Genomic DNA, 57237 nt, shown 5'->3' on the forward strand with positions numbered 1-57237 from the left:
TATCGACATCCCGCGCAAAACCACGCAGCACCACGGCGCCCGGGCCAAGGGGCTCGGTGGCGGACGGGGTGTCGGGGTCGGCGGGSAGGGCGTCGAAGAGATCGAAAGTCATGGTGAGGTGAGGCGGGGCATGCCGATGATAGCGGCTCGCCGGGATGCCGGGTGGCGGGGCGTGCAACGCGTTCACGCTATCTGGGTGCCATCGCGCATCGACCAGCGTTGTAAATGGGCAAACCGGCACGGATTCCGAGTGCGCTTCCGTTATCATCCGCGAGTCCTGTCAAGGGACGGTAGCGCGGATCGACAAAAACATAGCGCGCACGGGAATAACCAGAAGGGGTCAATACGATGGAAACCAAGCAATTCGCGCCATGGCGCGGGATGACACTTGTCCGGCGCTTGCTGGGCGCGGGACTGATCGCCGGCATGCTGGCACTGGCCGCCTGTGGCGGCGGGGGCGAGGAGGCGACCAACGGCTCGCCTGGCGCCGGGGCGCCGCTGACGCCGTCCAACCCACAGGTGCCGCAAGTGCCGCCGGTGACCCCGGGGGACCCCGGCACGCCCGGCGTGACCAAGAGCGCCAAGCGCGGCGTGGCCTACGATCTGGTCAGCGCGCAGGACTTCGCGGCGCTCGCGCCGGGGGTGTCCTGGTGGTACAACTGGGCCGCCAAGCCCAACGGCACGGCGCCCGCCGATGCCACCACCAAGTACAGCATGGACTTCATCCCCATGCTCTGGAACGACAACTTCAACGACGCCGCCATCGAAGCCTGGCTGCTGGCCAATCCGCGCGTGAAGTACCTGCTGCTGATGAACGAGCCGAACCTCACCGATCAGGCCAACCTGACCCCGGCGCAGGCGGCCACCGTCTGGCCGCGCTACGAGGCCATCGCCGCCCATACCGGCGTCAAGCTGGTCGGCCCGACCATCACCTGGGGCACCATGCCCGGCTACCAGGACCCGGTGATCTGGATGGACGCGTTCTACGCCGCCTATCGCACCGCCAACGGCAACCGCGACCCGCGCATCGACTAYCTGGCCTTCCACTGGTACGACTACGGCCTCGGCGGCCAGCTCGACCGGCTGATGAAGTACAACAAGCCGTTCTGGGTGACCGAGTTCGCCAACTGGCACAGCAACGCCGACGGCGCCCAGATCGACACCCTCGAGAAACAGAAACAGCAGATGAAGGAAATGGTCGCCATCTGCGAACAACGCGCCGACGTGTTCCGCTACGCCTGGTTCACCGGCCGCTGGAACAACGACATGCACTTCACCAGCCTGCTCGGCGGCGATGGGCAACTGACGGAACTGGGCAAGTACTACATCGGGCTGCCGTTCTGAGCGAGGATTACCTCGGCCGCGCCATCCCCTCCAGCAACGCCTTATGGAACGCMGCCGGGTCCTGCATCTGGGGGGCGTGGCCGAGTTCGGGGAATTCCACCAGYGTGGTGTTCGGAATGGCCTTGGCAGTGATTTTGGCCAGTTCGGGGTAGCGGCCGAGCTTGGCCTGGACCTCTGGCGGGGCGGCGTCCTTGGCGATGGCGGTGGTGTCCTTGTCGCCGATCAGCAGGAGGGTCGGGGCCTGGATCGCGCCCATTTCGTAGACCACGGGCTGGGTGTAGATCATGTCGTACAGCAGGGCCGAATTCCACGCCACGGTCTGCTTGCCCGGGCCGCGGTTGAGGCCGGCGAGCATCTGCACCCACGGTTCGTAGTCGGCGCGCCATTGGCCCGCGTAGTACGTGGCCTTCTCATAGTTGCGGATGCGGTCGGCCGTGGTGGCCAGTTCGCGCGTGTACCACTGGTCCACGGAGAGCGGCGGCACGCCCTTGGCTTTCCAGTCTTCGAGCCCGATCGGGTTGACCAGCACGAGCTGCTGCGTCTCGCGCGGGTACATCAGCGCGTAGCGCATCGCCAGCATGCCGCCCGTGGAATGGCCCATGACCGTCACGTTGCTGACGCCGATGGATGCCAGCAGGTCGTGCGTGTTGCGGGCGAGTTGCTGGAAGGTGTACTGGTAGCGCGCCGGCTTGGTCGACTTGCAGAAGCCGATCTGGTCCGGCGCGATCACGCGGTAGCCGGCGCCGCTGAGCTGGTGGATGGTTTCCTGCCAGGTGGCGGCGCAGAAGTTCTTGCCGTGGAGCAGGACCACCGCGCGGCCGTTGGGCTTCTCGGGTTTGATGTCGAGAAAGGCCATCTGCATGGCTTCGCCCTGGGAGGTGAAGCGGTAGCGCTGGACCGGGGCGGGGTAGTCGAAGCCTTCGAGTTCGGGGCCGTAGGCGGGGCCGCTATCGGCAGTCGGCGCGGATGCAGCGGCATCGGCGGCGTGGGCGAGCGGCGCGGCGAATGCAGAGAACGCGGCGACAGTCGCAGCGGCAAGCAGGGTCTGGCGGAGCAGGGACATGGCGGGGGCGGGGTGCGAGGAAGAGACAGGATCGTCGCACAACTGACCGCCCCGCGTGCGGGGAAGTTCCGGACGGCGGCGGGCGTGCAGGCGCTGCCCTCTCCCCCGGCCCCTCTCCCGCAAGCGGGCGAGGGGAGCAAACCCGCGGTGTTCTCCCCTCGCCCTCTGGGAGAGGGGCTGGGGGAGAGGGCAGGCGTCTGCAGTACCCGATCAGGCGAATGTATCGACTTCGCCGCGCGCCAGCGGGCGCGGGGTGCGGGGGGCGGGCGTAGCGGCCACGGCGGGTGCCGTGTCCTTGCCGAAGCCGGTGGTCTGGGCGAAGGCGCTGCCGCCGTTGGACTGGCGCTGCGGTTGCTGCTGGCCGCCGTTGCCGGCCTGGGCGAARCCGTCCGAGCCGACCGATGCCTGGCCGAGCTGGATGCCCGCTTCGGCCATCGACGTCCGCAGGTGCGGCAGCGCGGCTTCCACGGCGGCGCGTACGGCCTGATGCGGCGACACGAACTGCGCCTGGGCCTGATCGTTCACCACGTTCAGCACCACCTTCAGCGGGCCGAGGTTGGGCGGGTTGAGATCGAGTTCGGCGGTCTGGTTGCCTTGCGTGGACAGGCGCACCATCTGCTGGCCGAGGGCCTGCGCCCACTGGCTGTCGCCGACGTTCGGCGCGACGGCCGGACGCGCGGCGGCTGCGGCGGCCGCTGCCGGCGTGGCATGCACGGCAGCCTGCGCGGCGATGGCCGAGGCCAGCGTGGCGGCGCTGCTGGCATTCGTGGCGCCGGTATCGGCCGATTCGCCGGTACGCGCCGCAGCCGCAGCGGCGGCAAACGGGTTGGCGGCCGGGGCGTTGGCGTTCGGCGCGGGGGCGGCTTGCAGTGCCGGCTGGGCCGTCTGGCCGAGGCTCGACTGCKGGCTGCCGGACTGGCCACCCGTGTGGCTGCCCGACTGGCCGTGCGCGTCCTGCGCGCCGGCGACCGGCACCTGCTGCGTGGCGGCGGCGATCTTGTCGGCGGTGGTCGGTGCGGTGCCCTGGAGCGCGGCGCGCTGCTGGGCGATGGTCGCCAGCGTGTCGGCCGGGCTCGGCGTGGACGCCTTGGCGGTGGCGTCGGCGGTGGCCGTGGCCGGCAGTTGCGCCAGCGGGTCGGTCTGGGCCGGGGCGGCGGCATCGCCAGCCGCTGCGGCGGCTTGTGCGGCCTGTGCGGCCTGTGCGGCGGCTTGCGCGGCAGCCTGGCCGGTCAGCGTGGCCGGGCCATTGAGACCATTGAGACCGTTCACGCCATTCATACCATTCAGGCCAGCGAGGCTGTTCAGCCCGGTGGSGTCGGCAGCGGTCTTGTCGGTCGGGGCCGGTTGCTGGGGCAGCGGTTGCAGCAGCATCGCGGCGGCCAGCGCGGCGGCAGCGGCGGCGGCGTCAGAGGCCACAGTGCTGTCTTCGCCGTTCTCGGCATCCTGCGTGGTGTCCGTGGCGGCATCGGCCTTGCCGGTGGTCTTCCCGTCGGCATCCTTGGCCGGGCGCGTATTGGCCTGCGCCGTCTGGGTGTCGCCCTTGTTCTGCGTCGATGGTTCGGCCGACTTGTCCTTGGCTGCCGTGTCCCTGGCGTCCGCCTTGTTACCGGACGGCTTGGCGGGCACGCGCACGGCGGGYTGGCCGCTCTCGCGCGCGCGGGTCAGCGCGTCCTTGAACGCATTCGCTTCGGCGCTGGCGCGGGCGTCGCCGGCCGTGCCGGAGGTCGGGGTCTTCAGGCCGGCGTTGCCGACGAGCTGGCTGATATCGATCATGTTCTTGTTGGCAGGTTAGTTCTGGCCGCTGGCCGGCTGGCGGGCCATGCGGGCGGCGTATTCGTCAGTGGAACGCTGCTCGCGCCGCGCGGAGACCTGCTGCTCGCGCACTTCGGCGCGGGTGATCAGCGTGTCGAACGAGTTCTGGCGGCGCTTCTGCTGCTGCCAGTTGGCACGGCCAGCCAGCAGGTCGGCCTCGGCCTTGGCCAGCGCGCTGGTCTGCTGGCGGATGGCGTGGTCGAGCGAGTCGAGAAAGCGCGAGAAGTCCTGCCAGCGCCCCGAGGTCATGCCCTCCGCCGCGATGGCCTGCATGCGCGTGCGGTACTCGTGACGGTATTCGGTCAGCGCCAGGAGCTGCTGCTCGGCCTGCGTGCGCAGCCCCTGCAGCCGGCCCAGCTCGCGCGTGGCCTTGTCCGTGTTGTCCTGGGCCAGTTCGGCCAGCGTGTTGAGCGGGGTGGGCTTAGCCATGGTGCGTCCTCTCGAAGAGATCGTGCAGGCGGGCGATKGAACCCTCGTAGTCCGCGCGCTCGTGGATGTCCTGTTGCAGGAACGACTCCATGCGCGGGTGCATGCGGATTGCGAGGTCCAGTTCCGGATCGTTGCCGGGCACGTAGGCGCCCACGCTGATCAGGTCACGGTTGCGCTGGTAGCGCGACATCAGTTGCTTGAAGCGCCGCACGGAGGCGAACTGCGGCGGCTCGATCAGCGCGGTCATGGCGCGGCTGATCGAGGCTTCCACGTCGATGGCCGGATAGTGGCCGCTCTCGGCCAGGCTCCGCGACAGCACGATGTGGCCGTCCAGAATCGCGCGGGCGGAATCGGCGATGGGGTCCTGCTGGTCATCGCCCTCGGTCAGCACGGTGTAGAAGGCGGTGATGGAGCCGCCGCCCTCGGGGCCGTTGCCGGTGCGCTCCACCAGCGTGGGCAGCTTGGCGAACACCGAAGGCGGATAGCCCTTGGTGGCGGGCGGTTCGCCGATAGCCAGCGCGATCTCGCGCTGGGCCATCGCGTAACGGGTGAGCGAGTCCATGATCAGCAGCACGTGCTGGCCCTGGTCGCGGAAATATTCGGCGAGGCGCGTGGCGTAGGCGGCACCCTGCATSCGCAGCAGCGGCGAGGTATCGGCCGGCGCGGCCACCACGACCGAGCGCTTGCGGCCCTCTTCGCCCAGGATGTTCTCGATGAAGTCCTTCACTTCGCGGCCGCGTTCGCCGATCAGGCCGACCACGATCACGTCGGCGCTGGTGTAGCGGGCCATCATGCCCAGCAGCACGGACTTACCCACGCCGGAGCCGGCGAACAGGCCCATGCGCTGGCCGCGTCCCACGGTCAGCATGCCGTTGATGGCGCGCACGCCCGTGTCCAGCACGGTTTCGATCGGGGCGCGCATCAGCGGGTTGATCTGCTTGCCGGCCAGCGGGACTTCGGTGGCGGCGGTGATCGGGCCGAGGCCGTCGAGCGGACGACCGGCGGCGTCGAGCACGCGGCCCAGCAGGCCGTGGCCTACCGGCAGGCGCTTCGAGCCGGGTTCGCGCGGCGAAGCCATGCCGGACGGTTGCGGCGACGGTTCGAGCGGATAGACACGGGCGCCCGGCACCAGGCCGGCCACGTCCGATTGCGGCATCAGGTAGAGGCGGTCGGCGCCAAAGCCGACCACTTCGGCCTCGGCCGTGCGCGGGCCGCCATGGGCGTGCTGCGTGCCCGGCAGTTCGATCAGGCAGTCGCTGCCCACCGGCATGCGCAGCCCCACGGCTTCCAGCACGAGCCCGGCGGCGCGCGTCAGGCGGCCGCAGGCGCGCTTGCTGTCCACCTCGGCGATACCTGCCGAGGCGCCGGTCAGCGCGTCGCGCCAGCGCGCGGTGTGCAGCGCGGCAGAAGCGACATCGGCGGGTGCCGACGGGGGCATCGGCTGGGCCGGCGCGGCGGGCTGGGCGTCATGCATGCGGGGGCTCCCACGGGTCGTTGCGGCCCAGGGCCTTGATCACACGGCTCCAGCGGGTGGCCAGGCTGGCGTCCAGTTCGCCGCTGGCGGCGCTGGCGATGCAGCCGCCGCGCGCCACGGTGGCGTCGGCGCGCACGGTCCAGCCGGCGGCTTCCAGTTCGCCGGCCAGGTGGGTTTCCACCAGCGACACGTCTTCGGGATTCAGCAGCAGGCAGGGCGAGCCGGACAGCCGCGGCTCGGCCGCCAGCAGTTCGCGCGCGGCGGGTAGCAGCGCGGCGGGATCGGTCTCCATGGTCTTGCGGACCAGCTGGCGGGCCACATCGAGGGCCAGGCCGACCAGTGCGTCGGCAATCTCGGTATCCACGCGGCCAAGCGCGTCGCGGAAGTTGCCGGCCAGCTCCTGCAGCCGGGCGGCTTCATTGCGGGCCGATTCCAGACCGCGCGCATAGCCTTCGCGGTGGCCGTCGCCATAACCCTGGGTCTGGCCCTGGGTGTAGCCCTGCGCATAGCCTTCCTTGCGGGCGCCTTCGCGCATCGCATGCAGGGCTTCGAAATCGATGGACGGCGGGGGCGGCGGTTCGGCGGGGAGCTGGACGGACTCAAGCGCCCGCTTCAGCGCGTCGCGCGGGTCCAGCGACACCATCTGCCAGCGCTGCCAGGCGTCCCCGCGCGAGCGGGCGCGCACCGGGCTGGGCGGCTCGAACGCGCTGAAGTTGTCGAACGGGTCGCTGGCACCGGCGCCACTGCCATTGCCGATGCTGGTGCCGGTGTCGCCGCGGGCAGGCCCGCGGCTGGCGGCAAAGCCGCGCTCAAACGTAGGCATCGTCGCCTCCGCCAATCTGGATTTCGCCCGATTCCGCCAGGCGTCTCACCACCTGCAGGATGGCCTTCTGCTCGGCCTCCACCTGCGACACACGCACCGGTCCCAGCGCTTCCAGGTCTTCGCGCAGCATCTCGCCGGCACGGGTGGACATGTTGCGGATGAACTTGTCGCGCAGTTCCTGCTGGGCACCCTTGAGCGCCACGATGAGCGATTCGGTAGCCACTTCCTTGAGCACGCGCTGGATGCCGCGGTCGTCCACTTCCAGCAGGTTCTCGAACAGGAACATCTCGTCGATGATCTTCTGGGCCAGGTCGGTGTCGTGCGTGCGCACGCCGTCGATGACCGCTTCCTCGTGGGCCGTGCTCATCAGGTTGATGATCTCGGCCGCCGTGCGGACGCCGCCCATGCGGCTGCGCTTCAGGCTCTGGCCGGCCAGCAGCTTGGTCAGCACGTCGGTCAGCTCCTGCAGCGCGCCCGGCTGCACGCCGCCGAACGTGGCGATCCGCAGGATCACGTCGTTGCGCAGGCGGTCCGTGAAGAAGCCCAGCACTTCGGACGACTTCTGGCGGTCCAGGTGGATCAGGATGGTAGCGATGATCTGCGGGTGCTCGTCCTTGATCAGCTCGGCCACCGAGGTGGCGTCCATCCAGTTCAGGGAGTCGATGCCGCCGCCCGGATCGCGCGATTCCAGGATGTCCTCGATCACGGACAGCGCGCGTTCCTCGCCCAGCGCCTTGTTCAGCACGCTCTTGATGAACGAGCTGGAGTCCACGTTCAGCGCCAGGTACTGCTCGGTCTCGCCGCGGAACTCGGCCAGCACCTCGGCCATTTCCTCGCGCGTCACCGACGACAGGTTGGCCATCGCCGAACCCAGCCCCTGCACTTCACGGGGCGACAGATGCTTGAAAACCTCGGCGGCAGCGTCCTCGCCAATCGCCATCATCAGGATGGCGCTCTTCTGCAGGCCCTGTTCGGGCATTCCCTTACTGGCGTTCGTCATGGGCCATCCAATTCTTGATTACGCTGGCGACCAGGCGCGGGTCGCGTTGCGCGGCGTCGCGCACCAGGGCGAGATCGCTTTCGTACTTCGCGGCCAGGCGCAGGACTTCCGGATTCTGGGCTTCTTCCGGCGGCAGGAGCACGGCCTCGCTGGCTTCCGTCGTCTCGGAGGGCGCGGGCAGCGGCGGCGCGGTGTACTTGCGCAGCACCGGACGCGCCACCTTGAACCACAGGAACATCGCCAGGATGGCCAGCAGCAGGTAGCCGACGCCGGTCTTGGCCAGGTCGATCATCTGCGGTTGCTTCCACAGCGGCAGCTCGGGTTCCTTCTCCGCGTTGTCGGTGAACGGGCTGTTGACCACGTTCAGCGAGTCGCCGCGGTCGGCCGAGTAGCCCATCGCTTCCTTGGTCAGGTTCTCGATCTGGGCCAGTTCCTTGGCGGACAGCGCCTCGGTCACCGGCTTGCCCTTGGCATCGAGCTTCTGGCGGTAGTTCACGACCACGGCCACCGACAGGCGCTTCACGCCGCCCGGAGCCTGCTGCACGTGACGCACCACGCGGTCCACCTCGTAGTTGGTGGTGGCGTCGCGGCGGCTGGTGCTCGGGCCGGTCTTCTCGGCGGTCTGCGTGGCCTGGTTCGCGTTGGCCTGGGCCGGCGGATTGGGCTGGCCCGGCTGGCGCGGCGGCTGCGGCGTGGTCACCGGGGCCACGGCGGCGGCCGGCGGCTGGTTCGACAGCGCGCCCGGCACGCCGCCCACGGGGGTGGCGCCCTGCGTGCTCGACTCGCTGGTCTGCTGGCTGCGGATGACCGCCTTGGTCGGGTCCTGGTTCGGCTTGTAGCTTTCGTCGGTGTGCTCGACGGACGAGAAGTCCACGTCCGCGGTGACCTGGGCGTGGACGTTGTCCTTGCCGAGGATCGGCGCGAGGATGGCTTCCACGCGCTTCACGTAGTTCTGTTCCACCTGCTGCACGAACTTGAGCTGGCTGGCATCCAGCGAGCGGTCGTTGGTGCCGGAGAGCAGGTTGCCGTGCTGGTCGACGATGGAGATCGACTTCGGCGTGAGTTCGGGCACGCTGGACGAAACCAGGTGGCTGATSGCGGCGACCTGGCCTTCATCGACGGCGCGGCCCGGGTAGAGCTGCAGCACGATCGACGCGGTGGGCTTCTGGCGCTCGCGCACGAACAGGGTGGGCTTGGGGATGGCCAGGTGCACGCGGGCCGACTGCACGGCGCCGATCGACTCGATCGAGCGGGCGAGTTCGCCTTCCAGGCCACGCTGGTAGTTGACCTGTTCGGCAAACTGGCTGATGCCGAACTTCTGGTTGTCCATCAGCTCCATGCCGGTGTTGCCGCTCTTCGGCAGGCCCTGGCTGGCCAGCTTGAGGCGCATTTCGTGCACCTTGTCAGCCGGCACCATCAGCGCACCGCCGCCTTCGGCGAACTTGTACGGCACGTTCATCTGCTGGAGGGAGGCCACCACGGCGCCGCCGTCGCGCTCGGACAGGTTGCTGTACAGCACCTTGTAGTCCGGCGTGCGCGACCACATCACGCCCACGGCGATGGCCGCGACCAGTGCCGCCCCGCCCAGCATCATGGGCAGGCGCGGATTGGCCTTGAGCTTGTCGACCAGTGCCGCGCCGTTCGGCAGGGTAGCTGCCGCGTTCATGCGCGCGACTCCGGCGCGGCAGGGTTAGTCCTGCCCTTGCCACTTTCGCCTTGGCTGCCGTTAATCATTTCGGCTTGGCTCACATTACGCTGCTGAAAAAACACGCGCACTCCCCGCTGGTTGATAACAGGCCGGGGCGGTGCGTCGATACGCTTGGATCCGCCAGATCCGGCACGGTAGCGATGATCGGCCAGAAGGCTGATGGACAATCGGCTGAATAGGCTAGGTTTTCCCGCCGAATTCATCCTTTGGGCTGGGAGCGGGGGTGGGTACAGTGCGAGCACTGAAAACGGACTGCGTGTGATGTATCAGGCGCGTGGCTCCGGAAACCCCTCTCACAGAACCGGACGCGTCATGACGATCTCCTCGATTGAAGGCATGCTCCAGCAACTGCGCGGCCTGGCGCAGGTGGCTGGCGGCGGCAGCACCAACCAGGCCCCGGCGGCCTCCACCGAAGGCTTCGCGGGCGAACTGCAACGCTCCATGCAACGCCTGAACGCCGTGCAGGACCGCGCCTACGGCCAGGCCGAAGCCTTCGAAATGGGCAAGCCCGGCGTGGCCCTGAACGACGTGATGATCGACATGCAGAAAGCCAACGTGTCGTTCCAGACCGCCGTCCAGGTCCGCAACCGCCTGGCGGCGGCGTACCAGGAAATGATGAATATGCCGGTTTGATGGCAGTTCTCCGACCCGCGCAGCGGTTGGGGCGTGGGTCGGGAACGACAAAAAGGCCATGTTGCGCTGCCGCGACATGGCCTTTTTGCCGTCTGTCACCCCCTCAGACCCTGAAATACTCCGTCGCCGCCCGCTCGTAGGCGGGCTTGCAGATCAGGTCGCCGGCGTCGCCGGCGTAGACCAGGCAGTCGCCCGGGGTGTCGCGGTTCAGCACGCTGACGCCCTGCGAGATCACCGAGCCGTTGCGGACGTGGCTGCGGCCGATGATGGCGGTGTTGGGGTACATGACCACGCCGTCGCCGATGACCGGGGCCACGCCGTGGTTCTTGCCCACGGTGGAGTTCTGGTACAGGACGAGGTAGTTGCCATAGGTGGCCTTGGCCAGCACGATGCCGACGGAGTGGCCGATGAAGAACACCTCGGGCATCTCGATCTCGTAGAACAGGTCGATCGCGTTGAGCGCCTTGTTGAGCAGGAACAGCTTGGTGCAGGCCTCGCCGTGGCGCTCATTGCGCCAGATCGTGTTCGAGAGGTAGTACAGGTACTGGCAGTACTGCGACGAGTGCAGGTAGTTGAACTGGCCGGGGCGCCACATGCGCACGGCGTCGATGCAGTGGCCCACGCGGGTCAGGGCCTCGTCCATGTGCCGGGACACCACGGGCAGCAGCGCCGCGTGGCGGCCGTCCGGCACCAGGTTGGCCACCTGGGCGCAGGTGTAGGCGGCCAGCGACTCGCGGGTATGGCCGATCAGTTCCATGGCTTGATCCCCTCCAGATAGCTCGCCACAACGTCGCGTACGTCGCGCGGGGCCACGCCGAGGCCGCGCAGTGCCTCGGTGCTGCACACGGCGGCCCGTTGCACGGGCGAGGCGCGGGTCAGCCCGATGTCCCAGCCGAGCCGGTTGAAGACCTCGGCCAACTCGCCGTTGGACACATTGGCGCCGCTGGCCAGGTTGAAGATGCCGCTCGCGCCGCCCGTGGACATCGCGGTCAGTGCGCCGACCACGTCGTCCAGGTGGATGTAGTCGCGCACGAAGCCGGCGTCGCTGTCGAGCGTGAACGCGCGCTCGGTGGCGGCCCGGATCAGCCATTCGGACAGGAAGCCCGGCGCTTCGGGCGCCCAGTCGAACACGCACGAGAGCCGCGCCACGGCGGCGCGGCCGGCGGCCACGGTCAGGCAAAGGTTCTCGCCCAGCCCCTTCGACAGGTCGTACAGCGCGCGCGGGCTGGCCGGTTGCAGCATCAGCGCGGCGGCTTCGTCGCCCACGGGCTGCTGCGAGGTGTCGTAGAGYCGCGTGGAAGACAGGTAGACCAGATGCGCGAAGCGGTTCGCGCGCAGCACATCGGCCAGCAGCGAGACGTGCGCCGTGACGGTGTCGAACGGGCGCGCCGCGAAGTCGGCCGTCAGGCCGGCGCAGTAATACACATGGCCCAGGTCMCGGGTGAAGAGCGCGCGGTCGCCGCGCGCGGGCACCCAGACCTCATGGCCGGCACGCCGCAGCGTGTCCGCCAGGCGGCGGCCGACAAAGCCGGCCCCGCCGATCACCGTACAGCGCATTGCTTTCCTCGGTGTCGATCAGTTGACGGGATGGTGGAGCGCCGGGTCACGGTGCCACAGCAGCTTGGGGCTCACGCCCGGCACGACCGCGAAGTCCTTGCCCGCCAGCAGCGCCGGGTCCTTCACGGCCACCATGTTGAAGCCGTGCGCCGGGCCTTCCAGGTAGACCTGGTCCACCGGCACCAGCTCCACGGGGCGGCCTTCCATGTTCACGTTCGAGTTGAAGTCGCGCACGGCGTAGACGTGGTAGCCGAAGCCGGTGAGCATGCGGATGATCTCGGCGTTCTGCAGGCCGGCGCTCCAGTCCACGTAGTGGCGGTGCACTTCGAACACGAGGTTCGGGGCTTCGCCGGCCGGGCGGGCCAGCTGCTTCGCCGCGCCCTTGAACACGTTCAGTTCGGCGCCTTCGATGTCGAGCATGATCAGGCCGAGCTTGTCCACGTTCTGCTGGGCGCAGTAYTCGTCGATGGTGATCGTCGAGAAGCTGTCGTCATCGGCGGGGCCGTCGGTGTGCTCGGCATGGGCGAACGAGTCGTGGCCCACCAGGCGTAGTTGCGTGGTGCTGTCCGACCACAGGCCCAGGCGCCAGCTWCGGATGTTYTCCACGTGGTTCAGCGAGGCGTTGTTGCGCAGCATGCCGAGCTGGTCGGCATTCGGCTCGAACGCGTGGCAGGTGCCGCCGGCCTGCGCCAGGCGGCGCGCCATCAGGATCACCTGGTCGCCGAAGTAGGCGCCCCCCACCACGGCATGGCCGCCGCGCTCGCACAGCTTCAGCAGCAGCTTGGTGGTCTGCGGCTCCCACACGTGGTCCGGCTGCGGCGGCGTGCTCATCAGGAAGTCGCGCGCGATCTTGGTGCGGTACAGGAATTCGAACACCGTGCCGTCGGCCAGCGTCTTGCGCAGGCGCGACTGCTCGTTGTACATGGCGTCGACGATCGGGCCGGTAATGTCGTCACGCACGCTGCCTTCGTAGGCGTCCAGGTCTTGCTCGATGCTCTTGCACAGGGCGATGACCTTGTCGCGGGCGGCGGCGCTGCCGCCCACCGTGCGCAGGGCGTCGGACAGCTTTTGCAGATGTTCAGTCGTCATGGGTGGCTCCGCTTGGATTGTCAGGATCGAATAAAAGGGGTTGTCAATGCTCGCCAAGCCCGGCGAGCAGGGGAAGCGCCAGGTCCTTCGCGGAGACCATGCGGTCCGCGCAGTCTGGCCAGTCAATGCCGATGGCGGGGTCGTCCCAGCGTACGCCGGCACTGCTGCCGGGCGCGAACGGCACCGTCATCTGGTAGAACACCTCGGAGAGCGCCGTGCGGGTCTGGAACCCGTGTGCGACGCCCTTCGGGATGTAGATCGCCCGCTGGTTGTCCGCCGACAGCTCCACGGCCTGCCATTGCAGGTAGGTGGTGGACGCGCGGCGCAGGTCGAGGATCACGTCGTACACCGCGCCGGTGGTCACGCGTACGAGCTTGTCCTCGGCATGCGCGCCGGTCTGGAAGTGCATGCCGCGCAGGATGCCGGCGCGCGTGTTGCGCGAGACGCTCTGCTGCACGAAGTGCGCGTCGAGGCCGTGCTCGGCGAACGCCGCCACGCAGACCGTGCGCGCGAAAAAGCCTCGCGCGTCGGGCAGCGGTTCGGGGTCCACCAGCCAGGCGCCGGCGATGCGGGTCGGGGTGAAGATCACGGCAGGACCACGGTATCGGGAATGGGCACCACGAAGCGGCCGCCCCAGGCGCGGATGCCGGCCATCTGCTCGATCACCTCGTCCTTGATGTTCCACGGCAGGATCACCAGGTAGTCGGGCCGGCTGGCGTAGATGGAATCGGGCGAGCGCACCGGAATGCGCGTGCCGGGCAGCAGCTTGTTCTGCTTGGCCGGGTTGCGGTCCACCACGTACTCGATCAGGTCGGCGTCGATGCCGCAGTAGTTCAGCAGCGTGTTGCCCTTGGCGGCGGCGCCGTAGGCGGCCACGCGCTTGCCGGCGCGGCGCGCCTCGATCAGGAAGGCCAGCAGGTCGCGCTTGGCCTGGCGCACGCGCTCGGCAAAGCGGGCGTAGCGGTCCGGCGAAGTCAGGCCGCCGGCGACCTCCTCATCCAGGCAGGCCTGCACGGCCGGCGTGGTGGCGCGGCGCGAGGCCTGGTGGCAGGCAAACAGGCGCAGGCTGCCGCCGTGCGTGGGCAGGTGCTCGATGTCGAACACGCGCAGCCCGGCGCGGGCGAGGATCGGCACCAGCGCCGTCAGCGACAGGTAGGAATAGTGCTCGTGGTACAGCGTGTCGAACTGGTTCTGTTCGAGCAGGCGCAGCAGGTGCGGGAACTCGAGCGTGATCACGCCTTCCGGCTTCAGCACGATCGGCATGCCGCCCACGAAGTCGTTGATGTCCGGCACGTGGGCCAGCACGTTGTTGCCGAGCAGCAGGTCCACCTCCCAGCCTTCCACGCGCAGCGCGCGCGCGGTGCGCTCGCCGAAGAACAGCTCGCGGCTGTCGATGCCCTTGGCGCGCGCGGCTTCGCCGGTATTGGCGGAAGGCTCGATGCCCAGGCACGGCACGCCGTTCTGGTGAAAGTACTGGAGCAGGTAGCCGTCGTTGCTGGCGAGCTCCATCACGCTGCTCGCCGGTGTCAGGTCGAAGCGCTCGGTCATCGCCGTCACGTAGCGGCGGGCGTGTTCGAGCCACGAGGTGGAGAACGACGAGAAGTAGACGTAGTCGTCGTGGAAATGGGTTTCCGCCGGCGTGGCGTCGCGCAGCTGCACGAGCCAGCACTTGTGGCACACCATGGCGTGCAGCGGATAGAACATCTCGCCCTGTGCGATGTGCTCCGGCCGGATGAAGGCATTGGAGACCGGCGACAGGCCGAGGTCCACGACGGTTTGCGTCAGCGGTGCGCCGCAGGCGCGGCAGCAGGGGGTAGGAGCGGTGGCAGCAGTGGTCATGCGCAGAATTGCTCGATCTGTTGTTCGGTGATGGCGCGGGCCTGGCCCGGCTCGTGCTGGACGGTGCGATACCAGCGTGCGGTGGCGGCCAGCGCCTCGTCCAGCGTCCAGCGCGATTGCCAGCCCAGCAGCGTGTGCGCCTGGGAGGAATCGAGGTACAGGTTGCGGGCCTCGTGCGGCGCAGCGCCCGGTGGCGGGCAATGCGCCCACTGGAGTTCCGGCCAGTGTTGCTGCAATCCGCCCAGCACGCGCGCTACCGGGAGGTTGTCGCGCGCTTCCGGGCCGAAGTTGAAGGCGGTGGCCAGGGCGGCGTCGCCGGCCAGCAGCCGGGCGCCCAGCAGCAGGTAGCCGTGCAGCGCTTCCAGCACGTGCTGCCACGGCCGCGTCGCCTGTGGGCTGCGGATCTCAAGTGTGGCGCTACGGGCGGCAGCGCGCGCGGCGTCGGGAATCAGGCGGTCCTCGGACCAGTCGCCGCCGCCGATCACATTGCCGGCGCGCGCGGTGGCGAGCAGCACGCCACGCTCGGCCAGGAACGACTTGCGATAGCTGGCGGCCACGAGTTCGGTGCCGGCCTTGCTCGCGCTATAGGGGTCATGGCCGCCGAGCGGATCGGTCTCGCGGTAGCCCCAGAGCCATTCCTTGTTGTCGTAGCACTTGTCGGTGGTGACCACGATGACCGCGCGCACGGACGGGCAGGTGCGCACCGCGTCAAGCAGGTTGACCGTGCCCATGACGTTGGTGGACCACGTCTCGGCCGGGTCGCGGTAGCTCGCGCGCACGAGCGGCTGCGCCGCCAGGTGCAGCACGATCTCGGGTTCGGCCGCGTGCAGCGCGCGCGTGAGCGCGGCGGCATCGCGGACATCGCCCACCGTATGCTGCGCGAGCGCCGGCGCCACGCGCGCGGCGTCGAACAGGCTCGGCGTGGTGTTCGGGGCGAGGGCGTAGCCGCTGACGCGCGCATCCAGCCGCGCGAGCAGCAGCGCCAGCCAGGCGCCCTTGAACCCGGTGTGCCCGGTCACGAAGACGCGCCGGCCTGCGAAGGCGGAAAGCGCCGCCGACGGGGAAGCAGTCGACACCATTACCAGCGCTTCCAGGGCGCCTTGCCGGATTGCCAGAGGTCTTCCAGTAGGTTCTTCTCGCGCAGCGTGTCCATCGGCTGCCAGAAACCGGTATGTTCGAACGCGGCCATCTGGCCGGAGCGGGCGAGTTGGCGCATCGGCGCTTCTTCCCAGCTCGTGGTGTCGTCCGGAATCAGGTCGAGCACTTCCGGGTGCAGGATGAAGAACCCGCCGTTGATCCACGCGCCATCGCCGCGCGGCTTCTCGGTGAAGCCGCACACCTTGTCGTTGTCGCGCTCGAGCGCGCCGTAGCGGCCCGGCGGCTGCACGGCGGCCACGGTGGCACGGCGGCCGTGCTCGCGGTGGAACGCGATCTCGGCCGTGATGTCGATGTCGGACACGCCGTCGCCGTAGGTGAAGCAGAACGGCTCTCCGGGCGTCAGGTACTCGCGCACGCGGCGCAGGCGGCCGCCGGTCATCGAGTCCTCGCCGGTATCGACCAGCGTCACGCTCCACGGCTCGGCCTTGCGGTGGTGCACGGCCATGCGGTTCTCGCGCATGTCGAACGTGACGTCGGACATGTGCAGGAAGTAGTTGGCGAAGTATTCCTTGATGACGTAGCCCTTGTAGCCCAGGCAGATCACGAACTCGTTCACGCCGTGCGCCGAGTACATCTTCATGATGTGCCAGAGGATGGGCTTGCCGCCGATCTCGATCATCGGCTTCGGCCGCAGGTGCGATTCCTCGGAGATGCGGGTGCCCAGGCCCCCGGCCAGGATGACGGCCTTCATGCTGCCACCTCCTCGGCGGCGGCTTCGGGGGCGGCCTGCGTAGCCACCTCGATGCCGATCACCTCGAACACGGTAGGCGGYGGGGAGGCTTCCAGCACTTCCAGYGCCAGGCCGAACTGCTCGTCCAGCAACTGGGCGAGCGCGGACTTGTCCAGGCCGAGTTCGTCGAGCCAGAGCGCCAGCTTGCGGTACAGCGGCAGCGCGTACGGGCGCATGCCGATGGCTTCCACCAGCAGGTCGATGGCCGCGCCAGCCTCGCCGTTGTGGTACTTGAATTCGGCCAGGCCGTAGGCCACCACCCAGTTGCGGTACCAGGTGGACGTCAGGTTCTCCAGCACGTTGAGCAGCGGCACCCATTCCTTCAGGTGGATGTGAGCGGCCACCGACATCACGAGGTCCTCGGCGGGATACCACGCGCCGGCGAAGAACAGGCCGGAGCGGCGCGGTTCGGTGCGGGCGGGAATCGGCTTGGTCTCGCTGCAGATCTCGGTCAACTGGTCCTCGAACCAGGCGGCGAAGCGCTGCGCGTCGAACATCTCGCTCTGCTCGGCACGCGGACGGATCGACATGCGGATCTCGTTGAGCTGCTGCACGTCCGAAGCCAGGGCACAGGCCACGTCGACGTACTGGGCCTCGGTCTCGCAGATCAGGTCGTCCAGGCCGGCGGCGTGCAGGAACGGGGCCGACACGCGCTGGTGGAAGGTGTCGCCGGAGAAGGTCACCACGGGCACGCCCATCCAGATGGCGTCGCAGGTGGTGGTGCCGCCGGTGACGGGCGCGGTGTCCAGCGCGATGTCGATGCGGTTGTAGGTCACGTACTGCGCGGCGCCGTCACGGTTGATCAGCTCCACACGGCTGGTGTCGATGCCATGGGCGACCATGCGCTCGTAGAGCATCTCGCGCACGTTGTCGCGGTCGCAGCCGGTGGCTTCCACCAGCATGCGGGCGTTCGGGCAGCGTGCCAGCACGGCGCTCCACAGCCGCATGGTCTTGGGACCCAGCTTGGCGATGGTGTTGCACGAGCCAAACGTGATGTAGCCGTTGTTCAGCGCYGGGGTCGGCTGCACGCGGAACTGCGGGTCGTAGATCTTCAGCGGGTTGGTGACGATCGGGTGGTAGGCGCTGAACACCGGCGCACGGAGCAGTGTTTCCGTGTAGTTGTGGTCGAAGCCCTCCGGATCGGCGGTCCAGTCGGTCACGCGGTACTCGATCTGYTCCATGCCGGTGGTGCCGGGGTAGCCCAGCCACGTCAGCTGCTTCGGGGCCAGGCGGTGGACCATGTAGGTCAGCGGCGAGGCGCCCGTGTAGCCGCCCAGGTCGATCATCACGTCGCAGCGCTGCGCGCGCACGGCCTTGACCACCTCGGCCTCGGACATCCTGTAGAGGTCGTGGAAGCCTTCCGCGTAGACGCGGATCTTCCTGGTGATGTTGTCGTTGACGTTCGACAGCGAGAACAGGTGCACCTCGAAGCGCGTGCGGTCCAGGTTGGCGATCAGCGGGATCAGGAAGTAGGCGCAGGCATGGCGGCGCAAGTCGTTCGACAGGATGCCGATGCGGATCCGCTCGCCCTGGCTGGCCTGCAAGGCCGGGGCTTCGACGGGCGTGCGGGCCAGCGTGCGGGCCCAGTCGGTGGCCTCGCGGCGCAGTTCCTCGGCGCCGATGGTTTCGTCGTAGAGCAGCGAGAACAGCAGGTTGGAGCGGTTCACGCGCTGCAGCGGGTCCAGCGCGCAGGCGCGGCGGAACACCGGAATGGCTTCGATGGTGCTGCCCGATTCGCGCAGCGCCGAGGCGTAGTTGCCCACCGCCACCGGGTCGTTCGGCAGCAGCGCGGCGGCTTTCTCGCCGGCCAGGCGGGCGCCGTAATAGTCGCCGGTATAGAACATGGCCGTGCCGAGCACCTGCCACAGATGGGCCGAGCCAGGCTGGAGTTCCAGGCTGCGCTGGAGCAGCGGAATGCCGGCGGCGTAGTTTTCCAGTGCCACGTCGAGCGCGCCGACCAGGCCCAGGAAGCCCGGATGGTTCGGGAAGCGCTTCATGCCGGCTTCCGCCAGCCGCTTGGCTTCCTCGCTATGGTTCATGCCGGACAGGCACAGCGATTCGATGTAATACGGTTCGGGGAGCGTGCCGGCGCTGCGCTTGGCGGCGCGGGCGAGCTTCAGCGCTTCCGCATACTTGCTGGCGTTGTAGGCAGTCCAGGCCTGCTGGATCGTCCGCTGCGCGGGACTCGAAACGTTCTTGGTCATGGCGTTGTGCTTTGCAAAGGCGCGGTGTCAGCCCGGACAGCAGACGGGCTGATCGATGCATGCACAGTAACAAGGGACGTTCCGCGCCATCGGCCGGAACACGGGCCGAAATTGGCGCTATTTCAGCGGGGGTGCCGTTTTCGGCGCCTCGGGGACCGGGTCAGATGAGGGTCAGGCGGGGTCAGGTGAGGGCCGGAAGGGATGCCGCCGCATCCGGCTGCTCCATCCGGTGCAGCCAGACCAGCAACTCGGCCACGGCTACATAGAGCTGCGGGGGAATCTGGCTGTCGAGGTCCACCTGCATCAGCAGGTTGACCAGCGCCGGGGAGCCGTGCACGTAGACGCCGGCCTCGCGGGCACGCGCGATGATGGCTTCGGCGGACAGGCCGTAGCCCTTGGCCACCACGCGCGGGGCCTTGTCGGCGGACTGGTAGGAGAGCGCGACGGCGGCGCCGCGGTTCGGATCGTTCTCGCTCATGACTGGGCTGCGGGAATGGCGTCCAGGCGCGCTTCCACCTCGGTGGCCGCGCTGACGTTGAGGTTCAGCAGGGAGATGCCGTGGGCTTCGAGCTGGCCGCGGAAGTCAGCGCCTGCTTCGGCCAGACGGCCAGCGGTGGCGCGGTCATCGGCCACCAGTCGCGCTTCCAGACCGTGCGCGCCGAGAGTCAGCACGGCATCGACATGCCCGAGCCGGGGCAGATCCAGCCGCAGCCGGGTGCTCCAGGTCGCGGCATCTGCCGAGGTAGGCGAGTGCTCACCTTGCTGCTCGCGCGTGACTTCCCAGTCCATCGGCATGCCGGGCCAGGCTTCCACGGTCCAGCGGAACTGCTGCGTGGCGAGCAGCTCGAGCTGGTGGCGCACCACGCCTTCGCTGGCCGGGTGGACTGGCGGGCCGACGTCTGGCTGCGGCGCGGCGGCGGGCTGGTCGGGCGCATTCCAGCTGGCGATGATCGCCGCGCGCTGGGCCTGGGCGATATGGTGGCCTTCGTGCGACACCTCGGCCGTGATCTGGTAAGCATGCGCCGCCGCATTGGCGTGCGCGGCACGGCGCTGTTCGGCGGCCGGTGTCGAGGGCGTGGCCTGGCCGGGCGTGGCGCCGRCGGGCTGGCCCGGTTGGCCGGCCTGGCTCCCTGCGTCGGCGCCACGGCCGCGCGCTGGCTGCGCCGGTACGCCGGTAGTCAGCGGAAAGATGGTCGGGCGCGTCAGTTCTGCCAGGATCGCGGCGCTCGGGGCCTGCGCGGGCGCGGCGGGCGGGCCGCCATAGGGCAGCAGCGCCACCGGCGCACCGGCGCCGGGCGCGGGCTGCTGCGGTGGCGTCGCGGCGGGCGGGGCCGTCTGGGCCGGCGGGGCGGGCTGGCGCAGGCCGGCCTGCGGCTCCTGCAGCAGGGCCGACAGCGGGCGCTGGCCCACTACCCATTGCGCCACATGCGATTCGTAGAACAGGCCGCTCTGGTCGACCAGCGTGGCGAGCGCGGCGGACAGCGTGGCGGCCGACGCGTTGCCCGCGCCGGGCGCGGTGGCCAGCAGCGGGGCGCGCGTCTGCAGCGGCTGCGCATCGCCCGATTCGAACAGGTCGAGGATGGCGCGCGCCGCGAAGCTCAGGGTCTCGCGCGTGGAGGTGGTCAGCGCGTTGCCGCGCGCGTCCATGGCGCCGGGGCCGACCGCGCTGGGCGGCCGGGCCTGGACGGTCTCGCCCGTGGACGACTGCACGTCGCCCTGCGAGACGTCGTGCACCGGCATCAGCGCCGCGAGCTTGTCGATGGCCAGCGCCGGGCGCGAGAGTTGCGTGTCCGGTGCAGCGTGGGGCACCAGGGCCGCCGGGATTTGGATGCCAGTCATGGGCGCGTGTCAGCGGATGGCGATGGACGTGATACGCGTCGGTCGATCCCTTCCGCAAGCACGGAAGGGCAGTGGATTCAGGCGGCGGCGCCGTAGGCGGCGGACAACTCGAGCTTGCGGCGCGAGCTGTTCAGCAGTTCGCCCAACTGGGCCAGGCGCGGCATGGTCAGGTCGCGGATCCGGGCGTCGTAGGCCAGGATGCGCTCCAGCAACTGGAAGCGGCGCAGGCGTTCGTTGTCGGAGAACGGCTTGGTGTGGTCGAGCAGGCGCAGGCGATCCACTTCGGCCATGTAGACCTGCTGGAGATCGTTGAGCGCATCCCAGTTGGACGCGCGCGCGGCTTCGAGCATCTGCTCCGAGAGCACCAGCAGCTCTTCGTAGCTTCTGACGATGGGGGACATATCGAACATCTCAGGATTCCTGCAGGGCCGGCTGCGTGATGGCGGTCGGTGCAGCGGGCTCGGCGTCAGTGGGCGCTGCCGGGTCGATGGCGGTCCAGGCCGAGGCAAGATTCTCGAGCAGGGCATCCACTTCCGACAGCAGGGTAGCGTCGCCGCGCAGGTTGGCCAGCATCAGGCGACGGGTCATGTATTCGTACAGCGATTCGAGGTTGGCGGAGATTTCCCCGCCCGCCTCGTGGTCCAGCACCGCGCGCAGCCCGTTGTCGATGATGTTGATAGCCTTGGAGATGGCATTGCCGCGCGCCTCCAGCTCGCCATTGTCCAGGTGGAACCTGGCACGGGCGATGGCCGAGCGGGCGCCGTCGTACAGCATCGCGATCAGCTTGTGCGGGCTGGCGCTCATGACCCCGGTCTGTACACCGACCTGGGCATAGGCATTGATGGCTTGGCGCGCGAACATGGTGAACTCCGGTGACTTACTTGCTGCTGGTGCCGTTCATGGCCGCGAACTGCTGCGTCAGGTAGCTGCTGGTCTGGTTCAGCTTCGACACCAGCAGGTCCAGCTGCGTGAACTGCGCGCGGTAACGGTCCATCGTCGACGTGACGCGGTCCTGCGTCGCCGTGTACTTGTCTTCCAGGTCCTTCAGCGTGGCGGTGATGCCGTCGGTGGCTGCCGTCAGTGCGCCGGAGGTGCCGTTCAGCGAGTCGACATAGTCGGTGATGGTCTTGCCCATGCCGGCCGAACCATCCACACCCGAGAAGAACTTGGTCAGGTCCTGGAAGTTGTCCGAGAGCGCCTTGTTCAGCTTGTCGTCGTCGATTTCCAGCTTGCCAGCGTTGCCGGTGGTCACGTTGAACTCGATGCCGAGATCGGACAGCGTGACCGAGCCGCCGTTGCCGTCGGACATCGGGGTGGTCAGCATCGAGCGCAGGCGCGTGGCGATATTGCGCAGCGTGCCGTCGCCGTTCAGTGCGCCAGCCGTGCCGGCATCGGTGTCGAACGTGGTCAGCGAGCCGACGGCCGACAGGATGTTGTTGTACGCGGTGACAAAGCCTTGCACGCTGGCCTTGATCGACGCATCGTCGCGCGTCACGTTCATGGTCGTGGTGCCGGTGGACTTCAGCGTCAGGGTCACGCCCTGGGCCGCGCCCTGCACGGTGTTGCTCTGGCTGGTGACGTCGATACCGTTGATCTTCAGCGTGGCGTTGGCAGCGGCCACCTTCTCGGACATGCCGTTCGGCTGCGTGGCCACGGCCGGGTCATAGGCCACGATGTCGCTCACGGCGCTGTCGCTGGCGYTGATACGCATGCCGGACTGGGTGCCGGTCTTGTTGGACGTCAGCACAATATGGTAGGGCGTGCCGCTGCCGTCGTTGATGATACTGGCGGTGACGCCGATATTGGCCTTGTTGATCGAGTCGCGGATGCCTTCCAGCGAGGTATCGGAGCCGATCGTCACCGTCTTGGTGCTGGTGGGCGTGCCGCCCGTGGCGAGGTCGGCGCCGAAGTCCACCGTGATGGTGCCGCCGCCGATGGCAGCGGTCTTGTCGGCCACCGACTTCGAGACCAGCGATTGCGCCGCGGCCAGCGAGGACACGTTGATGTTGTAGCTGCCTGCCACGGCGGTAGCGTCGGTGGCGGCGCTGAGCACGCTATCCGAGCCCACGGCGGCCTTGACGGCGCTCCACGTGGCGGCGGTGTTCAGCGTCTTGGCGGCGGCCGAATAGGCATCCAGCACGCTCTTGATGGTGCCGTAGCCGGACAGCTTGGCCTGGTAGCTCTTGGCCTGGTTGTTGATCTGCGTGAGCGGAAGTTCTTCCGCTGCCTGGAGCTTGTCGAGCAGCGTTTGCAGCTCGAGGTTGGAACCGATACCGATGGAAGAGATTGCCATGACTGTTCTACCTATTGTTATTTGTCTTCAACTGGGTGATTGCAGAGGTCAGACGGCGTGGCTCACGAACAGGCCCTGGAGCTTGTCGATCGCGCGCGCCAGGCGCACAACGTCTTCATTCGGCATTTGCCGGATGATCTCGCCCGTCTCCTTGTCGAAAACCGTGGTGATGACGCGGTGCGTCTGGTCGTCGATGGCGAAGCGCAGGCCAATGGAGGTGGTCTTCAGCACGTCCACCAGCTCCTGCACCGCGGTGGCGGTGTTTTCAGGCGCATCGGCGGCGGGCCGGGTGTCCGCGCGGTCGGCTTCATGCGACGGGCGAACGGCTTTTACCGTGGCGGTCGGGGCGGCGGAAGCCGGCGCGATGGCCACGGTGTCGGCGGGAATGCGGGCCGCCGGAGTGGAAACGGGATTGGGAGTTGCCATGGTTTGCTCCGTCCGGTGAGGCGAGGGGTTCTGCTCGGTTGAAACGCTTTGCAGGCAGTGGGCTGCCTGCAAAACATTCCGGCAAAAAAGCCGGGCCTTGCGGCCCGGCCTTCTTGCGGCGTGGCGATTAACGCAGCAGCGACAGCACGTTTTGCGTGGTCTGGTTCGCTTGCGACAGCACCGAGGTACCAGCTTGTTGCAGGATCTGCGCGCGGGTCATGTTCGACACTTCCGTTGCGTAGTCAGCGTCTTCGATGCGCGAACGCGAAGCCGACAGGTTGTTCACCGTCGTGCTCAGGTTGTTGATCGTCGACTCGAAGCGGTTTTGCACAGCACCCAGGCTCGAACGCAGGCTGTCAACCGAAGCCAGTGCGGAGTCCAGCGTCTTCAGCGGGTCAACCGTGGCAGCTTGTTGGAAGTCCGAAGCTTGCAGCGAAGCGCCCTTGATCGTGAAGCCGGCGGTGGAACCCGACACCGAAGCGTCGCTCGGCTTGACGGCGATGTACATCGTCGTCGAGGTAGCCGTACCGTTGCCAGCCAGGCCCTTCGAGGACAGAGCGGCGTCGTCGGCGGCGGTCAGGCCGGTCATGCTCACTTGCACGAACCAGTTGCCCTTCGAATCCGTCACGACGGATTGCGAGTTGATGGCTGCCGAGGTGTTCAGGCCCAGAGCGCGCTGGATGTCRGCGGCGGCGATGCCGGTTGCCGAAGCAGCCGTCACCGGGGTAGCGGAACCCAGAGCCGTTTGAGCGGCGGCGGAACCGATCGAAGCCGTGGCACCTTGCGGGCCGGCAACGCTGAAACCAGCGACGCCCAGGGTCTTCGAGGTGATTTCCTTCAGGGCGATCGAGATGGTTTCGCTGTCGTTGGCGCCAACCTGGATCGACATGTTCTGGTCCTTGGCCAGAACCTTGACACCGTTGAACTGGGTCTGAGCCGACACGCGGTCGATTTCCGACAGACGTTGCTTGATTTCGTCCTGGATCGACTTCAGGTCCGAACCCGAGTTCGTACCGTTGGCGGCTTCCACCGACAGTTCACGGATACGTTGCAGGTTGTTGTTGACTTCGCTCAGGGCGCCTTCGGTCGTTTGCGCGATCGAGATACCGTCGTTGGCGTTACGCGAAGCTTGCGTCAGGCCCTTGATGTTGGCGGTGAAGCGGTTGGCGATGGCTTGACCAGCAGCATCGTCCTTGGCGCTGTTGATGCGCAGGCCCGACGACAGGCGCTGGATCGCGGTGTTCAGCGACGATTGCGACGTGTTCAGGTTGCTCTGCGTTTGCAGCGACAGAATGTTGGTGTTGATGACTTGCGCCATGGTACGACTCCTATATGCAATGTTTTAGGCATTCCGGCGGGTGCCGTAACGTTGGCTGCCTGCGTTGCAGGGCGTAGAGTGCCTCCGTTGCAAGGGTTATCGACAGGGCGGTAGGAGACTTTAGAGTGATCTTTGCGAGAGTTTGCGGGCGCTGCCCGGAACCCCCGGCGTTATTGCGGATGGCGGCCGGCCCGGGGAATGGGCGGGGCGCCGCCGGCGCAGGCCGGCCTGGCGGCGTCAGCGGCGCTTGCGGGTGCGCGGTATATATAGACGCACAAAATCCGGCGACGCCTCGGCGTCCAGCACCGCTGCGTCGGCTTCCGGCGCGTGCGCCGGCGTCACCACGGTAATGGCGCGCTTGTAGACCACCGTGGGCATGGGATCCTCGCCCGTTTTGCCCAGCAGAATCATGTAATTGTCCGAGGCCAGCACGATCCCGGTCAGCCGCGTGCCATTCGAGAGGTGCACGATGACGGTATTGCGGCTGGCGCTGTGGGCCGCAAAGTGCAGATGCTGCAACTTTCGGCTGGGACGGGGAACCTTTTTTTCCTGCTTCACAACTTCTCCGGAAGAGCCCGCGAGGGTTCTGGCGGCGGTCAACGGTCCGAGGACCAGGCGCATGGATCGAGGTCGCACTAAAAGTGACGGATGGCGCGCCCTGATCCCGGCGAGATATGAAACATTCGCTCTCGGAGCCGGGGCAGGGGCTCACCTTCATCACGTTAACGGGCGCGCACACCGAACGGTTGAATGGCGCCATCCGGCCGAGCAATTCGGCCGGCCTTGCGAGGAGAGAAGGGGAATACTTCAGCCGGGAGGGTAACAAAGTTTTACAAGTGTTGACAAAGTTGGCCCGCGAACAATGCCTAGAGGTAAAGCTCTATTTATTTTATTGATGCAGTCGGTGTGATTGAAGTAGCACCTTCGTGGTCGGCGCCTGACAGAAAAGCAACGTTTGGGTCGCAATCCGCTCGCACTAAAGCTTTCTGGGACGCTGCCGATAACTGCCGATATGCCCGAATGTGCGGCATGGCATGACATGGAACGCGAAAGTGCTCAATTCGTTACAGCCGCTATCAGGGCATTCCCTGATAGAAGCCTCATTTACACCTCATGTAAGCAGGTTTATATTCCGGGGTTCGGACCGGTTTACCCCCGGTCTTTCACAGCAGTCCTGAAAGCCTACGAGCACCCCGCGCGTGGGCTTCTTTTTTTTGCCCTCGTCGTTTCGTCGCGGTCTGTTGCCGCAGTGGCCGTGATCGGCCGGGCCGGAGTGCCCGGAACAGATTAGACGCCAGTCGTTGACGCGGCAATTTGACGAACTGCCGGCACTTTTCCCCCTATTTCGATTTTCCGCTCAAGAAGCGCACCGGCCTGCCCGATAGCGCTGATGGCGACACCCGGATTCCGGTGGACGCTAGACGTACATCCAACATCGAAAAAGAGAGAAAGGTACGCTGAGATGGGCTTGCGAAACATGGGTATCGGGGCACGACTGTCCCTGGCATTCTGTGCGGTGGTGTTGCTGCTGGCGGCCGTAGCGGCCGTGGGCGTGACGGCGCTGCGCGGGATGAACGATGCGATGCACCAGGCGGTGGAGCAGCGCCTGCTGCGCGTCATCGACCTGAACCACGTGAAGGAAGGGGCGCTGCAGATCGGTGTGCTGGTGCGCGACGCCACGCTGACCGAGGATCCGGCGCTGGCCGCCCAGAACATCGACAAGGTGAACAAGCTGCGCGACGAGATGCGCGCCAGCCTGGAAACCCTGGCCAAGATCATCGAGGCCAGTGGCCGGGCCGAGTCCAAGGCCATGTTCGAGCAGCTCAACCAGACCCGGACCACCTACAACGGCCAGCTCGACCTCGTCATGCAACAACTGCGCGGTGGCGACTTCAATAGCGCCCGCGCCGGCCTGATCGTGACGCTGCCGGCGGCGCAGGGCGCCTATTTCGACAAACTCGACGAAGCCGCCGCGTCTGGCCGGAAGATGGCCATCGACGCCGTGGCCGAGGCTTCCGACCACTATGTCTTTGCCCGCAACCTGCTGATCGGCCTGGCGGCCGCCGCCGCCGCGATCGCCGCGCTGCTGGGCCTGGCCATCACCCGCTCGGTGACGCGCCCGGCCGGCCAGGCGCTGGACGCCGCCGAGGCGCTCGCCCAGGGCCGCCTGGGCCACGCCATCGCCGTGCGCACCCAGGATGAGATGGGCCGCATGCTTGGCGCGATGGAACGCGCCTTCGGCCAGCTTGGCGTGCTGGTACGCGGCATCCAGCAGGCCGCCGGCTCGATCGACACGGCAGCGCGCGAGATTTCCAGTGGCAATACCGATCTCTCCCAGCGGACCGAGCAGCAGGCGGCCTCGCTCGAGGAGACCGCCGCCTCGATGGAGGAATTGACCTCCACGGTGCGCCAGAACGCCGAGAACGCCCGCCAGGCCAACCAGCTGGCGGTCAACGCCTCGGATGTGGCCACGGAAGGCGGCCGGGTGGTGCGCAGCGTGGTCGACACCATGGATGGCATCTCGAAATCCTCCGCACGCGTGGCCGAGATCATCAGCGTGATCGAGGGCATCGCCTTCCAGACCAACATCCTTGCGCTGAACGCGGCTGTGGAAGCGGCCCGCGCCGGCGAGCAGGGCCGGGGCTTCAGCGTGGTGGCGGCCGAGGTGCGCAGCCTGGCGCAGCGCTCGTCGTCGGCAGCCAAGGAGATCGGCGAACTGATCAACAGCTCGGTGCGCCAGGTGCAGGACGGCGCCAAGCAGGTGGAAGTGGCCGGMAAGACCATGGACGACATCGTCGGCGCCGTGCGTCGTGTGACCGACATCATGGGCGAGATCAGCGCGGCCAGCGAGGAGCAGACCGCCGGCATCGAGCAGGTCAGCCTGGCGATTACCCAGATGGAATCGGTGACGCAGCAGAACGCGGCGCTGGTGGAGCAGGCCAGCGCGGCGGCCGAGAGCCTGATGCAGCAGGCCGGCGGGCTGGTGTCCGAGGTGGCGCGCTTCGACCTGGGCGGCGTGCGCGCCCCCGAGGCGCGCGCGCCCCAGGCCGTGATGACGGCCGCGCCGCGCATGGCCGCCCCGGCCAAGCTCCCGGCAAAGACCCCGGCCCTGGCTGCGCCGGCCCCCGCCCGTGTGCGGGCCATCAGCCGTCCGGCAGCGCCTGCGCTGCCGGCCAAGGCATCGCCTGCCCCGGCCCCAGCCCCCGCACCCCGCAGCGCTCGCGCCCCGGCCGTGCCGGCGGCGGTGCGTCCGCCGGTGGCGCGCAAGCCGCAGCCGTCGGTGCTGGCCGCGCGCCAGCCGGCCACGCCCGCCAAGCCGCGTCCGGCAGTGACGCCCCAGCGCAAGGAGCCCGTGCTGTCCACGCCGGCCCGCCGCCGTCCCGCAGCCGCGCCCGCGCCTGCCACGGTCGAGGCTGGCGACTGGGAAACGTTCTGATCGACCGTCCCCACTTTCAGGCGGCGCCAGCGTCGCCTGAAAGCCGCCTGTAAGCCGGGCGGCACTTCGGCAAGCAGGGCCGGCGGCATGCGCCTACAATACCGGCTCTCCTTGACCAGACAAGAGCAGACACGGCCGGTCGCGCCGCCGTCTGCCACGCAGGCCTTCCATGTCCGCCCCTTCCGTGCCGCCTCCCCAGCAGTCATCCCCCCAGCCGTCCCTCCGGTCACCTGACGCCTCGCCGCCAGACGTGCCCGTCATGCAGGTGCTGTTCGGCCTGATGCTGGCCATCCTGCTTGGCGCGCTGGAACAGTCGATCGTGGCCGTGGTGCTGCCGGACATCGCGCTGCAGCTCAACGGCTTCGAGGAYATGGCCTGGGTGATCTCGGCGTATCTCGTTGCCTCCACCGTGGTGACGCCGATCTACGGCAAGCTGTCCGACGTGCTCGGGCGCCGCTCCGTCCTCTCGTTCTCGATCATCCTGTTCCTGCTGGCGTCGATTTTCTGCGCCATGGCCACGACCATGCCGATGCTGATCCTCGCCCGCATCCTCCAGGGCCTGGGTGGCGGCGGGCTGATCTCGGTCTCGCAGGCGACCATCGCCGATGTGGTGCCGCTGCGCGAGCGTGGCCGCTATCAGGGCTATGTGAGCGGGGTCTGGGCCGTGGCGAGCATGGCCGGGCCGGTCATCGGCGGCTACCTGGCGCATTTCCTGTCCTGGCGCTGGATCTTCTGGATCAACATCCCGCTGTCCCTGCTGGCGCTGGTGGTGGTGCGCCGCGCGCTGCGCCACCTGCCCGTGGGCGGGCGCCGGCACCGCATCGACTACCTCGGCGCGCTGCTGTTCGGCGGCGGGCTCTCGGGCGTGCTGGTGTTCCTGACCCGTCTGGGGCAGGGCCACTCGCCGCTGGAATTCCAGACCCTCGGCCTGCTGGTGGCCGGCGTCGTCGGCATGGTGCTGTTCGTCTGGCAGGAGCGGCGCGCCGTCGACCCGGTGATTCCGCTGTCGATGCTGCGCGTGCCCACGGTGGCCATCTGCTGCACCACGCTGTTCCTGTGCTTCTTCCAGCTGATTGCGATGTCGGTGTTGCTGCCGCTGCGCTTCCAGGTGGTGGGCGGCGCCCATGCCGACACCGCCGCGCTGCGGCTGGTGCCGCTGACGCTGGCGATTCCGTTCGGCGCCTATATCTCCGGGCGGCTGATGTCGTGGAGCGGCCGTTACAAGCCGATGCAGCTGGCCGGCTCGATCATCGCGCCGCTGGCCATCGTGGCGCTGGCGTTCATGCCGCCGCAGGCCGTGATGGCGTCCGCGCTGGTGATGATCGTGCTCGGGCTCTCCATCGGGCTCCAACTGCCGAGCGGGCTGGTTGCCACGCAGAATTCGGTGCCGCCGCAGCAGGTGGGCATCGCCACGGCGCTGACGGCTTTCTCGCGGCTGCTGGGCGGGGCGGTGGGCGTGGCCGTGCTGACCACGGTGCTGATCGCCCTGCTGCGTCATAGCGGGATGGCCGTGAGCGACCTGAGCGGCGGCGAGGATGTGCTGATGAGCATGTTCCGGCGCGCGATGGGCGCGGCCAACGATGGCGACGCCGCGGCGGTGCGCGTGGCGGCCGAGCAGGCGTTCCGCACGCTGTTCCTGTTCAGCGCGGCAGTGTCCGTGATCGCCCCGTTCCTGGTGATGCGGTTGCGCGAGACCACGCTGCGCGGCAGCCCGGTTGCCGCTACGGCCGCGGCCAGCGCGGCGGAATAACCCGGCTTACCTGTTACGCGCTGCGCGCCACGCGCCGCCGGGCGCGGGCTGCCAGCCCGGGGCCGAGCACCCAGCGCAAGGTGGGCGCCAGCGCGCCCATCGCCGGCACGGCCAGGGTCCGGCGCACCGAGCGCCGGTGCAGCCCGAGCGCCTCGCGCGCCCAGGACGGCAACAGCGCCACGCCGGCATCGGCCATGGTCCGCACGGCCGGCACCAGCATCGGATTGGCCACCGGCATCGCCATCACCAGTCGCACCACTTCGCGCGTGCGCTCACTGTTAACTAAATAGGGACGCTGGGCTTCCAGGTAGGCGTGTACCTCGGCGCCGGATCTCGGCACGTCCGGCGCGCCCAGCAGGGCGGCCACGGTGGCTTCCTCGGCGTAGTAGCGGTCCTGATCGGCGGCCGAGAGCGGGCCGACATAGCGCAGGTATCCCGCCAAAAAACTCGACACTTCGGCCACATGCACCCAGGTCAGCAGCGCGGGGTCGTCGGCGGCGTAGGGCTGGCCGTTTGGCGCGAGGCCGCTGATATTGGCGTGGATGTGGCGCACGCGCTCGATCAGCCGCATGGCGTCCGCACGGCTGCCGTAGGTGGTGCCGGCGATGAACTGCGCGGTGCGGCCGAGCCGGCCCTGCATGTCCGTGCGGAAGGTGGAGTGGTCCCACACGCCGGCCAGCGCCAGCGGATGCAGCGCCTGGAGCAGCAGCGCGCTGACGCCGCCGGCCAGCATYGCCGGGAAATCGCCATGCACGCGCCAGCAGACTGCATCGGGGCCGAACAGGCCGGGATCGCCCGGCGGGTTGTCGTAGTCGATCGACAGGCCGGAGTTGCTGCGTGTGAGCGCGCGCACCTGCGCGCCGGCATGGCTGCGCAGGCGGGTCAGCAGCGGAGGGGTGGCGGGTTCCGTGGGGGGGCCGGGGACGCGTGAGGACATGCCGCTGGGGCGCCTCCCTGGCGCCCGGGGCCACGGGTCAATGAGTGGGGACGGATCAGTAGTAAATCAGTAGTAATGCAGGTCCGTGGCCTTGCCCCAGAATACACGGTACGCGTAGACCGTGTAACCCAGGATGGTGGGCAGCACCACCGCCGCGCCGATCAGGATCACTGCCAGCGATTCCGGCGCGCTGGCGGCCTGCCAGATGTCGATCTGATCCACCACGAGGTAGGGGAACAGGCTGTAGGCCAGGCCGTTGAACGCCATCAGGAAGATCACCGCCGTGCCAGCGAACGGCACCCAGCACCAGCGGTCGTTGCCGCGCGCGTGCAGGTCGCGCATCTTGCGCAGCAGCCGCTCCACCCCCACGAACACGCCCAGCGTAATCAGCGGAATCGGCGCCAGCAGGATGATGTTGGGCAGCGAGAACCATTTCTCGAAGATCCGCGCGCTGACCAGCGGCGTGACCACCGAGATGGCTGCCACGCCCAGCGCCGTCAGCCACAGGCTGCGCCGCGCCCAGTAGATGGCGCGCAGTTGCAGGCTGCCGGTGGTCTTCATGATCAGCCAGCTCGCGCCGAGCAGGCAGTAGCCGGCCACCAGGCACAGCCCCACGGCCACCGCGAACAGCAGGTTCGGCAGGTCGTAGCGGAAGCCGGTGATATAGAGGCCGAGCATCAGCCCCTGCGAGAAGCTGGCCAGCAGCGAGCCCGCGTAGAACGCGAAGTTCCACCACGGCTTGTGCGGATCGCGCGCCTTGACGCGGAAGTCGAACGCCACGCCGCGGATGATCAACCCCGCCAGCATCATCGCCACGGGCAGGTAGAGGTGGGTCAGGATGGCGCCGTGCGCGAGCGGGAAGGCCGTCAGCAGCAGCCCCACGCCGAGCACCAGCCAGGTTTCGTTGGCATCCCAGAACGGGCCGATCGAGGCGATCATGCGGTCCTTGTCCGCATCGTCAGCCCGGCGCAGCAGCACGCCCACGCCGAGGTCGTAGCCGTCCAGGATCACGTAGATCAGCATCGCCAGCCCCATCAGGGCCAGGAAGACCAGCGGCATCCAGCCGGCCGGCTGGGTCAGGTCGGGAAGGGTGGCCGGGTTCATGACTTGCTCCTGGGTTGGCCGGGAAGGACGGGTTGCGGTGTCTGGAAGGCGTCGGGCGCGGCGGTATCCTCCGGCGGGGCGCCGGCCTTGCGGGCGAGGTGGAACACCACCGAGATATAGGCCACGATCAGCGCCAGATAGAGCGCCAGGTACATCGCCAGCGTGCTGGCGATCATCGCGGCGGGCACCTTGGAGGCGGCCTGCGCCGTGGTCAGCACGCCGTAGACCAGATACGGCTGGCGGCCGATCTCGGTCACGTACCAGCCGGCGACGAGCGCCACCCAGCCGGAGAAGGTCATGGCCACCAGCGCGCGGGCCATCCACGGCGCGGGCTCGCCGCGCCGGCGGAACCGCCACGTGCCGATCCACGACACGGCCATCATCAGCAGGCCCACGCCGACCATGATGCGGAAGGCGAAGAACAGCGGGGCCACGGGGGGATGGCGGTCCGGGAAGGCGTCGATGCCCTTGATTTCGCCCTCGAGGTCATGGGCGAGGTAGAGCGAGGCCAGCTTGGGAATGGCGATTTCGAAGTCGTTGGTCTGTGTGCGGGCGTTGGGAATGCCGAACAGCACAGCCGGCGCGCCCTTCTCGGTCTTCCAGATGCCCTCCATCGCGGCGATCTTGGCCGGCTGGTGATGGAGCGTATTCAGGCCGTGGAGGTCGCCCGCCACGATCTGCAGSGGGATCAGGATCGCCGCGAGCACCACGCCGGTCCGCATCGCATGGATGACATCGCGCCCATGGTCCCCGCGCAGCCAGCGGTAGGCCGAGACGCCGGCCAGCAGGAAGGCCACGGTCAGCCCGGACGCCAGCAGCATGTGGGTCAGGCGGTAGGGGAACGACGGATTGAAGATGACTTCGAGCCAGCTCGTGACGTGGGCGCGGCCATCGATCATCTCGAAGCCGGCCGGGGTCTGCATCCACGAATTCAGCGCGAGGATCCAGAACGCCGACAGCGTGGTGCCGCCCGCCACCAGCAGCGTGGCGATGGTGTGGGTGCGGTTGCTGACGCGCCGCATGCCGAACAGCATGATGCCGAGGAAGGTGGCCTCCAGGAAGAAGGCGGTCAGCACCTCGTAGGCCAGCAGCGGGCCGGCGATGTTGCCGACGGTTTCCATATAGCCAGGCCAGTTGGTGCCGAACTGGAAACTCATGGTGATGCCGCTGACCACGCCGAGCGCGAAAGTCAGGGCGAAGATCTTGACCCAGACGCGGTAGGCGGCCATCCAGCTTTCATCGCCGGTCTTGCCGTAGCGCAGCTTGAAGAACAGCAGCACCCAGCCCAGCGAGATGCTGATCGTTGGGAAAAGGATGTGGAACGTGATGTTGGCGGCAAACTGGATGCGCGCCAGCACCACGGGGTCGAGACTGGCAAACACGGGCTACTCCTTGCGGGGGCGGGAGGACTTTGCGGGGGTCTTGGGGGCTTTCTTGGCGGCGGCGGCGGGGGACTTGTCGGCGCCCTTGTCAGCGCTCTTGTCGCCGCCCATGCCGATGGCACTGGCGAAGCGGTCCTTGACGTCGAGCAGCTTGGTCACACGGGAGCCGAGCCGCATGAGCTTTTCCAGCGTGGCGACGTCCAGCCGCTGCATGTCGCCAAACCACGTGGTCACCAGCAGGATCAGGCCGTACATCTCCTTCATGCGCGCCTGGGCGTGGCGGTCTTCCGGGGAGGTGGCCGCCTCGAGCTGCACTTCGCGCAGCATGGACAGCGTGGGATCGATCTCGCGGCGGCGGCGCTCCTCGGCCAGCGTGCGGAAAATCGCCCAGACGTCATCGGGCGCGGAAAAGTACTCGCGGCGGTCGCCCGGCTGGTGGGAGAGCTTCACCAGACTCCAGGATTCCAGTTCCTTGAGGCCGATACTGACGTTGGAGCGCGAGAAACCGAGCGATTCGGCGATTTCATCGGCATTGAGGGGGCGCGAGGCGGTGAAGAGCAGGGCGTAAATCTGACCGACCGTCCGGTTAATACCCCAGCGGCTACCCATCTCACCAAAGTGAAGGACAAAGCGCTGGATCAGGGGCGAGAGCTGCATGAACGTTTCGAACTTTCAGTAATTTGTGAAAGTTTAATACGGATCAAGGGGGCATGCAGGAGTTTTTGCGGTGCGTCAAAAGGTCACAGAAGCCATCGTCAGCATGATCTTCCCCACATTCTGGTTGGATTCCATGCGGTGGTGCGCATCAGCTGCATTCTTCAACGGAAACGTGCTGTCGACGACGGGCATCAGGCAGTGGCTTGCAAATCGAGGAAGCCACGTATCTGCGAACCGGCGAGTCATGGCATGTTTCACCGCTGGCGGGCGCGATTTCATGACCGTTCCCATGATTTGCAGGTGTCGGTAGAGCACTCGATCCAGCGGAAGCTCGGCGCCTTGGATGCCGCCAAGGATGCCAACTTGAACCAGCCGGCCGCCAAAGCCCAGGGAGCGAATGTTGCGTGCCAGGTAGGGCGCGCCGACGAAATCGATAATCACATCGACGCCGCGCTCATCGGTGACTTTATTCACCACCGCCTCGAAGTCTTCGGTCTTGTAATCAATGGCGACATCGGCGCCGAAACCGATTACGGCTTCGCGCTTGCTGCCGTCGGCCGTTGCCAGCACCCGGGCACCTACCGCGTGCGCCAGTTGCACTGCGGCCGAGCCGACGCCACCAGCCGCCGCATGGATCAGTACCGACTCGCCTGATGCCAGCCGACCAAGATGACCAAGCGCCTCCCAGGCGGTGACGAATACTTCCGGCAGCGCGCCCGCATGCACGTCGTCCAGCCCATCGGGAATGTGCATGGCCATGCGATAGTCGATGCGTGCCAGCTCCGCGTATCCGCCGCCGCCCACGATTCCCATGACGCGATCCCCAATGGCGAAACCCTGCACCTCTGAGCCGATTGCAATCACCTCGCCGGCAATCTCCAGGCCCATGATGTCCGAATCGCCGAAGTTCGTGCGCCCGTACCCCCCACGCCTGTGCGTCAGATCCGCTCGGTTCAGACCGGCAGCACGATTGCGCACCAGCAAGTCATGGGGCCTGACCTCCGGATCCGGCACATCGGTGAGTTGCAGAACGTCGGCGTCGCCGAATTCGGCGAAGGTGATGGCTTTCATGGTTTGTCCCTGGTGGATCGCGCTTGCGCCGGACGACAGCCGCCCGAACATTGGTAGCCAGTATAGAGTTGCACACCGATGAATCGATGCGGCAATATTCAGCTTCTCCAATGCAAAAACGCATCACAAGGCCGACAGCATGAACTGGGATGACACACGGGTATTCCTCGCCGTGCAGCGCGAACGTACGCTGCGCAAGGCCGCCAAAGTAGTGGGGCTGGACCAGGCTACTGTCGGACGGCGCATTGCCGCGCTTGAGCATGCATTGGGCGCCACGTTGTTCTTTCGGGCGTCGGATGGCTACGCCCTGACATCTGCTGGCGAAAGTGTCCTGAAAGCAGCGGAGAAGATGGAGCAGTCCGCGCATGAACTGGCCAGGCAGGCACAAGGTGTGGACAATCGGCTGGCGGGTGAGGTGAGGGTGACCACGACAGATTCGCTCGCACTCGCGTTCGTGATCCCGGCGATTGCCAGCTTGCACGTCGAACATCCGGACGTCAGGGTGCAATTGAGCACCTCCACACAAGTGCTCAACCTCGCTCGGCGCGAATCGGACATCGCCATTCGTACCCAGAAACCGGAAAGCCCCGACCTGGTGGCACGGCGRYTGGCCCGCTGGCGCGTGGGGCTCTATGCAACGGAGCATTACCTGAGTCGCCACGGCGAGCCTGAACGTGGGACGGGATTCACGGGGCACGATCTCGTGCTCTATCAGCCGTTCCTGTCGGGCAGCAGTAGGCCCACGCTGGTGGGCGAGCCTATCCATGCGGGACGCATTGTCGCCAGTGTGCACTCAAGCCTGATGCTGCGAGCGATGATCCGTGCCGATATCGGTATCGGCGAGGTGCCGGTGCATATGGGCGAACGGGATGGGCTGGTAAGGATCTGGCCCGAGCTTTCAAGGGCGGCAGCCTACGAAGTCTGGCTGGTCACCCACCAGGACCTCCGTCATACCGCRAGGGTTCGGGCGATGATCGATGCCATTGCGGCGCGCTTTGAGGCCGAGGGATGAGGTGCAACGGTGTCTATAGCGCTATTTTTGCGTGCGCCTGATTGGTGGACCGGTTTTACCTGGGCGCCCAGCCCAAGGCAGTCGGGCCGCCCCGGGAGTCGCTCCCCAGCAGCCAGGCGTCCGTCGAGAATGCCGGCGCGTAGCTGCCGGTAGATCTGACTGGCCAGGCCTTGACGGCCGTCGAGGGTCAAATGGACGCTCATGATGGGGCGATGGGCGATGGGCGATGGGCGATGGGCGATGGGCGATGGGCGTGGGGCTGGACGGCCACGGCGCAGGCGGCACTCGCCGCGCCCCACACGGAAGTGTCGAAGGTGTCGTCTCCTCCTAGCGGCGCTTGCCGAGCGAGATCGCATAAGCGGCCGAGCGCGCCGCGAAGATCTCGTCGCCTGGACGGCCTATGCCATTGGCAAGCGTCCCCGGATTGAAGATCGCCACATCGCATGCTTCGTTGTTGTCGACAGCCGTAATCGTGATCGTGCCCAGCTTCACGGTCTCGCGTGTGTCCTCCTCAGGCCAACGCACTGTCACGTCGTGCGTAGGATCGCCAGGCCTGCCGAGAATGGCCAGGACGTCGAACCGCACGTCTCCGCGCGCAATACGTTCGCGCAGATCCTGAAACAGGAAGTCGGCAGCCAGGTCCCTAGCCGCATCATCGCTCAGCGTGACCTCGCCCCCCACGGGTACAACCTTGAACTTGATCGGCCGCATTTCCCCTCTGGTATTCGTCGCGGGGTAAGCGTGGACGCCCCAGTAGGTAGTACCCGCAAAGCTCCCCGGCAACGGATGCGCTGCAACGAAGTGCGCCTGGTTCAAGGTCTCGGGATTGGCATCGGAGAATGCCTTGACCTTGGCGGCATCCGGCTTGCCGTCCTCGCCCGGCGCGCGCACGCGCAGGAAGCCCAGCATCTGATCCAGGGTGCGGGCAAAATGCACGGGGGCGTTCTCGACGAGCAGGTCCGTCTCCTGGTCGCCCTCGCCAATGGCCACGGAAAGGCCGCGCAACACCAGCTTGTTCGTATCGGCCACGTGCGGATTGCCGCCGCCCATCGAGAAGCGTCCGCGCACAGGCTGCACCTTCGTGAAGCTCACCGAGCGCGTGATATCTGCGGCCGTCGCCGTCGCCGTCGGCGTGTACGTGCCGCGCACGCATTGGCCCTTGGCGAAGCTCGCGCGGACCTTGGGCGGATTGCCCGCCACGGTCTTGAGCGCATCGACGATCTGAGCTGGTGTGGCGTGTTCGCCGGCGGTTGGCGTGGATTGGGCATGCGACGTAGACATCATGGAACCTCCAGTCAGGACAAGGGTCAGGACGGCTTTGGCGATGGCGCCAGCCGGAGTGTGGGGACAGAACATGGATGGGCTCCGCGGTGAATGCCATGCGGAGTATGCGAGGCGAAAGCACGCCGGAATCGGCGTTCCGTGCCACGCCTTCGCCGAGAACTGGACGGTGCGTGCCAGCGTCAGGAACTCCCGAAGATGGAGCAACGCGCAGAAGCTGGGAGTGCCAGGAACTCCGGCGCGTCGTGCAATCTCTTCGGGCGAGAGGCCCAGAAACGCGCGTGCCGCAAGCATGCGTCGCGGAACCCGGAGAGCAGAATGGCGATGGTATTCATGGCATGGCCGGCAAGCATGGGGCGGATGGCGCCGAGATTACGCATCGGCACAATTCCCGCACATAGCCACTTCCGGCGTTTTTGCGGTGACCGCTGCCGGCGTTCCGCGCAATCATCCGATACAGAACGACCGCTTCTGGCCGATCAGAAACCCCTTGCTCCCGGGAGGGACGGAGTTGTCTCCGTCTGACCCTTCCGTGCCATTTCTCGGATCTGACATCTAGATCCGTTTGCACGGCAACGCGCTGAGGCACCGTCTATATACTCGGAGCGTTGGCACGCACAGGCCAGACTTGGGGTGGTACTTGGCACGGAATTACTAGTTTTCGCGACGGCGCTAGTCCAAACTAGTGATGCGCAATGCGCCCCGCCCACCCCSGCCGGAACCAGAGCCGGCCTCCCTTCAACCTTGGAAGTGTGCGCATCCCTGGAGCCCCCGCCATGCGTGCCTCATCGTCGCCACCGGTCATCCATTGGTCGACCAGGGATGTCCCGCGGAATCAGCGCTATGACTACTACGCCCACGCGCTGGCCACCGCTATGTTCCCCATACAGGTTGGCAAGTCGCCGATCCAGCCGATTGACATCGATATGTGCGCGGCGGACTTGGGCAACATGATGGTGATCCGGCAACGGGGGACACCGCACTGCTGCTTCGCGGACAAGTCAAGTATCGCTGGTGCTTCACAGCGCACATTCCATCTGCTTGTAAACGGCAGTTCCGAATGGACCATGGAGCACTTGGGGCGCCATAGGCTCGCTGCTGGCGACATCCTGCTGTCGGATTCGTCGATCCCATTCGACATCAACATCGATGCGCATTTCGACTTCGTCAATATAAGCCTGTCCGAGGCATGGATCCGGCAGTGGCTGCCGGCACCGGTGCTACTGGTGGGTCGAAAAATCGAGGGCCATTCGGGATGGGGCCATGCGCTCTCGGCTTTCCTGAGAAGTCTGGCACCGGCTCGGTTCGACGAGTATCCAATTCCGATGTCGTTCGTGGGCGACCATATCGGTGCGCTCCTGGCGTTCATCGCGCAGGACTTCATTACACCGCCCCTAAAGCCACCGAAGCGAGATGGCGCCATGTTTGAGCGAATACGCGATTGCATGTACCAACAATCAAGCAATGCGCAATTGTCCGCGCCCGCCGTGGGGCTCTCATTGCGCAGCCTGCATCGCTGTTTCGCGCGCTTCGACACGACGTTTGGGGACACGCTGATGGACATGCGCTGCGCACACGCGAGACGGATGCTCGAGTCTCCGATTTTCCGGCGCCTGACCGTTGCCGAGGTTGGGCGCCGTGCCGGCTTTTCCGATGCGTCGCATTTCGCGCGTACGCTGCATGCGCGTCTTGGTTTCACGCCATCCCAGATTCGTCGCCAGTGCGGCGCGCCGCGCGACTCCACCCAAGAGGACTGATCCTTGATACCGATCGTGACGTGGTCGACCCACGCCGTGCCTCGCACCCAGCGCCTCGACTATTTTGCAGACGCGCTGTCGTCAGCCATCGTGCCGATGCGCGTCGAGCCCACGCGGCGTGCCAGCCTGACCTCCGAGATGGCGATGCTCGATGTCGAAGGCATAGTGCTCCTGGCGCAGCGGGGATCCCCGCATCGCTCGGTACGGGGCCGCGCGGAAATCGCGCGCAGCGGCGCGCATACATTTCACCTTATTGTCAACCGCCGCACGCACTGGCATGTCGAGCATCTGGGTAAGACGCGCGTGGCGCCGGGTCAGGCGTTCATGATTGACTCGCACGTGGCAAACGTGATTGAGATGCCGTTGGACTACGACGTGATTCACGTCATGCTGCCCGAAGTATGGGTGCGCCGGTGGCTGCCCGATCCCGCGCTATTGGTGGGGCGCGCTTTGGGAGGCGATACAGCCAACGCACGCGCCCTGGCGGCGTTTACGGCGAGCTTGTCGCCCTCTGCAGTGCAGGGCGCTCCGCTGTTCGCGGTGCAGATGCTTGACCATTTCGGGGCCATGCTGGCGCTTTCCGCGGGCACGTCCACACTGGGCAAGACGGCACCTACGGCCGCGCTGCACACCCGGATCGTCGGCTGCATGGCAAACCGCTGTACCGAACCGACGCTGGCGGCACGCGATATTGCCAGCGCGCTGGATATCGACGAAGCCGAACTGCATCGCGCGCTTGCGTCGAAGGAGCAGACATTCGCCGGGCTGTTGGTGGGGCATCGAACCGCGGCGGCGCGACGCATGCTTGCGTCACGCGCGTTCGAAGGCCTCTCCTTCGAAGAGATTGCACGACGTGCTGGATTTCCTGGCGCTGCCAGCCTCTGCGCGTTGCTCCATCTTCGGTAGTTCCTGACTACGATCGCCGTCATGCGGCTCAAAGCCGAAGTCAGAAGAGCAAGCGCTTGCCGCGCCACCAATCGATGACTCGTAGAACCCCAACAGGCTACGACATCCGCGGCTCCCATTTCGGCTGTCTACGATACGGAGTGCGCGACAGGGCGAATTGGGTGACGGCTCCTGGCCGAATCCGGAAGTCCGCCGGCCACCAGGCGTCACTGCAGGGCCGGACTTCCGTAGCCGACCCATAGCGGACTGTGGAGTCTCGGCGATCGCCTCAATCACTCGCGCTGCTGCCGGGGCCATAGAGATCGAGAGAAAGTTGGATACCGCGAGCACCTAATGCGAAGAGTGAGCTTGCTGAGACCGACAAGCCTTCGTTGCTACCGTCCATGAAGAGACCACAAAACAGGTCAACTGAGTAGCGATCAGATATCGCCTTCCAAACGTCGAGGTCGTCAGATAGTTGCCCAAGAATTTCGGCGATCTGACCGTTGAGGTCTTCTGGCTCGCGCGGCTGTGCTCGCAGCCGCCACATTCCACACTTGGCGACACGCGTTTGTCCTGATCTCTCTCCGACAATTGCTTCGCCCTTAAGCTGGGCAAACGTCGGAAGGCAGCCGAGCTGTCGGCTGATTTCATCGGGAGCAAGATCGTCTCCGATAATCCGGAGCCCCACAGCAGATTCGTGCAATTGAGCCATTTCCGTAATACATGAAGTTCGGTGCGCCAGGGATTATTGCTCACGTGAGGCATCAGTTCAATGACCGATTCTGGCCGGTAAGGGACCGATTGACTGTAAGAACGCTTACCGCGCAGTCGGCAGCTGTGCATGGACGTGGAGTGATCGGGAAAGCGGGGCGGCTCCCCCTGCGACCGTAGGGTGCAATTGGCGTCCGGCGTGCCGTTATAAGCAGCGTACGCCGAGCCGGCGTCCATTCCAATCGCCCAACGATCCATGCAGCTGTCTTTACGAGTCCCGATTTTCGCCACGACGCTGTTGCTTGCCGGTTGCGCGCGCCCGCCATTGATTCCCGTTGCCCCCGCTGCGTCAAGGGTCTGCTGCCAGTCGCTGCAGCAATTGTCGGTGGATACCCTGACGTTCGAGGACACCAAATCGGTGTCGTTCGATGCCGAGCGTTCGCCGGTGTTTACGTTCCCCGAAGGCAATGGCGTTTTTGCGGCCTACACGCTGCCGATGGCATCGGAAGGCGCCGTGCTTGAGCTGCGCGCCTTCGTAAAGGGTGGCCCGACGATACCGTCGATGTCGATTTTTAGGCCAAATGCGCTGTTTCTCGATACGGCGCGCAATCCGCTACCCGGCCCGCGCGAAGCGCCATTGCGCACCCGCAAGGGAATTCTCGCGCGGTCCATGTCGAAAATCGCGACATACGAGGTGCCGGCGCAGGCGCGATTTGTCGTCGTGTATTCCGGAAGCCCGCACGCTGAGCGCAGCACCATCAGCTCGGAAAACGGCACCATGTACGGCATTCCCTATTCGTACACCGGGAGCGTGGATATTTCGTTGAAAAAGGCCCACGCCAAATGACGATATTGCATCCGCGACAGATCAGAATCCTGGCAACGGCTGCCCTGGTCACGATGGCGACGCTCCTGACCGGCTGCGCCACGATCATCGAAATGACGACAAACGCCGATCCCGGCCCGGATGCCGCGCGCGTTCGCTTCCGGCTGGAAGCGCCCGGAGACGTATCCATCCGGGAAGCATCCGCGACCCAGTGCTTCTACTCGACCGACGCCACGAATGGCCGAATTGCAGATCTGAGCTACAACACACAGGCTATCCGGTGGATCGTCGAAAGTCGGCTCGACCGTATCGGCATGCCAGGCGGCGAACAATACTCGTCGATTTCCTACACCGAAGCACGGGTGCGTGCTGGCACGCCGGTCGCCTTGCGCTTTATCGAGTTAAAGGGGGGCATCAACTCGATTCCGCGCTATGCGCAATGGGTCGTCACGTTGGAGCCGGGCAGGGACTACGAAGTGCTGCTGGGCAATGCGCTTGGCTCGGTGACGGTATCCGAGATCGTGACGAGCGACGGCTTGAGCCAGCTTGTGCCGGCGAACATCGCCGTACGCACGCCATATTGCACAGGTCAGTAAGACCGAGACGCCGAAAAAGGGGGGGCGCCGCCTGGCCCCTGCACGGCTCACCTACGCCCCGGCATCCTCCTGCCGTGCCGGCGCGGGAGGGCACAAGGTCCGGCAATACGATGGAGGGCAGGTAACCACGCAGGTCAGCATAACAATTGTCCACCCCCAACTTGATCATCAACCGATCAAGAAGCGATCATGGTTTTTGCCCAGCCACGGTGGCGCGCGGCCGCGACCCGACCGCCATCGCAACACACTAAACTTCGATACACCGGCTGAACGACTCCATCAAGCTGTTGCGTTGACCGGTTGAATCCGCCGAATTCACAGCCGCTCGCTGCCATAGACGCTCCTTAGCAAGGGCTTGGCAGGCGCCAAGCGAGTACCGCCCATCAGCGTCGTTCGACGCATCCGCGAGGTCGAGGCGGCGCAAGGACATCGTCCCGACTTATAGCGTGCCTGTCCTCCGGTTCGGTCAACGCACTTCCGTGCATCCCATTCTTGGTACACACGAAAGCGAAAATCTTGGTTCTTCAATTCGCGCGGTCGAGCGTACAGAATGCGGACATCAAGACGGTCTCCCAGTCACTCAGCCAGCGCCAAGTGAGACGGTCTCTAAGCCCTACGCCTTTGGAGAGCTGTCGTCATGGATCGTCTCGTCTCGATGCAGGCTTTCACGCGAGTGGTGGACGTCGGCAGCTTTGCAGGCGCCGCGGAATCTCTGAATCTTCCCAAGGCCACGCTTACCCGACTGATCCAAAAGCTGGAGACGCATCTTGCGGTCAAGCTGCTGCACCGGACCACGCGCCGCATCAGCGTGACCACCGAAGGCGCCGCCTACTACGAACGCTGCGTACGCATCCTGGCCGACATCGACGAAGCGGAGTACCTGCTGACAAGCCATAACAACTCGCCGCGCGGCACGCTGAACGTGGACACCACGAGCGGGATCGCGAAAATGGTCCTTATGCCGCAACTGCATGACTTCTGCAATGCGTATCCGGAGATCAGGCTCGAACTGACCAGCAACGGCAAGCCGATTGACCTGCTAAAAGAAGGCGTGGACGTGGTGCTGCGCGTGGGCGCGCTGGAAGAAGCCATGGTGGCGCGCCGCATCGGCTGGCTACGGCTGGCGCTCTACGCGTCGCCGATCTATTTGCGCCGCTTCGGCACGCCCCAGGATCTTACGGAGCTGGCGCAGCACAAGGCGGTGAGTCTTCTGTCTAACCGCACCGGACGCGCGACGCCGTGGTCGCTCGCTCGTGGCGGCGAACGCGGCGAAGTGCTGCTGCCCTCCGTAATTGCCACGAACGATACCGATGTCCATCTGGGCTGCGCGTTGGACGGCCACGGCATTGCATGCATGTCACGGGCGACAGCCGCGCCCTATGTCGACAGTGGCCGGCTGGTGGAAATCATGTCCGGCTGGCAGAGCGACCCAATACCGATCTCCGCGATGTATCCGCAGAACCGGCACCTGTCGGCAAAGGTGCGGGTGTTCGTGAACTGGGCTGCCGACATTTTTTCCCGGCATCCGCATTTCGGTGCCGAGGCGCCGAAGCTCGCGGCCTGACCCGGGCACATACCAACACGTTACCCAACCTCGCATGTCACGCGCGACGCACACCCGAGGCGCCGTCTGATCTTCTGTCGCAAGTGCAGCATTCAACCTATTTCAAACTGATCCTTTCGGGCACTGATTTGAGCAAAAACAGCCTCGAAATCGTTATCTGACACCTCTAAAGTGGAGGCTCACAACCAACCGATGAAACGTCCGCGCCAGAAGTGCGCACCGCCTTGCCGAGTGCCCTTCGGCGTATGGCTTCAACCTCGAAGATCAACATGACTACCGCAATCAACATGACCAACGCCGTTATCGAATGCATCCTGAGTCGCAGCGCGGCCAAGTACTACGATCCGGCCGCCACCTTGAGCGACGACCAGATCCGCGAGCTGGTCCGCATCGGCACATCCGCGCCGACGTCGTTCCACATGCAGAACTGGCGATTTATCGCCGTGCGCACGGCGGCCGCCAAGGCCAAGCTTAGCCCGATTGCCTGGAGCCAGCCGGCAATCACCGATGCCGCCGTGACCTTCATCATCATCGGCCAACTGGCCGACGCCAGCGTGATTCCGGAACGCCTGGCGCCGCTGGTGGCGGCTGGCGTCATGCCGGCGGCGATGGTGCCCGAGTGGGAAAACCCCGCACGCAATCTGTACCAGGACTATCCGCAACGCCAGCGGGATGAAGCCGTGCGCTCCGGCACGTTTGGCGCGGCGGCAATGATTTACGCGGCCCGTTCGCTGGGCATGGGGTCGACCCCGATGATCGGCTTCGATGCCGAGGCGGTGCACGGTGAATTTGGACTGGCGGCCAACGAGGTGCCGGTCATGCTGCTTTCCGTGGGCCCCGAGCGTCCGGGAAACTGGGCGCAGAAGCCACGCGTGCCCGTGGCCGATGTGCTGGATCTCGTTTAACCGTCAATCCCAGTCTATTTATCCAAGGAGTCCACAATGGCAAGAACCGCAGTGCTGAACCAGGAACAGGTACCCGCCGAATCGAAGGCGACGCTCGATGCATTCACGAAGAACATCGGCTTCACGCCGAACATGATGGCAAGCTTCGCGCAGAGCCCGATTGCGTTCAACGCATGGGCCACGCTGCTGGGCGGCCTGAGCAAGGCGCTCGATGTGAAGACGCGCGACGGGATCGGCCTGGCTGTGTCCGAAGTGAATGGCTGCAACTACTGCCTGACCGTTCACAGCTTTACGGCCGAGCATCTGGCCAAACTGCCGGCCGATGAGATTATCCTTGCCCGAAAGGGCCACGCCAGCGATCCGAAGCGCGACGCGGCGCTGCAGTTTGCGCGCAAGGTAATCGAGACGCGCGGCCAGGTGAGCGACGCAGACCTGAAAGCAGTGCGCGATGCGGGCTACACCGAACCAAACGTCATCGAGATTGTTGCGCTCGTGGCCATGTACTCGCTGACCAACTTCTTCAACAACGTGTTCGATCCGGACAAGGACTTCCCGGCGGTGGCGCCGGCCGGCTCGATCTGAGCCAGCAGGGACGTAGCCTGTGCTGTGTAGCGGCTACGTCCCGTGTGCGATAGCGATGAGGCGTTCAAGTGGATCAATATTCCGACGGTAAAGTGTCCCGGATTGACTGGCTGAGCCAGCTCCTGCAGATGATCGACATCACCGGGCAACTGCAGGTGCGCTGCGTGTACGGCGCGCCATGGCGCGTGGCCTGGGACGAGTCCGCCGCGCACGAGATTCCCTATCACATGGTGCTGAAGGGACGGGCCGTACTTGAAGATCCGCAGACGCGCACGGTCACGGAGCTGTTGGCTGGCGATATCCTGTTGCTGCCTCACGGCGCGGCGCATGTGCTCCACGATGGTAGCGGGCATGTGCCCGGGGCCACCTCCAATCGCCAGGGCTCCGCAGGCTGGACGCTTAGCGAGAATGACGGCAATGGCGAGCCCCTGGACATGCTCTGCGGACGGTTTTTCATCGGTCCCCCGCACGACCGGATGATTCGTGATTACCTGCCCGCAACGTTCGTGGTGCGGGCAACCGACGGCGGGGGTGCAGACAATGTCTTGTCCGCCACCAAGGATCTGGCAAGGCTGATGGGGCTCATGCGCATGGAATGCGCCACCGACAAGCCGGGCGGATACGCCATGCTTAACGCGTTGAGTTTTGCACTGTTCACACTGGTGCTGCGCGCGGCGAGTGAATCGCAACAGTCCCCGGCAGGCTTGCTGGCGCTTGCCGGCCATCCACGACTGGCCCCGGCGATTTCGGCCATGTTCGCGGATCCGGCCCGACCCTGGAACCTGGCGGAGCTCGCCGAGCTGTGCAGCATGTCTCGCGCTACATTCATGCGGCATTTCCAGTCAAGTCTTGGGCGGTCGGCCAATGACCTGCTGACCGATATCCGGATGAGCCTGGCGGCCAACGCGCTGAGAAAGCCCGGAGCGACCACCGAAGCAGTGGCTGACTCGGTCGGCTACCGGTCCGTGGCGGCATTCCGGCGCGTGTTCACCGAGAAAATGAGCATGACCCCAGGGCAATGGCGCCGCCTGGCACGCCAGGGAACGTGATGCGCGCCGTGTTGATCCTTTTGCGCAGCTTATTGCGCCGATGCAGTCTCGAAATCGGTATTGCGTAGAGCTAGATTGAAAGCTCAAGCATCCGAGCAATCTGAATGGAAAATCAAATGAGAACTCTTGCACACCAGCTTCGGCTGCAGATCGCCGAAAAGGGCGTTGAATCGCTGTCTCTTCTGGCCCCCCTTAGATGGACGCTCGTCATCGTGTTCCTCTGGTTCGGCGGCATGAAGTTCACTGCCTACGAAGCCAATGGCATCGCGCCGTTTATCGCCAACAGCCCGATCATGAGCTGGATGCACATGCTGCTAGGCGTGCAAGGGGCGAGTTACGCAATTGGGATACTCGAACTGTCCACCGCGGTGGCGCTGATTCTTGGCGCGTTCCGGCCCATTTTCTCGGCATTGGGCGCTGCCATGTCGGCGGCAACCTACCTGATCACGCTTACCTTCTTCTTGAGCACTCCCGGTGTGGCGGAAGTGACGGCGGGGGGATTTCCAGCCATCTCAGCGATGCCGGGTCAGTTCCTGCTCAAGGATCTTGTCTTGCTCGGTGCCTCGGTTTCCCTGCTTCTGGCGTCGGTCGCGGGCCAAGGGCGACTGGCAAGACCGGTCGATGATCTCGAACAGACGACGGCATGATGCGCCGACCTCCGCTTCGGGCGCGGTTGCAACCCCTAGCAGGAGGCCCGACGCCGCAGGGGATGGCGTGGCGAACCACTTCGATAGCGGCGATGGCGCCATGCCGAAATCCATCGCCTCCCGGGCGATCCGGGTATCGGGGGCGCCGTCCGGCAGCCTGAGCAGTATCGCCAGGCCCGCGGCTGTCCACGCGGCATCGCGGAGACGCAACTGCTCGCACAGCGCTTCACGTTGCGTGGAGTAAAGCCGCTTGAGACGGCGGATGCGACGGATGTAGTGGCCATCGCGCATGAACTGAGCCGTGGCGAGTTGGATGATCGGTGTGGGCGCAGGCGCAAGCGTTGCGGTGACCTCTGAGAACGGGGTGATCAGTTCCGCCGGCGCCACGACGAATCCAAGCCGCAGAGCCGGGCTGATGGTCTTGCTAAATGTGCCGATATGAATGACCCGGCCGGCTCCGCTCAGCGATGCCAAGGCGGGAGCAGCCCGGCCATCGAGCTGCAGTTCGCTGAGGTAGTCGTCTTCGATAATCCAGGCGTCGCTGGCAGCCGCCCATTCAAGTAGCTGCAGCCGTCGCGTCAACGACAGCGTCGAGCCCAACGGCGCTTGCTGCCCGGGCGTCACGACGGCCAACGCGGCATCCGGCGCACGCTCGATGCCATATTCGACGTTGATGCCCTCGGCGTCCACGGGTACCGGAACGGCGGTCAGGCGTGCAAGCTCGAGGGCCTTGCGGGTGACCATGAAGCCGGGTTCTTCCATCCAGGCCTTTTTGCCGTCCAGCCCCAGCACCCGCAGTGCGAGACCCAGGCCAGAGATGTAGCCAGAAGTGATGAAGACCTGATCAGGCAGGCAGTGCAGGTTTCTGGAAATGGCGAGATAGCTTGCAATCTCCCGACGCAGTGCGAGCTCGCCACGGGGATCGGGATATATCAATGACGAGAACGTGCCCGTTTTCAGTAGATTCGAAGAACGCGCGCGTGCGAAAAGCCGGTCAGGCAGCCCTTCCAGCGCCGGTATGCCGACCTGAAAGACAGCCGGTCCCGTGTTCATCTGGAGATAGGTACTCATGAATGACCCGGGCCGCGGCGCTTTTGGCTGGGCCACCGGTACGCGTGGCCTAGGCGCGACGCGGGTGCCCCGTGCACCGAAGGTTTCGATGATCTGCGCGTCGGACAAACGTTCGTACGCCGCTTGTACCGTGCCGCGCGCTACACCGAGGCGCGCGGCCAGGTCTTGCCATGAGGGCAGCCGGGTGCCAGGGGTGAGCACGCCCGAGTCTATCGCCCTGGCAATGCTCAGGCGAATCTGCTCCGACAGCGGAAGCTTGGCATTCCGGTCGAGACGAATTTGCAGCCTCGAATCCATATTGTCAGTACACAAGGTAGTTGAAAGTTGGCAGGAGACGGAAAGTGGTACGTATCGTCACGGACGTGCATCAGAGCCGAATCACCAGTACTTGGGCGAACACCGAGGTGGAAGTCTTCGAATACGGCGAGCTGCAGGACGTTGCCCGCCCGATCGGATCGCGGCGCGTGAGCCTGCGCGCAGCCTTGCGTGAGACCGGCGGTCGTATCGAGGCGCGCTACAAGCCATCGCAGTCGCTTGCCGACTGCTATCGCGGAAGCGACCACCTCAGCCTCATCGAGCAGGGCGGCGAGGCGTACGGCTATACCCGGTTTATTCGCGGCTTTCGCTGTGTGGCGATCCATTTCGACGATGCGCTGCTGGGCGAGGCTTGCGGCGTCGCCAGCGCGGCGGCCAATTTCCCGTCGCGCCTGATGTTCGAGAACAAGCCGATCTGGGCCATGGCCGACCGTCTGGCACTGGCGTGCGTCACGCCACGCAACGCGCAACAGCTCTACTGCGAAAGCCTCGTCGGCATGCTTGCCGTGGAAATTGCAGGACTGGGGACCACCGCGCCGCTGCTGAGCTGCAAGGGCGGACTCGCGCCGTTCAGGTTGCGCCGCATCCTCGACTACATCGAAGACCATCTTGGCGACAGTATCGCCATCACGGAACTGGCGGCGATGGCGGAAGTCAGCCTCCCGCATTTTATGCGGGCCTTCCGCGCCTCCACAGGCGAAGCGCCGTTGCGCTTCATCATGCGGCGACGGGTAGCCCATGCCACGCGGCTACTGTTAGAAACTAGTAGGCCGCTGGCCACTATTGCGAATGTCTGCGGCTTCGCGGACCGCTCGCACATGACTACGTGCTTCCGGCGCATCGCCGGCAATACGCCAGCGCGCATTCGTCGCGAACGCTCGTGAGTAACATGGCAAGGCCACGCGTAGGTTCGATATGGAGAAAGGGGCGGCGGCGGCGTCATGGCAGGAAGTTGTGTTGTGCATGATGGCGTGGTTGCCGATGGTATGCGAAGACGTTGGCGGGCTGTAGGCCCCATCGTCATTTAGCAGCACACTCGTGAACAACGTGATCAAGGAAGAAAACGCCAGCCAGCCCCGCCAGTCAATCGATAGTGGCAAAGAGTGGAAAGTGTGCTGCGGTATTTGTCAGAAGTGGCGCTGTCGGGTAGCGCCCGAATGCGGCATACGGAGTGGTAGCACCAGCGTCTAACGGGCGACCGGGCGGAAGCTGAGACCGTCGCAGAACGACCGTGGATTCAACGCGTCGCTGGGCGACGGCAGCTTTGAGCGTTTGGTAAAGCGCCGCGCGCGGCGGCAGCGCGGATCTTGGGCAGCAGTGGTCGCTAAATCCGGACGTGGTCCTTCCGAGGACTCAGCGACAGCGGCCGCGCTGAATCCGAGGGGCTCGAACCCGGAGGATTCATTGACAGCCCAGCCGCCCGGACCCTGCCCTTATCAGTCGTCGCCGATGCTGATCACGACTTTGCCGAAGGGGCCGCGAGCAAGATGTTCAAATGCCTGCACGGTCTCGTCGAAGCGATAAACGCGATCGATGACGGGCTTGATCTTGTGCGCATTGAGGAACACGTTCATGCGCTCAAAGGAAGTGCGCGGCGCGACCGCGATCCCACGAATCGTCGTTTGCCGGAAGATCAGCGGCATCAGATCGAGAGCGCTCGTCTGCCCCGTCAGGAAACCAACTTGGGCTATCACGCCTTGCACCTTGGTGGCCGCAACAGACTCGTTGATCCCGTTCCCACCCGCGACGTCGATCGTCACGTCTGCTCCCAGGCCATCGGTTAGTTCGAGTACCTTCGCCGACCAGTTCGGATGCGTCCTGTAGTTGATCCCTTCAACCTTGTCGCTATTGAGCAGCGCCTTCACTTTCGCGAGGTTCTCGTCCTTGCTCGACGTGACGATCACGCGTGCGCCATGGGCAATGGCGATCTGCGCCGCGAAGATCGAAACACCTCCCGTTCCTTGCACGAGTACCGTTTGTCCTGACTCCAGGTGGCCGACGTCGGTAAGCGCATACCACGCGGTCAATGCAGCGATCGGCAGGGTCGATGCTTCCGCGTCGGTCATCGACGCGGGCGCTGGCACCGCGCTGTCTTCGTGGAGGATCATGAATTCGGCGAGTCCTCCCGGCAACGGCATCCCGAGGCAATATGCTGGTTCGTTGGGGCCGGGCGCACCATCGATCCAGTGCGAGTACAGCGTCGAGTTCACGCGGTCACCGACCTTGTAGCGGGTTACACCGTCGCCGATAGCGACCACCGTGCCGGCTGCGTCCGACACGGGAATCAGCGGCTTGGGTACGCTCGAAGGCTCATAAATACCATCAACGATAGCCTTGTCACGGAAGTTTAGCGATACCGCCCCGACCTTCACTAGAAGCTCGCCCGGCCGTGGCGTGGGTGTTTCCACCTCGCCAGCGCGTAGGTTAGGGAGACCGAAATCGTGGAGAAGCCATGCTTTCATTTCACACCTCATGTTCGCTGCAACGGCGGACGCCATCGTGCTAAAGAGTGTAATTTCGTCTATGCGGTTGATTTAGGGGATAAAATTCCATAGATTCCATCCAGTGATTCCAGAATTGATTATGGACGATCGTTTTGCTGGCATTCGTGAGTTTGTTGCCGCTGTCGATCACGGCAGCTTTACCGCCGCCGGCGAGGTGCTAGGCCTCACCGGTTCTGCCATCGGCAAGAACATCTCGCGGTTAGAGGGGCGGCTCGGGGTGCAGCTGCTGCACCGGACGACGCGCCGCATTGACCTGACGACCGCAGGCGAGACTTTCCTGCTCACGTGCCGACGCATTCTCGAAGATCTGGACCAAACAGAAGCCTTTCTGTCGACGGGCCACGAACAACCTATTGGTCGCCTGCGCGTCGATCTTCCGACGACTTTTGGCCGCCGGCACATCGTGCCTGCACTGTTGAATCTGACTGGGCGATTTCCGCGGCTGGATCTTGCCGTCACGTTGCAGGATCGGACAGTGGATCTCGTAAGCGAGGGTGTCGATCTCGCGGTGCGTATCGGCACCCTCGATGCATTTCCGGATCTCGTTGCGCGCAAGCTTGGCGAGCAGAGGCTCGTTATTTGCGGCGCGCCCAATTACCTGGCACGAGCCGGCGAACCGATGCAGCGCGACGATCTGCTCATACACGATTGCTTGATCGGATGGCGTAGCAACGTACGGTCCGGCTGGCTATTGGCAGATGCGGCGAGCGGCGGCGGAGCCGCTTACTTCGATGTGCGAGCGCGTCACGAGTTGACGGACGGAGACGCCTTACTGAACGCGTGCGTATCGGGCTGCGGCCTTGCCCAGCTTCCCGGGTGGCTGGCGCGAGATGCTCTGAGCACGGGCGCACTGCGAGAAGTGCTGCCGAGCCTGTCGACGACAACACCGATTCATGCGATCTGGCAGAAGACACGACACCTTCAGCCGAAAGTCAAAGTCGCTGTTGATGAATTGGTGCAACTCGCTGTGTTCGAAAAATCGGTGTTCCAACCTTAATAGCCAGAGCACTGTCGCTGCGGCATCGGCGAGCAAGGCGGACGTGTCGGAGGCGAATGTCCGTTCGCGGGTTCGCACCGCCCATCGGATGTCTGATGCCAGCGCGCCATCAATGTCGCTTGTTGGCCGAGGTCGTGTGGAAACTTCGAGAGGGTCAGCGCGGGCGCGTCCACATGCTGTGGTGCCTGAAGTTGCCTTTATTCGGTCCATACAGTGTTGATTTGGCCGAACCGCAATAATGCCTCGTTGGTGTCGACGCTCTCCGTGCGGACGTAAAAAATCGTCAAGAAGGGCTTATGCCCCCGCCAGCTTTACCGCTTTCATCATTCTGGCAATTCCTAGCACCGCTATTACCCGCTTGAGATTGTAGGCGAGCGCGTGTAGGCTCATCTCCGTACTCACATGCTCTAACGTCTTCGTTAGAAAGTGCGTCGACCCCATCCAGTGTTTAAGGGTGCCAAAAACGTGCTCAACGGTACGTCTCCGCAACGTCATTGCATCGGGCATGCGATCGAGCCTTTTCTGCATCCGCTCAAGCACCGCTTCATGCTGCCATCGACGAATGCGCCGATAATCTGTGCTGGTGCATTGCTTTCGTATTGGACACTTGGGACAGGCGCTGGTCCAGTACACATGCAGCTTTAAGTTGTGCTCGACCGTAGTGAACCTATGGATCGCTCTCTCGCCCGCCGGGCACTGATATTCATCGTCCTTTGCCACATAGATAAAGTCTGCTTTGCCAAACCGTCCGTCAGCCTGGGCGCTCGACGTCATCGGCTTTGGTACGAAAGGCGTGACGCTCATGTCTTCGCATGCCCTGATCTCGGGTCCATTGAAGTACCCACGATCGGCAAATGTCTGAAGTTTTTTTCGGCCCATGGCTTCAGGCGCAGCCTTTGCCATCTTGCTCAATTGGGACCGGTCACTGCCGACGTTAGTTACCTCGTGCGCGACGATCAGGTGGTGCTTGGCATCAACGGCCGCTGAACGTTGTACCCTACAACCCCCGTCCCCTTGGCTTGTGAGATCATCGAGCGCGCATCAGGATCTGTGAGTGATAGCTGCTCATCGGGCTCGCACCTCAATTCTTCCTTAATCCGATCCAACTCCCGCACCGGGTGGCGCAACTTCTTGATTTTCTCTTGCAGCCTCGCCGTCTTTGCCTCAACTTCAGTCGGCTGGGTTCGATCGGCGGTCTCCAGGGCGTCGAGATACCGCTGGATGCTTTGCTCGATCTGCTGCTGGCGCTTGTCTATCTTGCTCGGCGTGAAATTGCGGTCCCGACTGTTGCTGCTTTGAACTTGCTGCTATCGATGGCCACGATTGCCTGTGAGAACAACTTCAAATCCCGGCAAAGCGAGACGAAACGCCGGCAAACGTTCCGAATCCCTAGACCGTTGTCGTGACGGAAGTCCGCAATAGTTCTGAAATCCGGTGCAAGCCGCCCAGTCAGCCACATCAATTCGACGTTGCGCTGAGTCTCGCGCTCCAGTCGGCGGCTCGACTGGATTCGGTTTAGGTAGCCATAGATATAAATCTTCAGCAAGATCGACGGATGATATGCAGGTCGACCAGTGGAAGCAGGCGCCGCGCCTTTAAATCCGAGCTTGTGCAGATCCAGCTCATCAACGAAGGCGTCAATGACGCGTACAGGATTGTCTTCGCCGATGAAATCATCGAGGCACTCCGGTAGCAGCGTAACTTGCTGTCGATCTTCGCCTACGATAAATCGCTTCATGAGCTGCCCCGCGCTGACAAGTTGATTCAGTTTAGGCGAAGCACTTGCGTTTTCACACAGAATCGGCCGAATCCGGAAGTCCGCCGGCCACCAGGCGTCACTGCAGGGCCGGACTTCCGTAGCCGACCCGAAGCGGTTTGTCGGTCTTCTCGAGAACGGACAGTCGTCGACAACGGCTTCCCACCTTTAACCGGGGCTGTATGGCAACGCGGGAGCTATTGGCCGGCCACCCACGCACGACCAAGGATATTCATTGCTAACTCCTCAAGGGCGGCGCAACAGGGCTCGATGGACAGGTTCGCTTTTGGGCCATGGCTGGCAGCTCAAGGGCCGCCTTGACGCATTCAAATGGCGGCTTCCACCGCCTTGGTCACGACTTCCCAGGCGGCAGCGATAGCTTGCTCGGCCGCAGCCACGCTTATAGCGTCATACGCGGTAAAGACGTCCCTGGCCGCACGAGCAGAGACCTGGGAAAGAATGGCACGGTCTTCGTCTGTGAGACCGTTTTCGGGATCCCCGATGATCATTGCGTTCTGTAGTAGCAACGCCGCCTGCATAGGAGCGACTCGCGACAATACTGAAAAGTCGTCCTCCAAGACGGACTTCATTGACTTCAGTGCCTCATCGACGATTGCTTGCGTGTTGAAGGCCATGCTGAGCTCCCCTGGTATATCATTTTCTGCGGGTCTCTGATCCCTGCTTCAGTCTCAGTTCATATGCAAGAAGCGAAGAGGTTTCAGCGGCATAGGCGTTTCGCCAAACCATGATTTGCGGGTCGAGCAGCCGGCCCTGATTTTGGTGAGCCTTACGTTGTTGGATCAAATTGGCTTCAATGTTGTCGAAATTGGACGTTAGCATCGTCGCGGATCCGTCCGCCAGGGTCAACATCCGAAGTCGTAACGAATAAATGTCAGCATCCATTTGGTCATAAAACGCCTCGTTTATTTCGTAATCTCCGGCTCTTCTGGTTTGGTCATTTGGAGAGCGATTCGCGCCCAATAAGCTCACGGAATGCGCATACAGGTCGCGCTGCATTTTGGATATGAGCTGGTCCGAAACCTGATCGTAAGCGAGCGGCACGCACGCGCACAGCAGCAGTGGTAGCGCTGTCAGCCATGCAAAGGAGGGATGTCGAGCACGCCGCAAAGTACTACTCCCGCTGCAATATAGATAAGGCAGAGAACAACTCTGGATCACGTAGAAATACCCGCCCGCCAAAACGGACCGGCGGGCGGTTAAAGCAATACGGCCGCCCTCATCTTAGGACGCAAACACTTCCCACCATTCTCCGGGTTTCCCGAAGAACGGCGCAACAACCCAATTCGCGGCATCGGCGGAATCGGAAACATATCCGGGGATCGCGCTGCTTACCGTCGACCGCTGGACACCTGCCTGTGTCAGGCTACTCCAATAGCCGATTTCTGTGGTGCAAACCAGATTGGTCGTGGTGGCATACCAAATGCTGTTGCCACCATAGCCGAGGAAATAAACAGCAAGCGTCGGCGTGTTATTCGAATCGGTATACGTGACCACGTTGAAGCTGTTCTCTGTGGTGTAGTACTGGATGGGTCCTGCACCCGCACCGAATGTATTGTAAGGGTTACTTACGATACCCGGCGCGCTCCAATCGCCGCTGCCGTTGCTGCCATTGCTGCCGAGGTACTGCCGGTAGGCGATGGTCCAGGCATTGGCAACGTAGAAGAGATAAAGGCTGCCATTGAAGATCACGGCCACGGGAGGAAGCGTGCCGTTGTAGGAGGAGAACGAAACGCTGTTGTCATTGAACCCGGGAATCTCCTGATCGCCTTGCCATGTTAATCCAGCGCCCGACCCGCCGGTGCTCCTGTTGAACCAGATGGCGTTCCCATTGTCCTTCGCTGTGTGGAAGTAATAGATGCTATCCTCATAAACCACAGGCGAGGGATAGAAGGAGGCGCCAGAATTGGGCACATTGATATTCCCGCTCCAAGAGCCGTCGCTCAAGCACGAGTAGTATGTCCAGCCCCCTCCTTGATAGAACACATACAGGTCATTGTTGAACGCGACGGGGCCCATAGGACTGGGGCTCCATCCCAGGATCGAATCGCCGTCCGAAAGTGCCGCGCCTGTGGACCAGGTAATTCCATCGGTAGTGGTGTTGTAGCACAGCGCGCCCGTTTCATTAACCTCATAGGTGAAGCAGTAGAGCGTGCTGTTGAATTCGATCAGTGCAGGGACGCTGTTACCCATATACAAGGGCAGCATTGGCGCAAACGGAAGCAGCACCGGACCCATAAACCCCCAGTTGCCTCCAGGCGTGGTAGCGGCATAGCCCACGACACCGCCATTATTACCGGCACTTGGAACCAATCCCGTCATCACGAGCTGTCCGTTAAACGTAGTGACTGAGACGCCGTTCTTCGCGGCTAACTGCCCCATGACGGCTGGCGGCGTGTACTGACTGCCATCGGTGCTGGTGACGTTATAGAGTTGAGCGCCGTCGTCGAATATCACAATGATCTGACCATTGTAGACAAAGGCACTGGGAGTCGCGCTGATCTCGACCAGGTAATCGGTTGGCGCTGTGAGGGAAACTTGTCTGTCGCCTTGCCAGTTTCCCGCGGCATCCATCATGTTGTAGCAAAGGTCGCTGCTATTGAATGTGCTCCCGGACGTCGGCCCCTGGTGAAAAACATAGAGGCAATTGGTGGATGGGAGGACAATCGCAGACGGAGAATTCGTAATATTCGTGACATTCGTCCCGGAGCCTACGGCACTGCCAGTATTCGGGATCAGGGTGGTGCTCCAGTCCGTACCGTTGGGTGAGGAAATACAATAGAGGGAATAACCGTCGCCGCCGGTGATGAACACATTGAGGGTTGCAGGATCGCCGAATACCACTGCCGAAGGGTGGTTGCCCGCGGATGTCGCTGCACCGTTCATCCCGTTAACACCGCTCCACGTGGTGCCATCTGAAGACGTGATGAAATTGATGATGTTTGATGAGGACTGCGGGAAGAACACGTACAACAGATCGTTGAATACAACGGCGGATGGGGCAGATTGGCAGTCCGTAATGCTGGGCAGGCCAGTCGCGGCCACCCATGTCCCACTGCTGTCGATGTATTGGCAGCAAAGCGTGGTGCCGGAATTGTAGAAGCAGTAGGTGTTGTTGTTGAAAATGACCGGCGACGGAGCGTCGTTCATTTCCTTCTCGAGCTGCGCCGCGGCGTAGTTGGAACAAAGATCCGAAGCGAGCGTGTTGACGAAGCCGTCCACCACATGTTCGACGACACAAACCGCCAGATCTGTTGGCGTCAACGGGGGACCAAAGAGGAATAGCAGGGGACCTTGCATGGAACTCTCCTAGAGACGTGAGCCGCACCGCTACGGTGGCGCCTCACGTTTGCTTAACTACGACAGCACGGCGAACCCTCGCCAGTGACGTGTTCTACTAATCTCGATGCCCTCCCTATGCGAATAGAAATCTTGTGGACGAAGCTGAAGCACCCAAGGCTGAGTCGCGCTGAGCCCGGGCGGCGTCGTGAACGTGTTTTCGTGCCTACATTGGCGTACCGCGTGGTGCATTGAAGCTGCCGCGTCACTCCCGCTCGCTCCTTCCTGTGTGCTCACCGCCGGGCGCTGTGGGTGCAATAGGTTGTGTCGTAAAGTCGTCGGGCGCCGAAATCCGGTTCGAGGATGCACTGGATGACGAGGCGCTGGCTGCGTTGGACGCAGG

At 65.0% G+C, this 57237-nt stretch carries 52 protein-coding genes and 2 pseudogenes (1 of these 54 only partly in view); 17 read left to right on the forward strand and 37 right to left on the reverse strand.

The features are described from left to right. Window positions 1-348 precede the first annotated feature (348 nt). Window positions 349-1344, forward strand: a complete 996-nt coding sequence (locus AB4Z27_RS23725) for a glycoside hydrolase family protein (RefSeq protein ID WP_441592580.1) — start codon at window positions 349-351, stop codon at window positions 1342-1344. 7 nt (window positions 1345-1351) lie between these two features. On the opposite strand, the gene AB4Z27_RS23730 is transcribed toward AB4Z27_RS23725, so the two are convergent. The 7 genes from AB4Z27_RS23730 to fliF all read right to left on the reverse strand — a co-directional run bounded on the left by AB4Z27_RS23730 (window position 1352) and on the right by fliF (window position 9611). Beyond that, the gene (locus AB4Z27_RS23730) at window positions 1352-2407 is read right to left on the reverse strand and encodes an alpha/beta fold hydrolase (RefSeq protein ID WP_092295494.1); all 1056 of its coding nucleotides are present in this window, start codon (window positions 2405-2407) and stop codon (window positions 1352-1354) included. Between the two features lie 210 nt (window positions 2408-2617). After that, a complete protein-coding gene (locus AB4Z27_RS23735) occupies window positions 2618-4180 on the reverse strand; it encodes a flagellar hook-length control protein FliK (protein ID WP_441645398.1) in 1563 nt (520 codons plus the stop codon). 15 nt (window positions 4181-4195) lie between these two features. Beyond that, window positions 4196-4648, reverse strand: coding sequence for a flagellar export protein FliJ (gene fliJ / locus AB4Z27_RS23740; protein WP_092295488.1), 453 nt, complete (start codon window positions 4646-4648; stop codon window positions 4196-4198). Further along, window positions 4641-6122 (reverse strand): flagellar protein export ATPase FliI, encoded by a 1482-nt coding sequence (gene fliI / locus AB4Z27_RS23745; protein ID WP_369823441.1) that lies wholly within the window; start codon window positions 6120-6122, stop codon window positions 4641-4643. The genes fliJ and fliI overlap by 8 nt, the downstream gene beginning before the upstream one ends. Then, entirely contained in the window at window positions 6115-6945 is an 831-nt protein-coding gene (fliH, locus tag AB4Z27_RS23750) for a flagellar assembly protein FliH (RefSeq protein ID WP_092295485.1), read from the reverse strand. The genes fliI and fliH overlap by 8 nt, the downstream gene beginning before the upstream one ends. Continuing rightward, complete coding sequence (gene fliG, locus AB4Z27_RS23755) at window positions 6932-7945, reverse strand: flagellar motor switch protein FliG (RefSeq protein ID WP_092295482.1); 1014 nt, start codon at window positions 7943-7945, stop codon at window positions 6932-6934. Before fliG ends, fliH begins: the two co-directional genes overlap by 14 nt. After that, window positions 7929-9611: a flagellar basal-body MS-ring/collar protein FliF gene (gene fliF / locus AB4Z27_RS23760; RefSeq protein WP_441592577.1), complete on the reverse strand. Its 1683-nt coding sequence runs from the start codon at window positions 9609-9611 to the stop codon at window positions 7929-7931. The genes fliG and fliF overlap by 17 nt, the downstream gene beginning before the upstream one ends. Window positions 9612-9965: 354 nt before the next feature. Here fliF and fliE point away from each other — a divergent pair, with 354 nt between their 5' ends. Continuing rightward, window positions 9966-10286 (forward strand): flagellar hook-basal body complex protein FliE, encoded by a 321-nt coding sequence (gene fliE / locus AB4Z27_RS23765; RefSeq protein ID WP_092295476.1) that lies wholly within the window; start codon window positions 9966-9968, stop codon window positions 10284-10286. 103 nt (window positions 10287-10389) lie between these two features. Here fliE and AB4Z27_RS23770 read toward each other — a convergent pair whose 3' ends face one another. The 16 genes from AB4Z27_RS23770 to AB4Z27_RS23845 form a co-directional block, all read right to left on the reverse strand. Then, window positions 10390-11043 carry a hypothetical protein gene (locus AB4Z27_RS23770; protein WP_441645399.1) on the reverse strand — a complete coding sequence of 218 codons (654 nt, stop codon included), beginning with the start codon at window positions 11041-11043 and terminating at the stop codon, window positions 10390-10392. Further along, window positions 11034-11843, reverse strand: a complete 810-nt coding sequence (locus AB4Z27_RS23775) for an NAD-dependent epimerase/dehydratase family protein (RefSeq protein ID WP_441645400.1) — start codon at window positions 11841-11843, stop codon at window positions 11034-11036. The genes AB4Z27_RS23770 and AB4Z27_RS23775 overlap by 10 nt, the downstream gene beginning before the upstream one ends. A gap of 18 nt (window positions 11844-11861) precedes the next feature. Then, window positions 11862-12932: an FkbM family methyltransferase gene (locus tag AB4Z27_RS23780; RefSeq protein WP_092295470.1), complete on the reverse strand. Its 1071-nt coding sequence runs from the start codon at window positions 12930-12932 to the stop codon at window positions 11862-11864. A 43-nt stretch (window positions 12933-12975) separates the two neighbouring features. Next, a complete protein-coding gene (gene rfbC / locus AB4Z27_RS23785) occupies window positions 12976-13521 on the reverse strand; it encodes a dTDP-4-dehydrorhamnose 3,5-epimerase (RefSeq protein ID WP_092295467.1) in 546 nt (181 codons plus the stop codon). Next, entirely contained in the window at window positions 13518-14771 is a 1254-nt protein-coding gene (locus AB4Z27_RS23790; protein ID WP_092295464.1) for a class I SAM-dependent methyltransferase, read from the reverse strand. The genes rfbC and AB4Z27_RS23790 overlap by 4 nt, the downstream gene beginning before the upstream one ends. Continuing rightward, on the reverse strand, window positions 14768-15850 hold the full coding sequence (gene rfbG / locus AB4Z27_RS23795; RefSeq protein WP_092295461.1) for a CDP-glucose 4,6-dehydratase: 1083 nt from the start codon (window positions 15848-15850) through the stop codon (window positions 14768-14770). Before rfbG ends, AB4Z27_RS23790 begins: the two co-directional genes overlap by 4 nt. Next, on the reverse strand, window positions 15850-16620 hold the full coding sequence (rfbF, locus tag AB4Z27_RS23800) for a glucose-1-phosphate cytidylyltransferase (protein ID WP_092295458.1): 771 nt from the start codon (window positions 16618-16620) through the stop codon (window positions 15850-15852). The genes rfbG and rfbF overlap by 1 nt, the downstream gene beginning before the upstream one ends. Next, window positions 16617-18863, reverse strand: a complete 2247-nt coding sequence (locus tag AB4Z27_RS23805) for an O-linked N-acetylglucosamine transferase, SPINDLY family protein (protein ID WP_441645401.1) — start codon at window positions 18861-18863, stop codon at window positions 16617-16619. Before AB4Z27_RS23805 ends, rfbF begins: the two co-directional genes overlap by 4 nt. 181 nt (window positions 18864-19044) lie before the next feature. After that, window positions 19045-19341: an EscU/YscU/HrcU family type III secretion system export apparatus switch protein gene (locus AB4Z27_RS23810; protein ID WP_092295452.1), complete on the reverse strand. Its 297-nt coding sequence runs from the start codon at window positions 19339-19341 to the stop codon at window positions 19045-19047. Continuing rightward, complete coding sequence (gene fliK / locus AB4Z27_RS23815) at window positions 19338-20702, reverse strand: flagellar hook-length control protein FliK (RefSeq protein WP_441645402.1); 1365 nt, start codon at window positions 20700-20702, stop codon at window positions 19338-19340. The genes AB4Z27_RS23810 and fliK overlap by 4 nt, the downstream gene beginning before the upstream one ends. A gap of 77 nt (window positions 20703-20779) precedes the next feature. After that, a complete protein-coding gene (locus tag AB4Z27_RS23820; protein WP_092295446.1) occupies window positions 20780-21112 on the reverse strand; it encodes a flagellar protein FliT in 333 nt (110 codons plus the stop codon). Between the two features lies 1 nt (window position 21113). Next, window positions 21114-21563 (reverse strand): flagellar export chaperone FliS, encoded by a 450-nt coding sequence (gene fliS / locus AB4Z27_RS23825; RefSeq protein ID WP_092295443.1) that lies wholly within the window; start codon window positions 21561-21563, stop codon window positions 21114-21116. 16 nt (window positions 21564-21579) lie between these two features. After that, window positions 21580-22995, reverse strand: coding sequence for a flagellar filament capping protein FliD (fliD, locus tag AB4Z27_RS23830; protein ID WP_441645403.1), 1416 nt, complete (start codon window positions 22993-22995; stop codon window positions 21580-21582). A gap of 48 nt (window positions 22996-23043) precedes the next feature. Continuing rightward, the gene (locus tag AB4Z27_RS23835; protein WP_092295437.1) at window positions 23044-23421 is read right to left on the reverse strand and encodes a flagellar protein FlaG; all 378 of its coding nucleotides are present in this window, start codon (window positions 23419-23421) and stop codon (window positions 23044-23046) included. A 127-nt stretch (window positions 23422-23548) separates the two neighbouring features. After that, window positions 23549-24739 carry a FliC/FljB family flagellin gene (locus tag AB4Z27_RS23840; protein WP_092295434.1) on the reverse strand — a complete coding sequence of 397 codons (1191 nt, stop codon included), beginning with the start codon at window positions 24737-24739 and terminating at the stop codon, window positions 23549-23551. 237 nt (window positions 24740-24976) lie between these two features. Then, window positions 24977-25297 (reverse strand): RNA chaperone Hfq, encoded by a 321-nt coding sequence (locus AB4Z27_RS23845; RefSeq protein ID WP_092295431.1) that lies wholly within the window; start codon window positions 25295-25297, stop codon window positions 24977-24979. Between the two features lie 116 nt (window positions 25298-25413). On the opposite strand from AB4Z27_RS23845, the gene AB4Z27_RS23850 reads away from it, so the two are divergent. The 3 genes from AB4Z27_RS23850 to AB4Z27_RS23860 all read left to right on the forward strand — a co-directional run bounded on the left by AB4Z27_RS23850 (window position 25414) and on the right by AB4Z27_RS23860 (window position 29925). Beyond that, complete coding sequence (locus AB4Z27_RS23850) at window positions 25414-25635, forward strand: hypothetical protein (RefSeq protein WP_092295428.1); 222 nt, start codon at window positions 25414-25416, stop codon at window positions 25633-25635. Window positions 25636-26201: 566 nt separating this feature from the next. After that, window positions 26202-28175, forward strand: coding sequence for a methyl-accepting chemotaxis protein (locus tag AB4Z27_RS23855; RefSeq protein ID WP_092295426.1), 1974 nt, complete (start codon window positions 26202-26204; stop codon window positions 28173-28175). Between the two features lie 169 nt (window positions 28176-28344). Next, on the forward strand, window positions 28345-29925 hold the full coding sequence (locus AB4Z27_RS23860; protein ID WP_441592378.1) for an MDR family MFS transporter: 1581 nt from the start codon (window positions 28345-28347) through the stop codon (window positions 29923-29925). 13 nt (window positions 29926-29938) lie between these two features. On the opposite strand, the gene AB4Z27_RS23865 is transcribed toward AB4Z27_RS23860, so the two are convergent. The 5 genes from AB4Z27_RS23865 to AB4Z27_RS23885 all read right to left on the reverse strand — a co-directional run bounded on the left by AB4Z27_RS23865 (window position 29939) and on the right by AB4Z27_RS23885 (window position 35076). Continuing rightward, window positions 29939-30862 carry an oxygenase MpaB family protein gene (locus AB4Z27_RS23865; RefSeq protein ID WP_092295420.1) on the reverse strand — a complete coding sequence of 308 codons (924 nt, stop codon included), beginning with the start codon at window positions 30860-30862 and terminating at the stop codon, window positions 29939-29941. A 66-nt stretch (window positions 30863-30928) separates the two neighbouring features. Further along, on the reverse strand, window positions 30929-31966 hold the full coding sequence (locus AB4Z27_RS23870) for a cytochrome d ubiquinol oxidase subunit II (protein WP_092295417.1): 1038 nt from the start codon (window positions 31964-31966) through the stop codon (window positions 30929-30931). Further along, a complete protein-coding gene (locus tag AB4Z27_RS23875) occupies window positions 31963-33348 on the reverse strand; it encodes a cytochrome ubiquinol oxidase subunit I (protein ID WP_441645404.1) in 1386 nt (461 codons plus the stop codon). The genes AB4Z27_RS23870 and AB4Z27_RS23875 overlap by 4 nt, the downstream gene beginning before the upstream one ends. Before the next feature lie 3 nt (window positions 33349-33351). Next, window positions 33352-34005 (reverse strand): GbsR/MarR family transcriptional regulator, encoded by a 654-nt coding sequence (locus AB4Z27_RS23880; protein WP_441645405.1) that lies wholly within the window; start codon window positions 34003-34005, stop codon window positions 33352-33354. Window positions 34006-34080: 75 nt separating this feature from the next. Further along, on the reverse strand, window positions 34081-35076 hold the full coding sequence (locus AB4Z27_RS23885; protein ID WP_441592384.1) for an NAD(P)H-quinone oxidoreductase: 996 nt from the start codon (window positions 35074-35076) through the stop codon (window positions 34081-34083). Window positions 35077-35215: 139 nt separating this feature from the next. On the opposite strand from AB4Z27_RS23885, the gene AB4Z27_RS23890 reads away from it, so the two are divergent. Further along, a complete protein-coding gene (locus tag AB4Z27_RS23890; RefSeq protein WP_092295408.1) occupies window positions 35216-36088 on the forward strand; it encodes a LysR family transcriptional regulator in 873 nt (290 codons plus the stop codon). 327 nt (window positions 36089-36415) lie between these two features. On the opposite strand, the gene AB4Z27_RS23895 is transcribed toward AB4Z27_RS23890, so the two are convergent. Then, window positions 36416-37372, reverse strand: coding sequence for a catalase (locus AB4Z27_RS23895; RefSeq protein WP_441645406.1), 957 nt, complete (start codon window positions 37370-37372; stop codon window positions 36416-36418). 773 nt (window positions 37373-38145) lie between these two features. Here AB4Z27_RS23895 and AB4Z27_RS23900 point away from each other — a divergent pair. Together AB4Z27_RS23900 and AB4Z27_RS23905 are read left to right on the forward strand one after the other, a co-directional pair. After that, window positions 38146-39126, forward strand: coding sequence for a helix-turn-helix domain-containing protein (locus AB4Z27_RS23900; RefSeq protein ID WP_441645407.1), 981 nt, complete (start codon window positions 38146-38148; stop codon window positions 39124-39126). Between the two features lie 15 nt (window positions 39127-39141). After that, window positions 39142-40032: an AraC family transcriptional regulator gene (locus AB4Z27_RS23905; RefSeq protein ID WP_441645408.1), complete on the forward strand. Its 891-nt coding sequence runs from the start codon at window positions 39142-39144 to the stop codon at window positions 40030-40032. A gap of 268 nt (window positions 40033-40300) precedes the next feature. On the opposite strand, the gene AB4Z27_RS23910 is transcribed toward AB4Z27_RS23905, so the two are convergent. Then, window positions 40301-40726 carry a DUF4279 domain-containing protein gene (locus AB4Z27_RS23910; protein WP_441645409.1) on the reverse strand — a complete coding sequence of 142 codons (426 nt, stop codon included), beginning with the start codon at window positions 40724-40726 and terminating at the stop codon, window positions 40301-40303. 255 nt (window positions 40727-40981) lie between these two features. Here AB4Z27_RS23910 and AB4Z27_RS23915 point away from each other — a divergent pair, with 255 nt between their 5' ends. The 7 genes from AB4Z27_RS23915 (at window position 40982) to AB4Z27_RS23945 (ending at window position 46894) form a co-directional block, all read left to right on the forward strand. Then, window positions 40982-41572 (forward strand): hypothetical protein, encoded by a 591-nt coding sequence (locus tag AB4Z27_RS23915; RefSeq protein WP_441645410.1) that lies wholly within the window; start codon window positions 40982-40984, stop codon window positions 41570-41572. After that, on the forward strand, window positions 41569-42147 hold the full coding sequence (locus tag AB4Z27_RS23920) for a hypothetical protein (RefSeq protein WP_441645411.1): 579 nt from the start codon (window positions 41569-41571) through the stop codon (window positions 42145-42147). The genes AB4Z27_RS23915 and AB4Z27_RS23920 overlap by 4 nt, the downstream gene beginning before the upstream one ends. A 637-nt stretch (window positions 42148-42784) precedes the next feature. Then, entirely contained in the window at window positions 42785-43711 is a 927-nt protein-coding gene (locus AB4Z27_RS23925) for a LysR family transcriptional regulator (RefSeq protein WP_144196837.1), read from the forward strand. Window positions 43712-43980: 269 nt separating this feature from the next. Then, on the forward strand, window positions 43981-44616 hold the full coding sequence (locus AB4Z27_RS23930; RefSeq protein ID WP_377731599.1) for a nitroreductase family protein: 636 nt from the start codon (window positions 43981-43983) through the stop codon (window positions 44614-44616). Between the two features lie 36 nt (window positions 44617-44652). After that, complete coding sequence (locus tag AB4Z27_RS23935; protein WP_144196839.1) at window positions 44653-45198, forward strand: carboxymuconolactone decarboxylase family protein; 546 nt, start codon at window positions 44653-44655, stop codon at window positions 45196-45198. Window positions 45199-45290: 92 nt separating this feature from the next. Then, window positions 45291-46247: a cupin domain-containing protein gene (locus AB4Z27_RS23940; protein WP_441645433.1), complete on the forward strand. Its 957-nt coding sequence runs from the start codon at window positions 45291-45293 to the stop codon at window positions 46245-46247. A gap of 116 nt (window positions 46248-46363) precedes the next feature. After that, on the forward strand, window positions 46364-46894 hold the full coding sequence (locus tag AB4Z27_RS23945) for a YkgB family protein (protein WP_441645412.1): 531 nt from the start codon (window positions 46364-46366) through the stop codon (window positions 46892-46894). On the opposite strand, the pseudogene pdxR reads toward AB4Z27_RS23945, so the two are convergent. Beyond that, window positions 46856-48262 (reverse strand): annotated as a pseudogene (gene pdxR / locus AB4Z27_RS23950) (MocR-like pyridoxine biosynthesis transcription factor PdxR); the annotation flags it as partial. The gene AB4Z27_RS23945 and the pseudogene pdxR overlap by 39 nt on opposite strands. Window positions 48263-48306: 44 nt before the next feature. Between pdxR and AB4Z27_RS23955 the strand changes: the two are divergent. Next, window positions 48307-49164, forward strand: coding sequence for a helix-turn-helix domain-containing protein (locus AB4Z27_RS23955; protein WP_441645413.1), 858 nt, complete (start codon window positions 48307-48309; stop codon window positions 49162-49164). 552 nt (window positions 49165-49716) lie between these two features. On the opposite strand, the gene AB4Z27_RS23960 is transcribed toward AB4Z27_RS23955, so the two are convergent. Next, window positions 49717-50742 carry a zinc-dependent alcohol dehydrogenase family protein gene (locus tag AB4Z27_RS23960; RefSeq protein WP_441645414.1) on the reverse strand — a complete coding sequence of 342 codons (1026 nt, stop codon included), beginning with the start codon at window positions 50740-50742 and terminating at the stop codon, window positions 49717-49719. 121 nt (window positions 50743-50863) lie between these two features. Between AB4Z27_RS23960 and AB4Z27_RS23965 the strand changes: the two genes are divergently transcribed. Further along, window positions 50864-51781: a LysR substrate-binding domain-containing protein gene (locus tag AB4Z27_RS23965; protein ID WP_441645415.1), complete on the forward strand. Its 918-nt coding sequence runs from the start codon at window positions 50864-50866 to the stop codon at window positions 51779-51781. A 294-nt stretch (window positions 51782-52075) separates the two neighbouring features. On the opposite strand, the pseudogene AB4Z27_RS23970 reads toward AB4Z27_RS23965, so the two are convergent. From AB4Z27_RS23970 to AB4Z27_RS23990, 5 genes and pseudogenes are all read right to left on the reverse strand, one after another. Next, a pseudogene (locus AB4Z27_RS23970) lies at window positions 52076-53519 on the reverse strand (IS1182 family transposase). A 344-nt stretch (window positions 53520-53863) separates the two neighbouring features. Further along, the gene (locus tag AB4Z27_RS23975; protein WP_441645416.1) at window positions 53864-54172 is read right to left on the reverse strand and encodes a hypothetical protein; all 309 of its coding nucleotides are present in this window, start codon (window positions 54170-54172) and stop codon (window positions 53864-53866) included. A gap of 19 nt (window positions 54173-54191) precedes the next feature. After that, window positions 54192-54554, reverse strand: coding sequence for a hypothetical protein (locus AB4Z27_RS23980; RefSeq protein WP_441645417.1), 363 nt, complete (start codon window positions 54552-54554; stop codon window positions 54192-54194). A 225-nt stretch (window positions 54555-54779) separates the two neighbouring features. After that, complete coding sequence (locus AB4Z27_RS23985; protein WP_441645418.1) at window positions 54780-56855, reverse strand: hypothetical protein; 2076 nt, start codon at window positions 56853-56855, stop codon at window positions 54780-54782. A 244-nt stretch (window positions 56856-57099) separates the two neighbouring features. Beyond that, window positions 57100-57237: the end of a hypothetical protein gene (locus AB4Z27_RS23990; RefSeq protein ID WP_441645419.1), read on the reverse strand. It continues 975 nt past the right edge of the window; 138 of the gene's 1113 nt are visible here — the last part of the coding sequence; its start codon lies beyond the right edge, outside the window; the stop codon is at window positions 57100-57102.

Origin of the sequence: Cupriavidus sp. KB_39 (assembly GCF_052114485.1) — a bacterium.
Lineage (GTDB): Bacteria > Pseudomonadota > Gammaproteobacteria > Burkholderiales > Burkholderiaceae > Cupriavidus.

Bases quoted from the DNA above. Each gene is read 5' to 3' on its own strand.
- fliJ (WP_092295488.1), bottom strand. From the start codon at position 4,648: ATGGCTAAGCCCACCCCGCTCAACACGCTGGCCGAACTGGCCCAGGAC.
- fliH (WP_092295485.1), bottom strand. From the start codon at position 6,945: ATGCCTACGTTTGAGCGCGGCTTTGCCGCCAGCCGCGGGCCTGCCCGC.
- fliG (WP_092295482.1), bottom strand. From the start codon at position 7,945: ATGACGAACGCCAGTAAGGGAATGCCCGAACAGGGCCTGCAGAAGAGC.
- fliE (WP_092295476.1), top strand. From the start codon at position 9,966: ATGACGATCTCCTCGATTGAAGGCATGCTCCAGCAACTGCGCGGCCTG.
- AB4Z27_RS23770 (WP_441645399.1), bottom strand. From the start codon at position 11,043: ATGGAACTGATCGGCCATACCCGCGAGTCGCTGGCCGCCTACACCTGC.
- AB4Z27_RS23790 (WP_092295464.1), bottom strand. From the start codon at position 14,771: ATGACCACTGCTGCCACCGCTCCTACCCCCTGCTGCCGCGCCTGCGGC.
- rfbG (WP_092295461.1), bottom strand. From the start codon at position 15,850: ATGGTGTCGACTGCTTCCCCGTCGGCGGCGCTTTCCGCCTTCGCAGGC.
- rfbF (WP_092295458.1), bottom strand. From the start codon at position 16,620: ATGAAGGCCGTCATCCTGGCCGGGGGCCTGGGCACCCGCATCTCCGAG.
- AB4Z27_RS23810 (WP_092295452.1), bottom strand. From the start codon at position 19,341: ATGAGCGAGAACGATCCGAACCGCGGCGCCGCCGTCGCGCTCTCCTAC.
- AB4Z27_RS23820 (WP_092295446.1), bottom strand. From the start codon at position 21,112: ATGTTCGATATGTCCCCCATCGTCAGAAGCTACGAAGAGCTGCTGGTG.
- fliS (WP_092295443.1), bottom strand. From the start codon at position 21,563: ATGTTCGCGCGCCAAGCCATCAATGCCTATGCCCAGGTCGGTGTACAG.
- AB4Z27_RS23835 (WP_092295437.1), bottom strand. From the start codon at position 23,421: ATGGCAACTCCCAATCCCGTTTCCACTCCGGCGGCCCGCATTCCCGCC.
- AB4Z27_RS23850 (WP_092295428.1), top strand. From the start codon at position 25,414: ATGAAACATTCGCTCTCGGAGCCGGGGCAGGGGCTCACCTTCATCACG.
- AB4Z27_RS23870 (WP_092295417.1), bottom strand. From the start codon at position 31,966: ATGAACCCGGCCACCCTTCCCGACCTGACCCAGCCGGCCGGCTGGATG.
- AB4Z27_RS23880 (WP_441645405.1), bottom strand. From the start codon at position 34,005: ATGCAGCTCTCGCCCCTGATCCAGCGCTTTGTCCTTCACTTTGGTGAG.
- AB4Z27_RS23885 (WP_441592384.1), bottom strand. From the start codon at position 35,076: ATGAAAGCCATCACCTTCGCCGAATTCGGCGACGCCGACGTTCTGCAA.
- AB4Z27_RS23895 (WP_441645406.1), bottom strand. From the start codon at position 37,372: ATGATGTCTACGTCGCATGCCCAATCCACGCCAACCGCCGGCGAACAC.
- AB4Z27_RS23900 (WP_441645407.1), top strand. From the start codon at position 38,146: ATGCGTGCCTCATCGTCGCCACCGGTCATCCATTGGTCGACCAGGGAT.
- AB4Z27_RS23910 (WP_441645409.1), bottom strand. From the start codon at position 40,726: ATGGCTCAATTGCACGAATCTGCTGTGGGGCTCCGGATTATCGGAGAC.
- AB4Z27_RS23915 (WP_441645410.1), top strand. From the start codon at position 40,982: ATGCAGCTGTCTTTACGAGTCCCGATTTTCGCCACGACGCTGTTGCTT.
- AB4Z27_RS23920 (WP_441645411.1), top strand. From the start codon at position 41,569: ATGACGATATTGCATCCGCGACAGATCAGAATCCTGGCAACGGCTGCC.
- AB4Z27_RS23925 (WP_144196837.1), top strand. From the start codon at position 42,785: ATGGATCGTCTCGTCTCGATGCAGGCTTTCACGCGAGTGGTGGACGTC.
- AB4Z27_RS23930 (WP_377731599.1), top strand. From the start codon at position 43,981: ATGACTACCGCAATCAACATGACCAACGCCGTTATCGAATGCATCCTG.
- AB4Z27_RS23935 (WP_144196839.1), top strand. From the start codon at position 44,653: ATGGCAAGAACCGCAGTGCTGAACCAGGAACAGGTACCCGCCGAATCG.
- AB4Z27_RS23945 (WP_441645412.1), top strand. From the start codon at position 46,364: ATGAGAACTCTTGCACACCAGCTTCGGCTGCAGATCGCCGAAAAGGGC.
- AB4Z27_RS23960 (WP_441645414.1), bottom strand. From the start codon at position 50,742: ATGAAAGCATGGCTTCTCCACGATTTCGGTCTCCCTAACCTACGCGCT.
- AB4Z27_RS23965 (WP_441645415.1), top strand. From the start codon at position 50,864: ATGGACGATCGTTTTGCTGGCATTCGTGAGTTTGTTGCCGCTGTCGAT.
- AB4Z27_RS23975 (WP_441645416.1), bottom strand. From the start codon at position 54,172: ATGGCCTTCAACACGCAAGCAATCGTCGATGAGGCACTGAAGTCAATG.
- AB4Z27_RS23980 (WP_441645417.1), bottom strand. From the start codon at position 54,554: ATGCAGCGCGACCTGTATGCGCATTCCGTGAGCTTATTGGGCGCGAAT.
- AB4Z27_RS23985 (WP_441645418.1), bottom strand. From the start codon at position 56,855: ATGCAAGGTCCCCTGCTATTCCTCTTTGGTCCCCCGTTGACGCCAACA.